The 57,671-nt window shown below is 46.0% G+C and carries 51 protein-coding genes and 2 tRNA genes (2 of these 53 only partly in view); 25 read left to right on the forward strand and 28 right to left on the reverse strand.

The annotated features are described in order from the left end of the window. Window positions 1–290 carry the 3' end of a hypothetical protein gene (locus K2Y22_04685; GenBank protein MBX9877734.1) on the forward strand. Its footprint begins 469 nt before the window's first position, so the window shows 290 of its 759 coding nt (coding positions 470–759); its start codon lies off the left edge, out of view; the stop codon is at window positions 288–290. Here K2Y22_04685 and K2Y22_04690 read toward each other — a convergent pair. Beyond that, window positions 287–844: a hydrolase gene (locus K2Y22_04690; GenBank protein MBX9877735.1), complete on the reverse strand. Its 558-nt coding sequence runs from the start codon at window positions 842–844 to the stop codon at window positions 287–289. The genes K2Y22_04685 and K2Y22_04690 overlap by 4 nt on opposite strands. Before the next feature lie 66 nt (window positions 845–910). Here K2Y22_04690 and K2Y22_04695 point away from each other — a divergent pair, with 66 nt between their 5' ends. From K2Y22_04695 to K2Y22_04710, 4 genes are all read left to right on the forward strand, one after another. Beyond that, on the forward strand, window positions 911–1,909 hold the full coding sequence (locus K2Y22_04695; protein ID MBX9877736.1) for a radical SAM protein: 999 nt from the start codon (window positions 911–913) through the stop codon (window positions 1,907–1,909). After that, window positions 1,906–2,724, forward strand: a complete 819-nt coding sequence (locus K2Y22_04700) for a hypothetical protein (protein ID MBX9877737.1) — start codon at window positions 1,906–1,908, stop codon at window positions 2,722–2,724. The genes K2Y22_04695 and K2Y22_04700 overlap by 4 nt, the downstream gene beginning before the upstream one ends. An 89-nt stretch (window positions 2,725–2,813) precedes the next feature. Next, window positions 2,814–2,886, forward strand: a tRNA-Ala gene (locus K2Y22_04705). Between the two features lie 132 nt (window positions 2,887–3,018). Then, on the forward strand, window positions 3,019–3,411 hold the full coding sequence (locus K2Y22_04710) for a hypothetical protein (GenBank protein MBX9877738.1): 393 nt from the start codon (window positions 3,019–3,021) through the stop codon (window positions 3,409–3,411). A 10-nt stretch (window positions 3,412–3,421) separates the two neighbouring features. Here K2Y22_04710 and cpdA read toward each other — a convergent pair whose 3' ends face one another. Next, window positions 3,422–4,228: a 3',5'-cyclic-AMP phosphodiesterase gene (gene cpdA / locus K2Y22_04715; GenBank protein ID MBX9877739.1), complete on the reverse strand. Its 807-nt coding sequence runs from the start codon at window positions 4,226–4,228 to the stop codon at window positions 3,422–3,424. Between the two features lie 68 nt (window positions 4,229–4,296). Between cpdA and K2Y22_04720 the strand changes: the two genes are divergently transcribed. Together K2Y22_04720 and K2Y22_04725 are read left to right on the forward strand one after the other, a co-directional pair. Continuing rightward, complete coding sequence (locus tag K2Y22_04720; GenBank protein ID MBX9877740.1) at window positions 4,297–5,115, forward strand: DUF547 domain-containing protein; 819 nt, start codon at window positions 4,297–4,299, stop codon at window positions 5,113–5,115. Then, entirely contained in the window at window positions 5,112–6,965 is a 1,854-nt protein-coding gene (locus K2Y22_04725) for an N-acetylmuramoyl-L-alanine amidase (GenBank protein MBX9877741.1), read from the forward strand. Before K2Y22_04720 ends, K2Y22_04725 begins: the two co-directional genes overlap by 4 nt. 19 nt (window positions 6,966–6,984) lie before the next feature. On the opposite strand, the gene K2Y22_04730 is transcribed toward K2Y22_04725, so the two are convergent. Beyond that, the gene (locus K2Y22_04730) at window positions 6,985–7,185 is read right to left on the reverse strand and encodes a hypothetical protein (GenBank protein ID MBX9877742.1); all 201 of its coding nucleotides are present in this window, start codon (window positions 7,183–7,185) and stop codon (window positions 6,985–6,987) included. A 232-nt stretch (window positions 7,186–7,417) separates the two neighbouring features. Here K2Y22_04730 and K2Y22_04735 point away from each other — a divergent pair, with 232 nt between their 5' ends. Beyond that, complete coding sequence (locus K2Y22_04735) at window positions 7,418–7,723, forward strand: hypothetical protein (GenBank protein ID MBX9877743.1); 306 nt, start codon at window positions 7,418–7,420, stop codon at window positions 7,721–7,723. A gap of 8 nt (window positions 7,724–7,731) precedes the next feature. Here the strand turns inward: K2Y22_04735 and glmU are convergent, their stop codons facing one another. Both glmU and K2Y22_04745 read right to left on the reverse strand, forming a co-directional pair. Further along, on the reverse strand, window positions 7,732–9,153 hold the full coding sequence (gene glmU, locus K2Y22_04740; protein ID MBX9877744.1) for a bifunctional UDP-N-acetylglucosamine diphosphorylase/glucosamine-1-phosphate N-acetyltransferase GlmU: 1,422 nt from the start codon (window positions 9,151–9,153) through the stop codon (window positions 7,732–7,734). Then, on the reverse strand, window positions 9,150–10,373 hold the full coding sequence (locus tag K2Y22_04745) for a hypothetical protein (protein ID MBX9877745.1): 1,224 nt from the start codon (window positions 10,371–10,373) through the stop codon (window positions 9,150–9,152). The genes glmU and K2Y22_04745 overlap by 4 nt, the downstream gene beginning before the upstream one ends. Before the next feature lie 306 nt (window positions 10,374–10,679). Between K2Y22_04745 and K2Y22_04750 the strand changes: the two genes are divergently transcribed. Beyond that, window positions 10,680–11,594: a matrixin family metalloprotease gene (locus K2Y22_04750; protein ID MBX9877746.1), complete on the forward strand. Its 915-nt coding sequence runs from the start codon at window positions 10,680–10,682 to the stop codon at window positions 11,592–11,594. Further along, entirely contained in the window at window positions 11,591–12,061 is a 471-nt protein-coding gene (locus K2Y22_04755; GenBank protein ID MBX9877747.1) for a hypothetical protein, read from the forward strand. Before K2Y22_04750 ends, K2Y22_04755 begins: the two co-directional genes overlap by 4 nt. On the opposite strand, the gene K2Y22_04760 is transcribed toward K2Y22_04755, so the two are convergent. From K2Y22_04760 to K2Y22_04780, 5 genes are read right to left on the reverse strand one after another with little or no spacing between them, the layout of a single operon-like run. Further along, on the reverse strand, window positions 12,058–12,975 hold the full coding sequence (locus K2Y22_04760; protein MBX9877748.1) for a metallophosphoesterase: 918 nt from the start codon (window positions 12,973–12,975) through the stop codon (window positions 12,058–12,060). The genes K2Y22_04755 and K2Y22_04760 overlap by 4 nt on opposite strands. Beyond that, complete coding sequence (locus tag K2Y22_04765; protein MBX9877749.1) at window positions 12,975–13,793, reverse strand: biotin transporter BioY; 819 nt, start codon at window positions 13,791–13,793, stop codon at window positions 12,975–12,977. Before K2Y22_04765 ends, K2Y22_04760 begins: the two co-directional genes overlap by 1 nt. Next, window positions 13,784–14,341: a ribosomal protein S18-alanine N-acetyltransferase gene (gene rimI / locus K2Y22_04770; GenBank protein ID MBX9877750.1), complete on the reverse strand. Its 558-nt coding sequence runs from the start codon at window positions 14,339–14,341 to the stop codon at window positions 13,784–13,786. Before rimI ends, K2Y22_04765 begins: the two co-directional genes overlap by 10 nt. Window positions 14,342–14,348: 7 nt before the next feature. Then, window positions 14,349–15,086 (reverse strand): tRNA (adenosine(37)-N6)-threonylcarbamoyltransferase complex dimerization subunit type 1 TsaB, encoded by a 738-nt coding sequence (tsaB, locus tag K2Y22_04775; GenBank protein MBX9877751.1) that lies wholly within the window; start codon window positions 15,084–15,086, stop codon window positions 14,349–14,351. Further along, entirely contained in the window at window positions 15,086–18,073 is a 2,988-nt protein-coding gene (locus tag K2Y22_04780; GenBank protein ID MBX9877752.1) for a preprotein translocase subunit SecA, read from the reverse strand. The genes tsaB and K2Y22_04780 overlap by 1 nt, the downstream gene beginning before the upstream one ends. 170 nt (window positions 18,074–18,243) lie before the next feature. On the opposite strand from K2Y22_04780, the gene rlmN reads away from it, so the two are divergent. Next, window positions 18,244–19,272 (forward strand): 23S rRNA (adenine(2503)-C(2))-methyltransferase RlmN, encoded by a 1,029-nt coding sequence (rlmN, locus tag K2Y22_04785; protein ID MBX9877753.1) that lies wholly within the window; start codon window positions 18,244–18,246, stop codon window positions 19,270–19,272. Between the two features lie 8 nt (window positions 19,273–19,280). Here the strand turns inward: rlmN and K2Y22_04790 are convergent, their stop codons facing one another. Continuing rightward, a complete protein-coding gene (locus tag K2Y22_04790; GenBank protein MBX9877754.1) occupies window positions 19,281–20,231 on the reverse strand; it encodes an antibiotic biosynthesis monooxygenase in 951 nt (316 codons plus the stop codon). Between the two features lie 134 nt (window positions 20,232–20,365). Between K2Y22_04790 and K2Y22_04795 the strand changes: the two genes are divergently transcribed. Further along, complete coding sequence (locus K2Y22_04795; protein MBX9877755.1) at window positions 20,366–21,892, forward strand: glycosyltransferase family 39 protein; 1,527 nt, start codon at window positions 20,366–20,368, stop codon at window positions 21,890–21,892. Between the two features lie 18 nt (window positions 21,893–21,910). Here K2Y22_04795 and K2Y22_04800 read toward each other — a convergent pair whose 3' ends face one another. Then, on the reverse strand, window positions 21,911–24,460 hold the full coding sequence (locus K2Y22_04800; GenBank protein MBX9877756.1) for a YfhO family protein: 2,550 nt from the start codon (window positions 24,458–24,460) through the stop codon (window positions 21,911–21,913). Beyond that, window positions 24,457–26,919, reverse strand: coding sequence for a YfhO family protein (locus K2Y22_04805; GenBank protein MBX9877757.1), 2,463 nt, complete (start codon window positions 26,917–26,919; stop codon window positions 24,457–24,459). Before K2Y22_04805 ends, K2Y22_04800 begins: the two co-directional genes overlap by 4 nt. Window positions 26,920–27,012: 93 nt before the next feature. On the opposite strand from K2Y22_04805, the gene K2Y22_04810 reads away from it, so the two are divergent. Beyond that, window positions 27,013–28,632: an NAD(P)/FAD-dependent oxidoreductase gene (locus K2Y22_04810; protein MBX9877758.1), complete on the forward strand. Its 1,620-nt coding sequence runs from the start codon at window positions 27,013–27,015 to the stop codon at window positions 28,630–28,632. Here K2Y22_04810 and K2Y22_04815 read toward each other — a convergent pair. The 10 genes from K2Y22_04815 to K2Y22_04860 all read right to left on the reverse strand — a co-directional run bounded on the left by K2Y22_04815 (window position 28,581) and on the right by K2Y22_04860 (window position 40,089). Further along, window positions 28,581–29,453: an MBL fold metallo-hydrolase gene (locus tag K2Y22_04815; GenBank protein MBX9877759.1), complete on the reverse strand. Its 873-nt coding sequence runs from the start codon at window positions 29,451–29,453 to the stop codon at window positions 28,581–28,583. The genes K2Y22_04810 and K2Y22_04815 overlap by 52 nt on opposite strands. Before the next feature lie 42 nt (window positions 29,454–29,495). After that, complete coding sequence (locus K2Y22_04820; GenBank protein ID MBX9877760.1) at window positions 29,496–30,236, reverse strand: hypothetical protein; 741 nt, start codon at window positions 30,234–30,236, stop codon at window positions 29,496–29,498. 89 nt (window positions 30,237–30,325) lie between these two features. Further along, window positions 30,326–30,766 carry a type II secretion system GspH family protein gene (locus K2Y22_04825; protein ID MBX9877761.1) on the reverse strand — a complete coding sequence of 147 codons (441 nt, stop codon included), beginning with the start codon at window positions 30,764–30,766 and terminating at the stop codon, window positions 30,326–30,328. 360 nt (window positions 30,767–31,126) lie between these two features. Further along, window positions 31,127–31,366: a hypothetical protein gene (locus K2Y22_04830; protein MBX9877762.1), complete on the reverse strand. Its 240-nt coding sequence runs from the start codon at window positions 31,364–31,366 to the stop codon at window positions 31,127–31,129. A 122-nt stretch (window positions 31,367–31,488) separates the two neighbouring features. Further along, window positions 31,489–32,742: an LCP family protein gene (locus K2Y22_04835; protein ID MBX9877763.1), complete on the reverse strand. Its 1,254-nt coding sequence runs from the start codon at window positions 32,740–32,742 to the stop codon at window positions 31,489–31,491. A gap of 1,072 nt (window positions 32,743–33,814) precedes the next feature. Continuing rightward, a complete protein-coding gene (locus K2Y22_04840) occupies window positions 33,815–34,975 on the reverse strand; it encodes an HD domain-containing protein (GenBank protein ID MBX9877764.1) in 1,161 nt (386 codons plus the stop codon). Next, window positions 34,965–36,485, reverse strand: coding sequence for a HAMP domain-containing histidine kinase (locus K2Y22_04845; protein MBX9877765.1), 1,521 nt, complete (start codon window positions 36,483–36,485; stop codon window positions 34,965–34,967). The genes K2Y22_04840 and K2Y22_04845 overlap by 11 nt, the downstream gene beginning before the upstream one ends. A 32-nt stretch (window positions 36,486–36,517) precedes the next feature. Beyond that, window positions 36,518–38,380: a tetratricopeptide repeat protein gene (locus tag K2Y22_04850; GenBank protein ID MBX9877766.1), complete on the reverse strand. Its 1,863-nt coding sequence runs from the start codon at window positions 38,378–38,380 to the stop codon at window positions 36,518–36,520. A 72-nt stretch (window positions 38,381–38,452) separates the two neighbouring features. Further along, entirely contained in the window at window positions 38,453–39,538 is a 1,086-nt protein-coding gene (mraY, locus tag K2Y22_04855) for a phospho-N-acetylmuramoyl-pentapeptide-transferase (protein ID MBX9877767.1), read from the reverse strand. 23 nt (window positions 39,539–39,561) lie between these two features. Beyond that, on the reverse strand, window positions 39,562–40,089 hold the full coding sequence (locus K2Y22_04860; GenBank protein MBX9877768.1) for a DNA-processing protein DprA: 528 nt from the start codon (window positions 40,087–40,089) through the stop codon (window positions 39,562–39,564). Window positions 40,090–40,252: 163 nt separating this feature from the next. Between K2Y22_04860 and K2Y22_04865 the strand changes: the two genes are divergently transcribed. Both K2Y22_04865 and ndk read left to right on the forward strand, forming a co-directional pair. Continuing rightward, complete coding sequence (locus K2Y22_04865; protein ID MBX9877769.1) at window positions 40,253–42,667, forward strand: UvrD-helicase domain-containing protein; 2,415 nt, start codon at window positions 40,253–40,255, stop codon at window positions 42,665–42,667. Between the two features lie 108 nt (window positions 42,668–42,775). Continuing rightward, entirely contained in the window at window positions 42,776–43,261 is a 486-nt protein-coding gene (gene ndk / locus K2Y22_04870; GenBank protein MBX9877770.1) for a nucleoside-diphosphate kinase, read from the forward strand. 50 nt (window positions 43,262–43,311) lie between these two features. Here ndk and K2Y22_04875 read toward each other — a convergent pair whose 3' ends face one another. Beyond that, window positions 43,312–44,388 carry a glycosyltransferase family 9 protein gene (locus K2Y22_04875; protein MBX9877771.1) on the reverse strand — a complete coding sequence of 359 codons (1,077 nt, stop codon included), beginning with the start codon at window positions 44,386–44,388 and terminating at the stop codon, window positions 43,312–43,314. Between the two features lie 351 nt (window positions 44,389–44,739). On the opposite strand from K2Y22_04875, the gene K2Y22_04880 reads away from it, so the two are divergent. From K2Y22_04880 to K2Y22_04910, 7 genes are all read left to right on the forward strand, one after another. Next, a complete protein-coding gene (locus K2Y22_04880) occupies window positions 44,740–44,994 on the forward strand; it encodes a toxin-antitoxin system HicB family antitoxin (protein ID MBX9877772.1) in 255 nt (84 codons plus the stop codon). A 216-nt stretch (window positions 44,995–45,210) separates the two neighbouring features. Continuing rightward, window positions 45,211–46,401 carry a DegT/DnrJ/EryC1/StrS family aminotransferase gene (locus K2Y22_04885; GenBank protein ID MBX9877773.1) on the forward strand — a complete coding sequence of 397 codons (1,191 nt, stop codon included), beginning with the start codon at window positions 45,211–45,213 and terminating at the stop codon, window positions 46,399–46,401. Window position 46,402: 1 nt separating this feature from the next. Then, the gene (locus K2Y22_04890) at window positions 46,403–47,158 is read left to right on the forward strand and encodes a hypothetical protein (GenBank protein ID MBX9877774.1); all 756 of its coding nucleotides are present in this window, start codon (window positions 46,403–46,405) and stop codon (window positions 47,156–47,158) included. A gap of 8 nt (window positions 47,159–47,166) precedes the next feature. Further along, window positions 47,167–49,560 carry a hypothetical protein gene (locus K2Y22_04895; protein MBX9877775.1) on the forward strand — a complete coding sequence of 798 codons (2,394 nt, stop codon included), beginning with the start codon at window positions 47,167–47,169 and terminating at the stop codon, window positions 49,558–49,560. Between the two features lie 43 nt (window positions 49,561–49,603). Beyond that, window positions 49,604–49,960 carry a hypothetical protein gene (locus K2Y22_04900; GenBank protein MBX9877776.1) on the forward strand — a complete coding sequence of 119 codons (357 nt, stop codon included), beginning with the start codon at window positions 49,604–49,606 and terminating at the stop codon, window positions 49,958–49,960. A 20-nt stretch (window positions 49,961–49,980) separates the two neighbouring features. Further along, window positions 49,981–51,804, forward strand: a complete 1,824-nt coding sequence (locus tag K2Y22_04905) for a rhomboid family intramembrane serine protease (protein ID MBX9877777.1) — start codon at window positions 49,981–49,983, stop codon at window positions 51,802–51,804. A gap of 83 nt (window positions 51,805–51,887) precedes the next feature. Next, entirely contained in the window at window positions 51,888–52,271 is a 384-nt protein-coding gene (locus K2Y22_04910) for a hypothetical protein (protein MBX9877778.1), read from the forward strand. A gap of 9 nt (window positions 52,272–52,280) precedes the next feature. Here the strand turns inward: K2Y22_04910 and selB are convergent, their stop codons facing one another. Beyond that, entirely contained in the window at window positions 52,281–54,101 is a 1,821-nt protein-coding gene (gene selB / locus K2Y22_04915) for a selenocysteine-specific translation elongation factor (protein ID MBX9877779.1), read from the reverse strand. Window positions 54,102–54,208: 107 nt separating this feature from the next. Here selB and K2Y22_04920 point away from each other — a divergent pair, with 107 nt between their 5' ends. Further along, a complete protein-coding gene (locus tag K2Y22_04920) occupies window positions 54,209–54,820 on the forward strand; it encodes a DedA family protein (GenBank protein MBX9877780.1) in 612 nt (203 codons plus the stop codon). Window positions 54,821–54,871: 51 nt separating this feature from the next. Here the strand turns inward: K2Y22_04920 and K2Y22_04925 are convergent, their stop codons facing one another. Continuing rightward, entirely contained in the window at window positions 54,872–55,267 is a 396-nt protein-coding gene (locus K2Y22_04925; GenBank protein ID MBX9877781.1) for a hypothetical protein, read from the reverse strand. Between the two features lie 238 nt (window positions 55,268–55,505). Between K2Y22_04925 and K2Y22_04930 the strand changes: the two genes are divergently transcribed. Both K2Y22_04930 and K2Y22_04935 read left to right on the forward strand, forming a co-directional pair. Beyond that, window positions 55,506–56,114, forward strand: coding sequence for a hypothetical protein (locus tag K2Y22_04930; protein ID MBX9877782.1), 609 nt, complete (start codon window positions 55,506–55,508; stop codon window positions 56,112–56,114). 109 nt (window positions 56,115–56,223) lie between these two features. Beyond that, a tRNA-Phe gene (locus K2Y22_04935) sits at window positions 56,224–56,296 on the forward strand. 6 nt (window positions 56,297–56,302) lie between these two features. Here K2Y22_04935 and K2Y22_04940 read toward each other — a convergent pair. Together K2Y22_04940 and K2Y22_04945 are read right to left on the reverse strand one after the other, a co-directional pair. Then, complete coding sequence (locus K2Y22_04940; protein MBX9877783.1) at window positions 56,303–56,659, reverse strand: zinc ribbon domain-containing protein; 357 nt, start codon at window positions 56,657–56,659, stop codon at window positions 56,303–56,305. Window positions 56,660–56,725: 66 nt separating this feature from the next. Further along, window positions 56,726–57,671: the 3' portion of an aminotransferase class I/II-fold pyridoxal phosphate-dependent enzyme gene (locus K2Y22_04945; protein ID MBX9877784.1), read on the reverse strand. Its footprint extends 230 nt past the window's final position; only the last 946 of its 1,176 coding nucleotides appear in the window; its start codon lies beyond the right edge, outside the window — the gene reads right to left on this strand; it ends in the stop codon at window positions 56,726–56,728.

Genomic DNA, 57,671 nt, shown 5'->3' on the forward strand with positions numbered 1-57,671 from the left:
TCGATCTAGTTACTGAGGTTGCACCGGCAGCAGCATCCGTGGGATTGGTTCCCACAGTCGAAGATTTCTACAAATACAGCAAGCCGCCACTTACACGCTACGGCAAAGATCAAGAAAGACGAGTTGTTGAATCATCACGGTTTGCCAAACGTATTCTCTGGCCCGGTGAAAAGACTCAAGGCATAATTTACTTTGACAGCAAGGCTGCTATCGAGAAAGCAACAATTGAAATTCCTGTTGCCACTTTGTTCGATAAAAAAGACTCGGGGATTCTCGTTTCGAATCCCTAATGAATAAGCCTCTGCACTGCCTTGAATTTTTCGGTTCCGGCCTCAACGAGCATTTCCAGCAAAGCCATCTCAACGCAAGAGCGAACAACTCCTGAGTCAATCATTTTTTCAACTGCAATATCACGATTTTTCGGAAAGCGGCTGGAAATTGCATCGACAATGAGATGCACATCGTATCCGTTAGCTAATAGATCATGTGCAGTTTGACTAATACAAGCATGAGCTTCAATGCCGCAAAGTATTACCTGCTTACGCTTAGTTTCTTTGAGCGCATCCATAAATTTGTCGGCACCGCAGCAGCTAAAGCAAAGCTTGTCGAACAATTCGTGATCAGGCAAGCAAGCTGCAATTTCAGGAACAGTCTTACCCAGTCCCTGCGGGTATTGCTCAGTTACAAAAATAGGCAATTCAAGAATTTTGCCGGCTTCAACAAGAATGGAAATATTACGCGTCAGGTTAGGCACATCCGGAAGCTTTTTGCGAAACGCTTCTTGAACATCGACAATTAACAATACCGCTTGTTGACCGTTCAGTAATCGTTCGTGGCGCTTCATATAATTTGTATATCCTACTTGCTAGCATGTACCAGAATATCGTAAAGGGCTAATATACTCAAAAGCATGCCCCCATTTCTAGCTAATTACTACCTGACTTACAAGTGCAATTCCCGTTGCACCTACTGTGACATTCCGGTAAAAGCGGAAAATGTCGGTATTAAGGAAACGCCTGTAGAAATCGTCATCGAAAATTTGGCTGCGCTTAAGCGCCTGGGCGTCAAAGTTGTAGACTTCACCGGCGGTGAGCCGCTTATCTACAAAGAACTACCGAAAGTCCTCAAAGCTGCCAAGAAAATGGGTTTCTTTACCAGCTTGGCCAACACCGGCATTCTCTATCCAGCTAAAGCCAAAGAATTAACCGGGCTAGTGGACGATCTTAAATTCTCCCTCTCCACAACCGTCCAAGAAAGCTACAAGAAGGAAAGAGGAGTAGACGGGTATGAAAAGGTCGTTGAAAGCATAAAGCTAGCCAAAAAATTGGGCGAAAAGCCTTCCATTATTGCCACTGCTACACCGGAATCAATTTGGGGTATAGAAAGTGTAGTGAAGCTCGCACAGGAATTAGGCGTGGTCGTACTGCTGGGTCCTGTTTTTGATTATTGCGGCAATGATCTGCTTGATGAAGCAGGCATGAAAGAGTTAAACCGGCTGGCAAAAATGGACAATGTGACCATGAATGAGGCATTTACAAAATTTGCCGCCGACGGTGGCAATCAAATAGATGCGCCACGTTGCCGAGCAATAAGCTCGACAATCGTCATCTCACCGGATGATCATTTGCTTTTACCGTGCTATCACATGCATGATGAACGTTTGAAAATCACTCACGAAAACGGTGTCTCTAACCTGGATGAATTATGGAGAAGCCAACATGTCCAACAAAAACGCAAAGAAGAAGGCAGTTGGAGTTTTTGCCAGGGTTGTACTATCTGGTGTTATTTTGAATCATCTTTCCTTTGGCCGCCCGACGAGTATTTCTGGTTGAATATAAAAAGCAAAGTTCGCTGGGCAAGTCAGAAACTAAAAATGTCTACAAAATCGGACAAGGAGGTCCTTATATGAAACTCTCGGCAAGTGCCATGGGCTTGGCTCTCACAATTGCGTTGAGCACATGTTTGCCTATGTCAGCGCAAATGCCGGCCTTTGATGCCGCTCAATTCGCAGCTCGTCAGAAGAGCCTCTCCTTGCGTATCGATGATGCCGTTTTAGCCGGCCGCTTATCCAACAGCGAAGGCGATGATTTTCGCGCAAGACTCAAGAAAATTGCCGACACCGAAGCAAAATTCAAAGACGACGGACTGATGAGCAACTGGGAAAGTGTCGTCCTCAGTTTTCAAATGGACGGCTTAAGTAAAAAGCTCGAGGCGCAATTGCGGCAAAGACAAACTCCATCACAAAATGTCGACGGGCTTTCAGTTGATCTCAACCAACGTATTGATGACGCACAAGATGCCGGACAATTGACGGACAAAGAAGCGATGGCCTTCAAGGAAGACTTAGACAAAGTGGCCAGCAAAGAAGAAAAATTCCGCCGCTCTGAAGGAACTTTGTCTGAGGCAGAAAAACTTGAGCTTTCAGTTGATCTCGATCTATTGAGCAAAACAATTGAAGACAAATTGGCTAACCGATTAGTTGATTTGCCAAATATAGACAAAAGCAAAATGGATCTGCACAACCAACTTGTACAAGCAAAAGACGGTGGCAAAATCAATCAAGCGCAGTATCAACAATTGACTAATCAGCTTGATCGCATATACAAATTAGAAGCAGATTTAAAAGCATCCGAGAACAAATTGACCACAGAAGAAGCAGCGATATTGGCCCTGGAGTTTGAACAGGTGGGTAACAGCCTCAACCAGCTAACCAAGGGGAAATAAGGTTTAAATACCTTTAAATCCTTAAGGCCTAAACTCGAGACGCACCCTCATGGTATCCTGCAAAGTGAACTAGGGAAGAATTTCCTTATGGGGCGTTAGCGCAGTTGGTAGCGCGCTTCAATGGCATTGAAGAGGTCACCGGTTCGACCCCGGTACGCTCCAAATCTTACACCTTAAATATCAAACAGAGATGGGCTTTCCGCGTTTAGCCCAGACTCTAATCTGGGCTATCGGGAACCCCGAATAGCCTACTGACGTCTTTAAAATTAAACACCCAGCTTGGTAGGACTGACTATGCAACCCATTGCCTTAGCTACTACTTGCTTCATGCTTGTTGGACTTATTGTTTCATCAGTTCTACCGGCAGATGCTCAATTTAGACAACGCTCTTTCGAACGCTTCAGCACTGGCGACTACATGGCTCGCAACAAAGAACTGCAACGGAGAATTTCCGATGCTCGCAGACAAAGACTAATAACCGTTGACGAAGCTAATAGCCTTGAAAATGCTGTAAGACAACAAGCTCACAACTTCAGAATAATGAGACAGTCTGATGGTTTTCTCAGCGGTGATGAGTTAACCGCTCTAGAAACACTTTTGAGCAGAACCGCTGCTTCGCTAGACAATATGATCTCCACCAGACCGAGTCCAAGACGATTCTCTTACAGAAATACTTACTGGAGCTAAGCTCAACCAGCTAGTAGCCGTGAGAATTCTTGTCTAAGCCGATATCTTGGCTACTGATACGCTCAACGCCTGTCTCAATGACGCCATCATCATTGAGACGAAGCCATCTGTACCCGGGCATTGCCGAATCCACTGTAAATGATGAGCACTGTGGCTTGAATTGCACGCATGTCGAAGGTGAGGACATAAGCTTTACGGAATTGCGCTGACCCACAAATTCCTGATGCACATGACCGTAAGTAATTCCTCTGACTTGACTGTGTTTATCCACGACAGCAAAAAAGTCGTCGGGATTATCAAGAGCGATGCCATCCATCCAGGTCGAACCAACAGGCATAGGCTGATGGTGCATAGCAATTAACGCATGATGATTTGGATATTTAATTAGGCAATTGTCAAGCCAGTCCAATTCTTCTTTGCGCAAGTGTCCGGCGACGCGTTTAGGTTCAGCAGTGTTCAAAAGCACGATTTGCCAATTACCAACAATGAACGATCGCTCCAAGGAAAAGCCGGCTGTCTTCTCGGAAGCCACCTTTAAACCATCACCTTGATCGTGATTGCCCGGCAGGCAATAAGCCTTCGCCTGCAACTTCTGCAAGCCTTGCGACAAGCGCAAGTAGGACTCTACGCTTTCGTCTTGCGATAAGTCACCGGTGACAAGAACGGCATCATGCCGTCTACCGCTGTCCAAAACGGTACTTAATACCGTCTCGAATGTCCAGCCGGTGTTAATGCCCATCAATCGGCCCGTATCATCGGCAAAGAGATGGGTATCGGAAATCTGCAGTATCTTTACAGGTCCCTGGTTTTGCGACATTCATTCATTGTCGCTTATGATTGCGGTGGATACAATAAGGCAATCACCAAGCGAAACTCAAAAACTGCGTGTTAAACACAAAGAGAAACTGGAAAAAGCAAATATTGCCTCTGACGGTCATTATCATTGGCTTCCTCTTTATCCTCACGCAGGTGGTCACCAACTTCAGTACTTACTTGAAGGCAGCATTTACTCGGGTGGATTATCCATCTGAGTATCAATTTGCTACTTACAATCAAATTCTCAACAAATACGTTCATGATGGATTGGTCAACTACAAAGGCTTATCTGAGTCTGCTGAAATAAACAAAGCGGTTGATGAATTGGCCGGCGTAAGTCCCGAGCATTTTGCTGATAACAATCAAAAGCTTGCCTTTTGGATCAATACCTACAATTTGCTGATTCTCAAAAATGTTACTAGTCATTACCCACTTAAAGAACGCAGCTCGCTTATACGAGACTTGAGCCTGCGCAAATTCGTCATTGGCGGTCAAAGTATTGCCACAGATGACATTCGCACGATTAAGATTTACCCGCTTATAGATTTGCGAGATCCAAGAAGCATTTTCCTTACTTGTGGTGGGGCCTTGGGCTATCCAAAACTTTTAAGCCATGCAATTGCCAAAGAGACGATGGAAGCAGACATGGCGGAATCAACTAATGAATTTATCAGCAGACCAGACAATGTAATCTACCGCGAACGAAGCGGGACATTTTTCCTCTCTCAATTCTTCAAATGGAACGAGGCTCTCTTTAACCCAACGCCGTTTGTCTATGTAAATAATCTGCTTCCCAAGCAAAAGCGCGTTGATTTCGACGACTTTCACACGAAGACCAGTTACCTGGGACTATTTAACTGGACGCTAAACGAAGAGGTGAGCAAATGAAACGTGCACTATGGTTGGCCATTACACTTTCGCTTGTCTCCACCGCCTGCGTACGAACAAGTGCCGTGCAAACTCTAGCGCAGGCACAAAAACCCGCTGCTGTAGAAAGCCCTGAAGATAGAGTATTGAACGAAAACGGTATTATCGTCGCCTACCCCAGAGGCACAGCAGAAATAGACGCACCGTCAACTTTTCTCATTGGCACCTGCAAGTCAAAAACAGGCTTAACCGTCAATGGCTCGCCCGTTCACTTAAACGCGGACGGTTATTTTGCTCACGTTGTACCACTTGCTTATGGAGTCAATAAATTTGTTTTTTCCCGTGCAGACAATTCGGGGAAAGTCAGTTTAACGGTATTACGTAAATCACCGGCAAAAGCATTGCCGGAAAGCCCCTTAAAAATAGACAGGCAAAGTATCAAACCAGCAGAAAGCCTGGGCGTCTCAGCAGGCGATATGGTTGAGTTATCCGTGCGGGCAACACCAAAGTCGCAGGTTACCGCCCATCTAGCCAATCGCGCAATTAAACTAAACGCGCCCAATCCCAATATAAATAATGGACAGAATACGTCCTATGGGGTTGCTTACCAGAACCACAGCGCCAATGTCAGGGATCTCTATACAAGTTTCTATCGCATACAAGCCGAGGACCACTTTCACGATCTCCGACCGCGTATTGTTTTGGCAAAAGGCAACGCACACATAGAAGACACAAGCGAAAACAAAATAACCGTTGTTGATCAACCACGATTGGCTCATACATTGCATGACGACACTATCGTTCGCTTTGGCCCAAGCCTTGCTCGCTCAACGCCTTTAGCTCAAGGGGTACGATTGCTCGTGGATGGCTGGCAAGGCAAAAACATGCGTTGCCTGCTCTCGCCCGGCAAACATGTTTTCATCGCTTCAGATGATCTGGAATTCGAAGAAAGCAGCATGCCGCCTTATTCTGTAGTACGTACAGTAAATATAAGCAATGAACCAATGAGTTCACCAGATGCGCGAGTAGTGGTACCGCTTACTCAACGTTTGCCATATCAAATTGAGCAGTCACTTACACCAAACAAACTGACACTGAAAATATTTGGCGCCACAGCAGACACTGATTGGATTATTCCAACTCCCGGCTCGACAGTCGATGACCTAATTGACCGAGTCACTTGGAGCCAAAGAACAGACAAGCTCTACGAACTCACAGTGAATCTAAGACAAAAACGCCAATGGGGATTCTGGGTCTCTTACGAAGATAATAACCTTGTTCTCCACATAAAATCCGCTCCCAAAATCGGTCCCAACTTAAACGGACTAACAATTTGCATTGATCCCGGGCATGGTGGCAACGAATCAGGTTCGATCGGTCCCAATGGCGTCAAAGAAGGCGAAATAAACTTCGCCATTGCATCCAAGCTAATACCGTTGCTGCAAGAAGCCGGCGCCAAAGTAATTACAACAAGACCAACTGAAACAGACGGTCCGTCATTGCAAGAGCGCGTAGCAATTGCCATCAACAACAAATGCGATCTACTTCTGTCTATTCACAACAATGCTCTGCCGGATGGACGTGATCCCATTGCAGAACATGGCACATCGTCCTATTACTATCACCCACAATCGCAAGAGCTTGCTCGCGTATTGAAAGACAATGCCCTTAAGAAACTATCGTTTCCAGACCGCGGTGTCTTTTACCAAAACCTGGCACTTTGTCGTCCCAGTCAAATGCCTGCCGTACTCGTCGAAGTCGGCTTCATGATAAACCCCGATGAGTTCTCGCAGCTCAGCCGTCCTGAAATTCAAGACAAAGCAGCCCATGGCCTTCTAAACGGCATCAAGCAATATTTGCAGTCTGATTAGAACAGTTAGAACAAGATTCTTAGATCTGTCTTGCCGGCAATGGTCCTAATGGATCCTGACGGAACATCTTCTCGAGTTCAGACCGGTATTTTAAATTCGTTAGAGCTTCTTGAGAGTAAAGCTCATCTTCGATGTAACTTGTTTCGCGACCCTGTAGCTCTTCAATGCGCTTCATTAAGCTAACCGGCAGTTGCCCGGTAGCGCCGTTATCCCCTTGCATCCTATCCCCGATTCTAGCCAAATAACCACACCTAACACTCAAAGTGTAGTAAATACAGGCAAAAGAACAAGTATTGACTTTCGCTTGAAAGCCGCTCCATGCCGTAATTATCGGCCTCTCGATCATAAAAAGATCACACAAGTCAAGCAGACTATTGCCGTCCCATATAAACCCGTATGCGAAAACGCTCGAATTGCATATATAATGAAGCCAAGAGATAAGGAGTTGAGCCATGCACCTGAAGATGCGACTCGAAGGACTTTGCGATACGCGGGCTTGGACCAAGTTGCACTTTGCCGACGGCACATCCCTTACAGGTCGCGTGCTACGGGTCGGACAAGACTATATTGAACTCGAGTGTTATGGCGACGCCGACAGGCCAGGCAACAGAGATTACGCAAAGCATTTAGTTCCTCTACAACTGGTTAAATTCATTACCGTTGAATCAACGAATTTTGCCGAAGCGGAACGTCGCAGGCTCAATTACCTTTCGGAAGCTGAAAGCGCACCGGAAAGCTTGCCCGATCTGGAAAAGTAATTACTTAGTTAGACTTGCGCAGCTTTGCGCTTCTTAAAGGCAACCCAGTCGGCTCTATTTTCTTGTCGAGCGCGGCCAACAGCAAGGCATTCATCAGGTACGTCTTTGGTAACCACAGTACCGGCTGCCACTACGGCATCTTTGCCGATAGTCGCTGGAGCAACAATCACCGAATTGCTGCCGGTTGAAGCACCGTCTTTAATAACAGTACGGTTTTTCGTTTTGGAAATATGGTCATAGTTAGCGGTAATTGTGCCGGCACCGATATTGGCATTGTGACCAATTTCAGCATCCCCCACATAACTCAAGTGCGAGACATTTGTTTTCTTGCCCACATTTGTCTTTTTCAATTCGACAAAATTACCAATGCGGGACATATCACCAACGGAGCTGTTAAATCGGATATGGGCAAATGGACCAACTCGGCAATCAGATCCAATTTCCGAATCCGTAATTAGAGATTGAATGACGGCTGTGTTGTCGCCAACTTTTACGATACCATTCATTGTTGTGTGTGGTCCGACACTGCAATTGTTTCCAATTTGAATGTCACCTTCGAGGAAACACCCAGGCAATATTGTTGTATCCGATCCAATTTTTACTTCAGGTGATATCCATGTAGAGTCAGGATCAACAATTGTCACACCGTGTTCTAGAGAAAGCTCGTTGAGTACTCTGTCGCGCAAAAGCGAGCCCGCTTCCTGCAACTCAATGCGTGAGTTGATTCCGCCTACTTCCTTCCAATCGGAAGCAATGGCTGACGCCATCTTTAATTTTTCCGAAACGGCCCAGCCGATTAGATCAGTCAGGTAATACTCGCCTTGTTTGTTGTCGTTTTTCAGCCCTGTTAGCCCTGGTTTTATTTCCGGCCACTGGAAGCAATAAATTGCCGGATTTATTTCCTTAATCTGTTTTTGCTCTTCGCTTGCATCTTTGTCTTCGACAATTTTTTGAATGCGCCCTTGTCCATCCCTGACAATGCGTCCATAACTTTTAGCATCGGGCACAACTGTTGTAAGCAAACTAACGACAGCTTTATCGTCTTTGTGCGCAGCTAATAAGTTGCCTAATGTCTTGCTTGTAAGAAGTGGTGTGTCGCCACAAGCAACAAGCACGGTGCCGTTGAATGTAGCCAACGCCGGTGCCACCATTGATAGTGCATGACCTGTGCCCAACTGCGGCTTTTGCAAATGAGTTGACCAAGGGGTTTTTGGTGGATTGCTTTCCAAATAGGCTTGTACGTCATCCGCTTTATGCCCGACGACGATATGAATGTGTTCCAGATTTAGTCCATCAAGAGCAGACAACACTCTTGCCAAAATGGTCTTGCCCAATACCTGGTGCAGCACCTTGGGAAGCTCCGACTTCATGCGCTTACCAAGTCCGGCCGCTAAGACCACTGCTCGAGTATTTTGACCGCCCTTTGTCATAAGGCTTTTTCCTTTGCTTTTCTCTGTCCAATTGACTTTACACTATTTGCATCGAGAACTTCAGCAATCTTTGATGACTTGGAAAGTTCAAGCACTAGTTCATCTAAAACCTTTTTGCCGCCGACAGGATTGACGTGCACTGTGTCTAGAAAGTCATCGGCAACAAAGAGGCTCTTGTTGGAAAGATCAACATAGGTGGCGCCGTATTTCTCAGCATAAAACGCCAGGTCTGACTGATAGCGCTTGAATAATGTCGTGGGAATTAGTTCTCTATTTGTCTCAGTGATAGGCATATTTACAACAACTACTGCAATATCCTTTTGCCTGGCTGCTTCCAGCAAATGCCCTAGTCTTTCCAATTCCTGCTCATAGCGCAAGTGATTGGGCGGATTATAGCGACGCTTGTAGTCTTCGATGTGCCAGGCTTCGTATCTGGCTTTCGTCGGACATATGTGTTCATTGGCATCTTTTACCACTGCAACCGGAATGCCTCCACTTGTATTAGTCTCGGCTTTTGAATTGGCAGCAACTGTCGGTCTAATCAAGTCCTTTGTCAGTTCAGAGAAATACAACGACCAATCTGCACGCTTGCGATAGCAATTGGACGATGATTCAAGCATAAGTTCGCGTATGGTATCAGTGGAAAAACTGTTTGGTAGATTTCCTGATAATGACGGCCAGTCAGCCAGCGCGTTGAAGGCAGGCGTGCGCCCAATCTCCGGCACCAGATTATCCATGAAGTCGCGCGGACCAAAACCAATCACCATTAGCTTTGGTTTCTTCTTCAGTTCAAGTACTTTGGAAAAAATCAAAGAGGCATCCGATGGCATGCAAGCGGCACTGGTGAAATTGAAAACGGATACTTTGTGATTAATGAGATCGCTCAGCTGTTTTTCTAGATAGACTCCGCGGCAATAAGCTTGAAAGGTACTGAGATGATGTTTGAGAGCATCATTATCGGCCTCTGTTTGCGGCTGCCACTGGTTATCACAATAGCGAATGGCGGCCATCGGCAAAGATGAGCCAAGCACTAAGACATCAGGAGCATTCGGCAGGCGGCGCAAACAGTCGGCTTTGTAGGCAAGCGCTTCTTGCGTTAGCTGATTGGGGCGCTGCTTTTCGTGGGCTATGTCGGCTAGAGGAACTAAGCCCTGAGCAAATATTTCCACTGCAGCAAGCAGCAGAAGCATCCAGAGAAGGGTGCTTTTGGCTAATCTCACACTCAGCTTGGCAACCACCCGACAACCGCTCCAGACGACGATATTCAGCCACTTAGTGACCTGATCTTATAACTCTCCCAATTCTCCACAACTACATAAAATAAGTCCTTAGAATTCGCATCCTAAGGGCTTAATTTCTACTTCAATTTAAGTGTCCGCAGTGTTGGTGCTGCCCCAACGAGCTCGATCCCTCGTGCTCCTCTACTGGAGTTTCTGCGATAACGGGCGTCCGACCTTCTTTGTACACTGGTTAAGTACTGGTAAGTCGAACATTTAATATTTCCTTTATATCTGCGCAGTGATGCTATGTTGGATGAAGGTGCTTCAAGGCAACTCAACCAACAAGTAATTGACAAGATGGGAAGAGGCTCAAATTTGTTCCGGCAGACTACTCTACTAACGCTAACACTGTCGACGGTGGCAGGTCTATTTTCTTTGAACAATGCAGCGCAAGCACAGTTTCGTTCTTACGCCACACAGCCGGCACCCTCGCGAGGACAAGCCGTTCAATATGGCGGTGGAGTTGTCTATCCGGAATTCAAAAATCGCATGGGCAGCATTCGCTGGATCAAAGATCAAATGCCATTGAAAGTCTATGTTTCCAACGGCAAAGCAATAGACGGTTTTATTGATCCGGAACTTGCCGCACCCTATGTAAATGTGAACAATCTCGATAACTGGCCAGATGTAGTTGCCTGGATATTGGAAGATCCGCAAAGAGTAGCTCAATTGCCTACAGCCGAGGGATTTGTTCCAGAGCACTATCAGGCAGCTTTACAAGGCATCAACATGTGGAAACCCTTTGAAAAAGAAGGACTTTTTTCCTATCAAATAACAAACGACCCAACTGATGCTGATATACACGTATTTTTCATCAATCATTTTGTCGACAAGCTAGGCCTTGGTCTTTTTGCCGGCGACATCCGCGGCTATACGGCAAAACGCTGTTTTCCCTTGAAGCAAATAATGGCCGGCGGGCATGCCAATTTCAAACCGGTGGTTGTTATTCTGAGAACTCTTGATACCACAGGTGTGCCTATGCCGTTTAACAAAATGAAAGCATCTGCCGGTCACGAGTTCGGTCATGCACTTGGAATTGACGGTCACTCAACTAATTCAAATGACTTGATGAGCGGGTATTATGGTCGAGGTGTTCTATCAACCAATGATGCCGCCACAATACGTTACCTCTATCATTTGACACCGGATCTAATACCATGAGCCAATCATTACGACGAGCAAATCTCGAGCCGGATAAGAAAGAATCAAATCCACTGGCGGCACTTAGTCAGTTATTACTTTTGGTCGTCACACTTGCCTGCGGCGGTCTAGCTTATTACTGGCTATCCAGCGATGCCAGCGGTGAATACATTGGACAAAGCTCCGAGCTTGGACAAGTGACAATTGCCATGACAAGAAAACCGGCCAATATCGTAGGCGATCTGACATATGGTCGCGAACAGCCGGTGCCGATAGTTGAAGGGCAAATAAAACCCGACGGGCAAATAGCTCTGAAATTTCAACAACCAGGTCAAGGATTTCAGGCAGCAAACTGTGTTTTTCAGGGCAAACTAAAAGACGAAGCCCTTAAAGGACAACTATATTTGGACGGCGCCGAATATCGCATCTCGCTAGAGCGCAATCCCTTAGCTACCCTGCACCGCCGTATTCAGGCGATACTTCCCTAACCGTTGCAAATAACTTCCAGAACTGTGGCATGTGGCGGGCAAAAGAGTCTGAAATTGGTGCGCGGATCAGCACCTACGCCACGCGATATATGAAAGGCTGTGTCGCCTCGATAGAAAAGTCCGGAGGCTTCTCTTCCCGGCAATTCTGAATCGGTGATTATTGCACCATAACCGGGGATGCGGATTTGTCCACCATGAGTATGCCCGCCAAAAGCCAGATGGACACCTGCTTTTGCATATGAATCCAAATTTTGCGGGACATGGAAAAGAGCCATCAAAAGATGCTCGGGATGAGCTTTAGCCGACATGTCCAGCAAATGTTGTTGAGACACACCAGGGTAGTCGACACCGATAAGATGCAGCCCTTCATCCGGAAAACTAACGGTGGCATTTTGCAATACTTTAAAGCCGCCTGATTCCAGCGCTTTCACAAGTGGTTTAACATCACGCTTTTCGGCAGGATGTCTAAACTTGCGCACGATGCGTCCGAATGTTTTGTGCCAGAGATTGTAGTCATAATAATCGTGATTGCCCAATACGGCATACGCGCCCAAACGTGGTTCTCGCGATAACAAGTCTCTCACGTAAGGAACACCCGTTTCGTTTTCAAAAATGTCACCAGTCAAAATGACGAGATCGTACTCGTCGTCAGTAACTCTTTTTAGAAACTCTATTTTGTGAGATTCAGGATGACACAGGTGCAGATCAGAGATGTGCAAAATTTTCAAAGGTCTCAAAAAGCGACGTTGCGCTCCACCGTTGATTGCCACCCTTACCTTTTCTAATTGATAGCGCCTGGCTTCGACATAGCTTGCATAAAGATAAGTGCCGACACCGGCACCAACGGCAGCTCCTGTCAGAAGTCCTAAAAGCTTCCAGGGGAAATTCTTCTTTTCATTTTCCGATTTCGACACTAGAGTAAATCCTTGAATTTTTCGCCCGCTTTCTGCTTAGAAGCAATATCGGGAGCAATAAGTGTTGCAACCAGCCATCGGAATGGAAAACCCAATCCAATTGCCACAACGGATAAAAGTATGTCATAGGGCAAAACATACCAGGTCAAATTACGCACTTCTTCGAAGATCCATGGCTGCCAGAAAAATTGCGCGCCGGCATCCCCCGGTTGAGCACCAAAAGAGGAAATCAAGGCAGCTATAAGCATGTAGCCGATGCCGAATAAATGCACCGACAAAAGTCCGCAAACTACAGCCAGACATTGTCTTTTACTGGTTCTATTCTGCACCGTCAGGCGTCCTGTCACCCAGCAAGCAACAACCATTCCCAGAAGATAACCGAAGCCTGGCTGTTTAAAATACTCGATACCACCACCTGACGAGAAGGCGAAAATGCCCAAGTGCGGTCCTAGAAAACCAATTACCAAAAAGACAATTGCCGATATAGGGGCAAGCAGAGGTCCTAATACATAGCCGACAAAAATTGCAACAGGGGCTTCCGGAACATAAATGCTCATGCGAATTGGCTCTGAGCCGTAAGCTAATTCCGGCACATTGTGCTTAAGTTCGCTGCCGATTTGTCCCGGCAGTCTCGCCACCAGATTTTCGGAAGCCTGGCGGACATAGCGAATTAAATTGCCTTCTGTCGCAGTCGGCAAATTCAAGCCAAGAAATGTCGCTAGGAACAAAAGCTGCGTACCGATTAAGACAACGACCAATTGTCCGATTCTCGATTTGCGGCGCATGTTCTGCGATTTACCAACTAGTGTCAGCGGCATGGCAAGCCCCCTTCACCGGACGACATATTGAATTTTCTCTCTTTATCGAGAAGTTCTTTTTCCTTTTCATCAACCAGTTTTTGATAAGAAGGGTTTTCTATATTTTCAGTCCAGAGCACAAGCGCATCTTCGCCATTATCTTGATAGTAACTGCGTCTTTGTCCCAGGTTTTTAAATCCATATTTGAAGTAGAGATTTTGCGCCCATTGATTGGACACTCTGACTTCTAAGGTTATCCAGCGCGCACCGAGCTTTTGAGCTGCGCGAATATCGTGTATAAGCAGTCTTTCACCAACCGATTGGCGTCTAAAATCCGGATGAACGGCAAGCGTAGTGATGTGTGCTTCCTCACCAATGAGCCAAAACCCTGAATAACCAATAAGTTGATTTGTGTCCGTATTCCATGCCGCAAAGTACTGTCCCGACATATTGTTCAATTCATTGACAAAAGATTGGTACGACCAGTGGTGATTGCCGAAGGCAACCGGCTCAATAGCCATTACTTGGTCAAGGTCCAGTAGTGTCAATTGCCTTATCTGTATTTCCACGACTTACCTACTTAGCTGTTTTAAGCGTAATGGAGGGACCGCGTAGATAAAGAGGCGCAACCTTAGCGAACGGAAACTCTTTAGCCATCTCAGCTCTTTTTTCAGCTGAAAGACCGCCGGACAAGTCGCCAAGTCCACCTAAAGATAACTTATCTTGTGCTATTTGCGCCTGGATTATGGCAATATTTTCAATCTGGGGCAATTGCACAAATTGACCGTCCATTTCTTCAATCAATGAACGGCAATCACTTTCGCCGAACCAGTCATTGAACTCACCAAGAACTGCGCTTAGTCTTTCTGCCGGCAAATAACAAGGCTCAACTTCGGTAATGACGCCTTTGTCCGATGTACCATAGCCTGCCACAAAGTAATGCATGATACCTCTATTGGTGCCGGCCTTAAGCACAACAGCCGCCGGCAACTCCGGCTCAAGAACTCTGCTCAGGCAATCTAATTTGCTCACACCGACAACAGGCAGATTCAATGCTTGTCCAATTGTGCGAGCTGTCACTATGCCTGAGCGAATGCCTGTAAAACTGCCGGGACCAATGCCCACCACCAAGACATCAATGCTATTTTTCTGCCAGCCGGCATTTTTCAAAGCACTATCAATGGCCGGCAGAAGACTGCTGGCAATAGCCTGACGACTTTCAGCACTTGCTTCTGCCTTAGTCTCAACTACCTGGGAATTCTCCATCAGGCATAAGCGAAGATCAGCGCTCGTGTCAAAAGATAAAAGACGCATTAGGTGGCTACCGGTGGTTTTGGATCCGTTGCACTTAAATCGACTTCCTGCCCCGTATCAGCCAACAGGTCCTCGTCAATGATTTCATTCAATTCGTCCAGGTCAACCATTACCGGTTGCGCTCTGAAGACCAACTGAATGGATTCTTGTTGAATGGAGCGGAGAAGCTGGTTGAACATATCAAAGGCTTCGCGCTTGTATTCCTGCAACGGATCACGCTGACCATAGCCACGCAAGCCGATGCCATCACGCAAGATGTCGATGTTGTGCAAGTAGTCAACCCACTTGCTGTCAATCGTGCGCAAGAGCACTTGTCTTTCCAATTCGCGCATGGTTTCTACGCCAATATGTTGTTCACGCACGTCATAGGCAAGACGCGCCGACTCGATAAGTTTGCTACGCAACTCATCGTATGAAAGTCCGGACAATTCTTCCAGACGAAGATCACTCAGCATGGGAATATCGGTTGCCAGAACATTCATCACTTCGGGAAGACCTGCTTCTTCCCACATTTCAGGTGGTGACTCAGGATCAATAAATGTTCCCAGAGCAATATCGATGTGCTCATCGAGCATATCCAAAATTGCCTCTTTCAATTGAGCACGCTCAAGGATACGTCTACGTTCGCGATAGATGACTTCACGTTGCGTGTTTAAAACATCGTCGTACTGCAAAACGTGTTTACGTGCATCAAAGTGATGCGCTTCCACTTTCTTTTGCGCGCCTTCGATAGAACGTGTGACCATGCCGGATTCAATCGGCATTTCCTCATCGACTTGAATGAGATCCATCAATCCGGCAATCTTGTCGCCGCCGAAGATGCGCATCAAATTATCTTCAAGGGAGAGGAAGAAGCGCGTTGTACCGGGGTCGCCTTGACGGCCGGCACGACCTCTTAACTGGTTATCGATACGACGAGATTCGTGGCGCTCGGTACCAATGATGTGCAAGCCGCCCAATTTGACGACCTCATCATGCTCGGCATCGGTTTCACCCTTAATGCGCTCGTGGAGTTCCTTAAAGCGTGCTTCCCATTGCGGGTCATCTTGGGCAAGTCCTTCTTTAGCAAGTTTTTCCTTAGCTAGGAATTCGGAATTTCCACCAAGCAATATGTCGGTACCACGACCAGCCATGTTGGTAGCAACCGTGACAGCACCTTTTCTGCCTGCTTGCGCCACAATCATCGCTTCTTTTTCGTGATGCTTAGCATTCAGCACATGGTGTGAGATGCCGCGGCGAATAACGGCAATTACGCGAGCTGTCTTAGCTACTGAATAAAAGCGTTCAATCAGCTCTTCTTGCTTGGGGTATTCCTTCTCAATTTGCTTGCAGACTTCTTCAAACTTCTCCGGATCAATAAGTCCCGGGCGCTCAAAATGCTTCTTAGCCGCTTCAATAGAAGCCCCTTCCAATTTGTGCTTCTTGATGAACTCCATCAGCTTGGTTATTTTGCGAATCAGGTATTCGCCCATTTTCTGCGGCTTGGACAATAGCTCATCAACAATTTCTGATTTTTCAATTGAGGTTGTACCAACAAGAGTAGGTCTTCCTTGCTCGTGCATTTCAACAATTTCTTCAACCACAGAATAAAATTTCTGCGCTTCAGTTTTGTAGATAACGTCAGCCGAATCCTTGCGGATGTTTTCTCTATTGGTTGGAATTGAAACAACATCCAGGTTATAGATCTTGTTAAATTCGGCAGCTTCCGTCATAGCGGTACCTGTCATACCGGAAAGTTTTGGATATAGGCGGAACAAATTCTGATAGGTAATAGAAGCATAGGTCAACGTCTCTTCCTGAATAGGAACGTTTTCCTTAGCTTCAATGGCTTGGTGCAAACCATCTCCCCAGCGCCTGCCGACCATCATACGACCGGTGAACTCATCAACGATGACGATTTCCAATTGCCCTTTCTCATTCGGGCGAATTACATAATCGGTATCAAGCTTGTAGAGCTCTTTAGCGCGCAACGATTGTGACAAGTGGTGGGCAAAATTGTATTTTACGTCATAGAGGTCGCTTACACCGAGCATCTTCTCTGCATTCATAATGCCGCGTTCGGTTAGAAGCACGCTCTTTGTCTTTTCATCAGCCCAGTAATCGCATTCCTCGTCATCCTTGTCCTTACCGCGCTCAAGATGCGGAGCCAATTGCGCCATACGCTTATAGAGTTCAACGAAGGACTCGGTTGGAAATCCGGAAATTATTAGAGGGGTTCTTGCTTCGTCGATGAGAATATTGTCCACTTCGTCGACAATGGCATAGTAGTAAGGACGCTGCACCAATTGATCCAAAGACGTGCGCATGTTGTCGCGCAAATAGTCAAAGCCGAATTCATGGTTAGTACCGTAAGCAATATCGGTTCTATAAGCTTGGTACTTCTCATGATCCGGTTGATGCGAATAGATAAGTCCCACAGAAAGTCCCAAGAACTTGTAAATCTGTCCCATCCACTCAGCGTCACGGCGAGCCAGGTAGTCATTTACCGTTACAACATGGACACCACGACCAGCCAAAGCATTGAGGTAAGCAGGCAAGGTTGCCACCAATGTCTTACCTTCACCTGTACGCATTTCAGAAATCTTGTTGAAGTGCAAAGCAGCGCCACCCAAAAGCTGCACATCGAAATGGCGCATTTTGAGAGTTCTCTTACCTGCTTCACGAACGGTTGCAAAAGCTTCCGGCAAGAGGTCTTCCAGAACCTCAGCCAGAACCTTGTCTTTTTGGTTACGAAATTGCCCCGGCATTTTAGGCGCGTCAGCCGGCATCAAGGCATAGTCCTCAACACCTGATAACGCATTGTCTATTTTTTGGCGGAATTCAGCTGTTTTGCCTCTTAATGCCTCGTCACTCAAAGCTTCCATCTGGGGCTCAAACTGGTTAGCTCTGACGACGTAGTCTTTGAGAACCTTAACTCTTTTTTCATTTGTGTCACCAAATAGTTGCTTCAACCATTGGCGCATGCGTTCATCAAAGCCGTCGGACATTTTACTTCCCCCAAGGAGGCAAGACTATGACAGCTGCCCCCGCAAGATTTAGATATACATATATTTGACCTATAATTTTAACATGGTAGGTAGCCAGATTTCCGCCCGCTGGGTGTGGTTTTCAGGTGTTTGCCGACAATTCTTGATATCATGGGCGCATGAAAACCCCGTTGTCTGGCAAGTCGCTTCCGGAGCTGACCGAGTTCGTCCTCGAACTTGGCTTGCCCGCCTATCGCGCCAAACAGCTCCATAGCTGGATTTATGCCAAGTGGGCAAAATCTTTTGAAGAAATGACCGACCTGCCTGCCGACTTGCGTGTCAAACTTGAAGAAGTTGCGCAAATTTCCCTGCTCAAACTTGCGCACATGCAGGTAAGCAAAGACGGCACGCGCAAATATTTGTTTGAATTGCCCGACGGCAAGTTCGTCGAATCAGTACTTATGTCATTCAACGATAGAGAAAGTTTGTCCGCTTGCGTGTCCACACAAGTCGGCTGCGCCGTTGGTTGCACATTTTGCGCCACCGGATTCCTAGGCTTTACGCGTAATTTGACTTCGCAAGAAATCGTCGATCAAATAATGTGCATTCAGAGAGAATCAGGCAAACGCGTAAGCAATGTTGTTTACATGGGGCAGGGCGAACCTCTTTTAAATGTCGAGGAAGTAATCACTTCCATTCATACAATTTCTCAATCAGTGGGTATAGGCTGCCGCCATCTGACAGTTTCCACATCAGGAATTATCCCGGGCATCAATCGCCTGGCTGAAGAAGGATTGCCCATTGTGCTTGCTCTTTCACTGCACACACCGGATAGAAAAACTCGTGAAGAAATTGTGCCAATAAGCAAAAAATACCCACTGCCTAAGTTAATGCAAGCACTTGCTGATTATGCAGAGGCAACTAAAAGACGCGTAACTATCGAGTATGTGCTTCTTGCCGGAGTTAACGACACTGATGAGCAAGGACGAGAATTAGCGCAACTAGTACGCAATGTGCCTTGCATGATCAATCTCATCCCGTACAATCCAACAGAAACACCTGATGGCGTAACCCCTTATCAGCGCCCATCAATAAGAGCGCAACAACGTTTCAAGCATTTAGCTGAATCGACAGGTAAGACTGTGACCATCCGCTTAGAGCGCGGCACAGACATTGACGCAGCCTGTGGGCAATTGCACAATACGTACAATCAGCGATAAGTCCGTTCTCAATGAACCAAGACCAACAAAAGCGCTATTTCTATTGTATACAAGGCTAAAATTATCGCAAATCCTTTTGCGTTGGCTGATACACCAGTCTCAGATGGATACAACCACTTGTCGAATTGTTTTACCGCAAACGGCATGAGGAACCAGGACATAATCATTACGCTTGCGAGATTACTTAAAAAAGTGACAATCTCGGAAGGCAATGCCTCCAGCAATGGCCTGACATATTTAAATTGCAAAACAGCCATCGGATATAAACATAAAAGAACAAGCATTGCTGTTTTCCAGCGAGCCGGCGGTCTGCCCTTCTTGTCGACAGGAAACCAACCGGGAAATGACGACACAGGCAGCGCATGATAGTCCGTTGACTTAACGTACTGCTGCCCTTCTAAAACCAATTCATTGCGCTCTTTTGAATTGAACCAATTATCGAGATTGGCGGGTGTATCGAAACGCAGAAGTGTCGTCCAATTGTCTATACGATTGTCCATCGGAGGCTGAAAATAAGTGCCGCGATAGCCGGGGAATTTAGACTGAGCAATTTTTATTCGCGAGGCCCATTCTTGATATTCTTTTTCCTTGCCCGGCTTTATAGCAGTGATAATCGCTGTTGCTACACTGCCTCTGGTACCTGCTTGCTCGGTAATTTCTTCTTTTAGGGTGAGACTTCCTTCGGCAAACAAAGTGGACAACTCTTCTTTCAGTTGAACTCTATCGGAAGATGCTTGCCAGTTGAACAAGTCCTCATTGGTGCGAAACCATTCCACCAAAAACCACTGCGGATCATTTTCGGAAATAGACGGAATAATTTCAGCACTTAGAAAACCGGGATATTTCGCTGCCCCCATCATCATTTTGACGAGCCACGCAGTTAACTTATCTGTGTCTCCTGAATGAATCTGCACCGTTAGTACTAAAGCAGACACCTTAGATATTTGTGCCGAGTCCATAAGCATCCACCTGAATTGACCATCACTACTTTACAAAGGCTGAGCCTATTATGCAATTGATTTATTATGCTATTGAATCGTTATAATTGTGACGGTATCAATTTATCAACATCTACCGGCAGCATTAACAACAATTGGCAAGATTCGATAAATGGCTATTTTTGCTGGCGATATTAGTCACCCTGGCTGGTGGCTTTTTTCGAACCTATAACTTGGACAGCAAAATTTGCTGGCTGGACGAATCCTATACGCTTTTGAGGATTTCCGGTTTCACCGTTGAAGAAATTCTGACTGAAGCAAAAAACGGACACATCTCAAGAGTTGGCGATCTGCTTAAGTTTCAGCAGTTAAACAAAGACCGACATGCCGGTAACACAATATACACAGCGGCAGTCGGAGATCCACATATTCCTCCGCTCTATTACTTACTTGAGAGATCTTGGTGCAGTTTCTTTGGTGACAGCTTAGCGGTTATCAGAGGATTATCTGCCGTTTTTAGCTTACTCTGCCTGCCTCTTGCTTGGCTTGCGGCAATCGAGATTTTTAGCAATAAACGAGTAGCGGCTGTTGCCACGATCCTTATGGCTTTGTCACCAATTCAAGTTTTGTATGCGCAGGAAGCACGTCCATATAGCCTCTGGTGCTTGGCTATTCTTGCCATGAGTATTTGTTGCCTGAAAGCAATGAAACTGGGCACAAAATGGTGGCTTATGTATGCGCTTGTTAGCGGCATCGCCCTCTGGATTCATCCCCTATCCATTTTTGTTTTGTCGGCACATGCGCTTTACGTAATCATTCTGGCTTTGAAAGACAACAGTTATGAAAACTTGCCGCCGCTGGCAATGTCCGGCGCGACCGCTCTAACAATTTTCAGTCCCTGGATTTACGTCATGATCACGCATATGGAAACCATCAAAGCTCGTACAAACTGGACCACCGCCTCGACAGACAATCAGGCTGACTGGCTATTTGATCTTAGTTATCCTTTCATTGATCTACCGACAACTGAATACTTTGCCATGTTAGCCATCGCTATTCCACTGCTGCAATTATTTGCGATTGCAGCGTTCTTGTATTCAAAGCAAGGCAAACCATTTTTATTCATTGCCTGCCTGGGATTAATTCCAACCTTATCCCTTTTAGCACCTGATCTTTTCTTAGGCGGAATGCGATCTTTTATTCCGCGTTACCTCTTCCCACTTTATCTAAGCTTGTTGCTTTCTCTAGCCTACTTAATTGCCACTTTGCTTTCGTCAAAACGCCTATTGAATGCCATCGGCATTGTGCTCTTATCTATATTCCTTTTTGTTGCCGGCCGATCCGACTGGTTGATGCTCCACGAAAAGACCTGGTGGAACAAAGAACACAGCAACTACCTAATTCCTATTGCAGAGACAATCAACAACACCGAAAACGCCTATTTATATTCAGCTGCTGGTGTCGGCACAATGCTCGTTATGAGCCATCTTTTGAAACCGGAAATACCAATTACCCTTTTATCTGTTCAGCCACTGAAACAGTTTTCCGCTGCAGCCAAAACCGCCGGCGACATTTTCTTGCTAAACCCGACACCTAAACTTCTGCTTGATCTAAAGTTAATTGGAAATTTGACACCTCAAGATCCGGCTGGGCATTTATGGAAGATTGAGCCTACAAAGTGAACCGCTTTGTGCGTGACTCTATTCTTTAAAGCATTTATCAAACAGAACCGCGGCAAAAGCAATAACTATCAAGACAAGCAAACCGACAAATGCAATGGCAAGCGCTGTTTTTAAACTTGTCGGCTCATAGAGAAACTCGACTGCGTGCTTGCCTTCCGGCACAAAGACACCTCTAAGCAAGCCGTTGGCACGAAAGATGGGGATTTGCTTCGAATCCACCTTTGCTATCCAGCCGGGATAAAAATGATCGGTTAAGACAAGCAGTCCGGGACTTGACGAGCTGACTTCCAATTGAACTCGATTAGCTGAGTTGTCCAGCCACTTAATGTCTTGCTTTGGAAGCTTTTTACTGGAAGGCAAGGGCATCGACTCGCTGTTATGCTTTTCCAGCAACGTTTCTTTTGCGGGATCAAAGAGTGTTGTCTCAGCATTTGTAATAGTCTTCAGAGCTTGGTCCTGAGAATTTAACCACTGCCACCTATAACTTAAGTAGGCGCGGGGCATAGGATCTTTGACTCTATAAACTCTTTCATTCCATGACGGATCTTCCACCAGCAACTCAAAATAGTTCGGATCGAGCAAACCTGTTTTGGAAAACTTGCCGAAGGTAAATTTATCTATAAGACCAAGAGCATATGCAGTTGATGTTATTTGGCAGAATCGATAAAAAGGCAAATCAGTTTTCATAGAGATGCCATCTTTGCTAATGAGTTTCTTGCCGCTTACGTGTGACTTGTTAATCGTATCGACATAGAGATTACGATAATCGTTGGTTTCAGCCAGAAGGTAACCCCATGAAGATGCATAGTGCTGGTGAAAATATGAACTCATATACAAAACTTGGCGGTTTGCTTGATAGTGAGCGATTGTTTTTTGCACGGCATCACCCGTCTCCAGTCCATTAGGTTGCAAAAGACCAGCGATGTACATTGTTATGAATCTCTCGCCATTTAAATTCTCCAATTTGGAAAGATCTCTTCCCTGTGCTTTCAATTGTCTTTCCAAATAGCACTTTTGCTCAAAATAATCGGGATTTGCAGGATGATAAGCAAAAGCAAACGCGTGATACAAAAACAAAGCACACGTGGATACCAGGACGGCTGCAGAAAATATGCCGGCACCTATTTTGTTAACTTGCTTCAACCAACAAATGAAGCAAGTAGTTAATCCTACGGCAGCCATGGTCAAAAAAGCCTTACCAATCAGTTGCTGTGCATCCAGAATAAGTTGTAGGGCAAATTTCAGGCGAAGAAAAGTAACGGCATTGGGCAACATATCTGCAATGAGCGGCACTTGTACAAACACAAGAAGTAGTCCGGTTATTAATAGAATTGCCCACATAAGAACGCTTGTTATCTGAACTGATTTGGGTACGGCCCCTTGAAAAACAACGAACAGCCCACGCACAGCAAAGAGAATCAAGCAGAAAACCGGAAAGAACAAAAGTTTTACCGGATATCTAAGCACGCCAACTCCCGGAACGGCATACAGCAGAAATTCACCCAAAGGAGTAAATCGACCGGCAGCAAATATCAGGAAACTTACTAAGAGGCAAAGCAAATACCAACGTGGTCTAAATTGTCTGTCGCACATGCCTACAAGAGCAAGGGTGATAACGATAGGTCCTATAAAGGCGGAAGCAAAATAAGGTTCTAATCCAGGATTAGCCAGAGCCAGGTTGGCAAATGGATTTGTACGCAAGTACAAATCCCCTAAAGGTTGTGGCAAAACCAAGCATAAAAAATCGTACCAATTGGCTGACCAGAACAATGTATCGGCAGGCACAAGCCCTTCAGCACGTGGCGACAAGGGCAACCACTCAACGGCCGGCAAGATGCCTGGTGCCGCCATTAAAACACCTATTGCCATAGAAGCTACTTGCAAGAACGCATCTACAAAAATACGTGTCTTGCTTTGCTGTGGAGACAATTTAATAGCAAAGGAGAAAACTACATACATACCAATAAGTATTAATGCTGGGCCAAAGATTTCCGGACGGCCTGTAAGAATCATGAGCGAAGTAGAAAAAGAAACCGCCGCCAGAGCAATCACTCTTAAAATGCCGACTTGAGTTTCTACGCAGCGCAGAGAAAAAAGAAGCAGAGGAATCCAGGCCGCAGCAGCCATTAATGTGTAATTAGTCTGCAAGGAAAACATATATCCGCACAGACCGGCAGTTAACCCGGCAAAACAAGCAGGCAATATGCCCCAGCCAAAACCAGCAACAAGGAGAAAACTCCCGACGCCGGCCAACAATTGATGAAAAATGAGACTAAATGCAAGCCCCTGATTAAATGAAAGGAAAGCGAACATCCAATTAGGGGGATAAAACAATCCCGGTTCAGTAACAGCAATCTGCGGCATTCCACAGTATGAATACGGATTCCAGAGCATAAACTGCCCCTGTCGCCAATTCTCAGCAAGAATTTTCAAAGTCGGCTCGTAGATATTGGTTATATCGAACAAGTAAAAAGAAGCTTGTCCTGTCAGCCATGGTAGATAGTAAATCACTAACACTAAAGCCAGGATGGCACCAAAAAAAACTGTTGCGGTAAATCGATTCTTCATGCTCGCCTTGTAAAAAACAGATAGACAATACTGCCAAGCAAAGCCAATGCAGCAATTGCCGACAGGAAACAACCGTACAAAAGAGTTTGCGGGCTATAGCGAAAGTCGATTATATGTTCGCCGGCATTAAGAAAGATTCCGCGCAGCACGCCATTCACTAGCACAATGCTTGCCCCTTTGCCATCGACAAGTGCATTCCAGCCAGGGTAATTGTGATCTGTTAAGACAAGCAGTCCCGGCTTGCTGGTTGTGATTTTTATGCGGACAACACAAGCCGAGTTTTCTATGAATTCGCACTGCCAGGCGCCCAAACCTCCTGTATGAGGCATTGGACTATCACTATTTACCAGAGTGATGGATTCGGGATCAATGTCTTCAACATCAGAATTGACAAATGCATATACCTGGTTATTTGCATCAAGCTTCTTCCAGTTGTAGGACATATAGACCCGCGGCAACGGGTCTGTTACTTTATAGGTGCGAATATTCCATGTCCTATCTTCATCCAATAACTGGAAATACCGCGGGTCCAATTTTGCGCTTTCCACAAATTGTCCATGAACTAGACGATCAATCATGCCAAAAACATACTTGGTGGATGTTATCTGGCAAAAGCGATAAAAGGGTTTATCAACATCACCTTGGGCATTAACGCCGGCAGCCAAGTGAGACTTATTGAATGATTCGACGAAGAGTTTTCTGTAGTCGGCAGTTTCTGCACCTTCATAACCGAAGGAGGAACAAAACTTCCTATCAAAGTGAGTGCTCGGCGTCAGAATTTGCCGCCCGTATTGATAATAGCTTGCCGGCCAAAAAGGATCACCGCCGGCAAGCAATTTATTAGGCATCAACAATCCGGAAAAATAAAGTGTGACAAAACGCAATTGACCATCGGTCAGCTTGCTTACGTCTTCATGGAGAGATGCCAATTTCCTCTCTAGATAAGTTGGTTTGTCATCAAAGAAATCCTTTTGAGCAAAATGATAGGTATAAGAATAGGCGTGAATAAGAAGCAGGCAGTAAATACTGCCAAGCACAATTACAGAAAAAAGCTTCTGGGAAATCTTTTCTTTCTGCTTAAGGTGCACCATCATCAATACAACCATGGCAAATGCAGCCATCAAAGCCAAAGAATGTCCTATCAACTGACCGGCTTTGAAATAGGCAGCTGACCCGGATTGCGCCAGCGCAATTCCCACGCTGTTTTGATATAGAGGAAGTCCAAGACCAATCAAAGCAAGAACCAGCCACAATCCCGAATTTAAGGCTAGACAACGCTTGCCTACCCTGTTTTGCATAACCAAATAGAATCCGCGGGCAGCAAATATGGATATGAACCAAACAGGAAAAAAGAGCAATTTAACCGGATACCTAAGTATCGCCAGTTTGGGGAATTGCGAAAGAAAATATGGGGCAACAGGCAAATTATCTCCTGCGGCAAAAACAACGAAAGCAATCATCAAGAGAGACATCACTATGCCGGCAGAAAAACTCATATCGAATATGCCAATAAGAGCTAGAGCAAATACTGCCGGTCCGACAAAAGCAAGTAAGTACGGTGGATACCCGGGTCTGGCAGCGGCAATATTGAGAAATTTATCCGGATGAACTAAAAGGTCGCCTAGAGGCTGAGGCAAAAGAATGCTCAAGAAGTCATACCAGTTAGCCGACCAGACAAGCACTTCCTTTGCCACAAGTCCGTGCGCACGGGGAGACAGCGCCTGCCATTCGAGGGTAGGCAGAATGAAGGGCAAGGCTAGTAGCACCGCCAAGGCAATTGCCACCACTTGCCATACGGAATTACAAAGATTGGCAGTATAGCTTTTTAAATCTCTTAGATAAGAGAGTCCAATATAGCCGGCAATGAGAACAAAGGCCGGTGCAAAAATTTCCGGACGACCAGTCAAGATCATCATAGCCATCGATAGGGTGGCAATCACCATATAGATGTAATTCTTAACCTGTGTTTTCATCGAACGAATAGACCAGATAGTTAACGGCAACCAAGCCGCACTAGCCATCAGTGTGTAATTAGTCGAAAGAGAAAACATGTACGCTGATAACGCCGCTATGACACCGGCTGTTGCGGCAGGCAGGAAGCCCCAACCAAGACTTGCCACAAGTAGGAAATTGCCCATACCAGCAAGAAACTGGTGAGTTATTAGGTTCGCCGCCAGAGCCGGACTGAAAGGCAGCCAGGCAAAAATCCAGTTAGGCGCGTAAAACAGATTCGGCTGCGGAATAGCTATCTGAGGCTCTCCGCAATGTGCATAAGGATTCCAAAGCTGAAACTGACCATTCCTCCAATATTCAGACAAAATTCGCATGGTCGGCTCAAAGTGATTTGTAATATCTGTCACATAGAAGGACTGCGCGCCGCATAACCATGGAAAATAGAAGATGATCAGCGTCGCTAATAGCCCCGCTGCAAATACGCTTGTAAAGTGGTATCTGGACACGTTGTTACCGGTCAAAAATAAGCTGACTGTAAGAATCCACCCTAGTTTACACTTTCAACCCAAGAAAAAATTCAAAATCACCGAGTGACCAAAATGGCAAACAAAGAAGATCAAAAGGCAGTAATCATAGGCGCAGGACCAGCTGGACTGACAGCAGCATATGAGCTCCTTCAGCGCAGCAAAATCAAACCGGTAGTTTTGGAAGCAAGTGATCAGGTCGGCGGACTAGCTCGCACGGTCAACTATAAGGGCAACCGCATTGACCTTGGCGGCCATCGATTCTTTTCCAAGTCAGACTGGGTAATGGACTGGTGGACAAATATTCTGCCAATTGAAGCAAGACATGACGGACAACAAATAGTTACGTATCAAGGAAAATCACGCGCGGTGGAAGGCTACACAACCGGTCCGACACCTGATGCGCAAGACAACATTATGCTTGTGAGAAACAGGCGCTCTCGTATTTATTTCCGACGACAATTCTTTGATTATCCAATTAGTTTGAGCGTAGACACGCTTATGAAAATGGGATTGATCAATACAATACTTACCGGATTCAGCTTTATCAAAAGCCAAGTAAGTCCTGTGCGCCCGGAAAAATCGCTGGAAGATTTTTTTACAAACCGTTTTGGCAAACATCTCTACAAAACATTTTTCCAGTCTTATACGGAAAAGGTCTGGGGCGTGCCTTGTTCTGTCATTGACGCTTCCTGGGGAGCGCAGCGTGTAAAAGGACTTGATGTCACAAAACTCATTAAGCATGCGCTCGGCAAAATATTTGTTCAAACAAAAGACGTCAAACAAAAAGGCACCGAAGTTTCCCTAATTGAAAGATTCCTCTATCCAAAGCATGGCCCGGGACAACTCTGGGAATATGTGACGGACAAGGTAAATGAGGAGGGCGGATCTGTCACCCTCCACAAAGAAGTTCAAGAAGTAATTACGGCCAACAATAAAGTAGAAGCCGTTGTCGTGAAGGACATGCAAACAGGACAAACCGAAACGATTAAGAGTGACTACTTCATCTCCTCTATGCCGGTTAGAGATCTCATGCAAGCCATGACACCAAAACCACCGGCTGCCGTTATGGAAATTGCCAACGGTCTTATCTACCGAGACTTCATCACGGTTGGACTTTTAATAGACAAGCTCAAAGTATCAGAAGGACATCCGCAATCCGGACAGCTAATTAAGGACAACTGGATTTATATTCAAGAGCCGGATGTGGCGCTCGGACGTCTGCAATTGTTCAACAATTGGTCTCCTTACCTTGTCTCTGATCCAAGCAAAGTCTGGCTTGGACTAGAGTACTTCTGCACGGAAGGCGATGAGCTGTGGAACAAATCCGACAAAGAGATGGAATTGTTTGCCATAGATGAGTTGGACAAGATTGGCATCATCGACAAAGCAGGCGTTTTAGATTACACGGTAATCCATGCAAAAAAAGCTTATCCGGCATACTTTGGCACTTACGATCGCTTTGATGAATTGCGCAATTACCTAGATAGTTTCAAGAACCTTTTCCTGATTGGGCGCAACGGCATGCACCGCTACAACAATCAGGATCACTCAATGTTGACAGCTTTAGCAGCCGTGGAAAATATTGTCTCCGGTGTCACTACCAAGGACAATATTTGGGAAGTGAATACGGAAGCCGAATATCACGAAGAAAAAACAGCGTCTGAACCCAAAGTTGCTGCCGGCAAAGCCTGAAAATCAAACTTGCCTTTTTCATCCAGACTAACGTGTCCCCACGGCACGCCCGTTTCGTGATCAAAGACAACCAGCCAATTTTCTTTCGCGGCTTTAGTCAGCCAGTTGGATTTAACATCGCAACTTTCCAGAGGGAAATGATCATAGCCCATTACCCAGGGTGGGCTTATGTGACTCTTGGTTGGAATTATATCGGCAAAGTAGACGCCTTTTTTCCCTGCCGATTCAAAATAAATAACCTGGTGATGGCTTGTATGTCCGCCTGTCACCTTGGCAAAAACTCCAGGCACAATTTCGGTGTCACCATCAATAATGGTCATCACACCATGCTCAACCAAAGGCATGAAGTCGTCTTTTCTATAACTGCCGATACCGCGCGCATTAACATTATGCGCCAAGTCAAATTCGCCTTTTTGCACATAGTATATTGCGTTTGGAAATGTCGGCACTAATTTGCCGTCAACAAGTCTGCACGCTCCACCGGCATGGTCAAAATGCAAATGCGAAATAATGACCGCATCCACATCGGCATTTGTCAGCCCCAGGGGCGCAAGAACATTTTCCGGTGATACAAGTGTCTCTACTTCATAGCGGTCTGCTTCTTTTTTATCCCAACGAGTGCCCATACCGGTTTCCACTAGAACCTTTTTACTTCCTGTATCAATAAGCAATAGATTGCAAGAAAGGGGGATACGGTTTAGCTCATCGGAAGGAGATACTTTGGACCACAAAGTCTTCGGTACAACGCCAAACATCGCACCGCCGTCCAATTTGAAATTGCATTCTCTAATTATTGATAGACGAAAGTTACCGAACTGCACTGCTATTCTTCTCCATAGCCACTGGACACTACACTCATTGAATCACGGTTTGGCGCCTAATTTCTTCAGTTGTTTTGCAACTTCCTGTTCGGAATGGGCATCGGGTGTGTGCCTATAAACAAATCTCCAGAGCCCAATTAGTTTGTTGCGCGCCGTACTTTTGACTAATCCGCTGGGATTGGATTCATAGATCGTCTCCCAAGTACGAATTTCCTTAAATATACGCGGCAAGCTTGTGTCTAATATTTGGGCTTGCTTGGCTAACCAAGGCGGTGCTTCAGGAAATTTCGCGGCCATTCTATAGTATTTGGCCGCCTTCTTATCGTCCTTGCAGTTAATGAAGGCATTTACTCCGGCGATATAAGGCAGGTTCCAGTCATTTTGATTTTCTGAAATTCCACGCGAAATAATTTTGTCGGCCAAATCCGGTCTTGCTTGTTCGGCGCCTACAGCAAAGGCAGCAAACCAATAGGCTTGTATAAAATGCGGGTCTAAGGCGGTAACCAGACTCAAATAGTCATAGCATCTAGCATAATGATCAGCCAAGCGACTGTTGGTATCACCGAAATACTGAATGAAATTGAGCCAGTAGATATCAGCTAATATCTGGTCATAGCCAAACGATACCAGATGCAAAACTTGCGGTCTAGGCAAAATCTCGCCGGAGCTTTTGGAAGGTATTTTGCTTACGCCGGCATCTACTTTGACTTGACAATAATGAACGGTCGTCGCCGCAGCAATGAGAATGCCAACCATACATAAAATGTCCAACTTCTTCGACATATTACAAGCCTAATATCGCCCCCAACAAAAAACAAGGATCAGCATTTGCTGATCCTCATTTGCCCATATTGTTGAAATATAGATTTGAATTACGGAGTCAAGGTGATGATTATACCGGTGTCTCCATATCCCGTTACGGTGTAAGCACCAGCAACTGGAACACCTGCTTCGTAACCAATTTCACCCTGCGAACCGGCTGCTCCACCTGTTGGGAAGCCTGCTACGCCTGTGAATGGGTTTTTCGGTGCTGTACCTGCGCCACCAGCTGGTCCTGTACCACCTGGGTAGTAGGCTTGCAATTGATCAACTGCTGTCGGATAGGCACCATTGTTGTCTGTTGCATACTGTTCAGCTGCGATTTGTGCTGTACGGGCATTACCCTTCACACCAGCTTCTTTAGCCTTAACTGTGGCATTGAAGAAGTTCGGCAAAGCAGTAGCTGCCAAAATACCAATAATAATAACCACGACCAATAGTTCCACCAATGTGAAACCTTCATTCTTGCGATAACGCTTTAGTGTTGCCTTCATTGTTTTAATTCCTTTCTCGCCAATAACCCAATCGTAAACAAAAAATTTAGTAGCCCTTTAAATATAATGCAGAATTCGAAAATTCTTTCTACTTACAACCCTTTGTGAAACAAAGCAATTACACATGGCAGAACAAGTAAGCCTCAGTCTCCGATAATTTTTCGGATTCATAAGCATCTTTGTAAAACCACGGTCCCAACTTGACCTCAAAGGGATATTGCCCGGGTCAACTTTCAAAATAACGGATTAAACGGCAAAGTTCCTAAATTCACCTTTTAGAGGGACAAATCCAACTTCGAAACTCCCACCTAATGGTGAGAATCCCCCTGAAAACGGCGAAAATGTGCCTGAATCGATTTATTAAACGGCGGCGAGTTCGCGCTCGGCGGCACCTTTACGGTGGCGGTCATGCACTACTTTGCGCGGTTTGCGCAGGTGCTCCATGAAACGACGATGAGCCAATGTATCTATTTGCGCTTGCGGCGTCTTATCAGGGACTGACAAAACGAACTCATCGGCGCTTTCCAATTTGGGTTTATTAGCGTGTTTACCCAACAAATATAAGTAGCCGCCGCGAGTCGCATATACATAATGGATCATCTATGTCGTCCCCTTCATTGCCAGCTGACGTGCCTGCGCACAAGCCTAATACTTTACCTCATGCCATCTTATGTGCAACGTCTCTGTCTTATATAAAACATAACATTGTCTAAACAATTAGATTATCTGTCAGCAGCAGTTTCGGAATCGGCTATAGGTTCCAGATCATCGCCGGCAACAATCGTCACTGAACTCAAGATGTCGCCAATCGATGCAGTTACTACTTCACCATTACCTTTAAGATCTGTTTTTACCAATTCAGCTTCTTGGGGATTGGCCCTTTGAGCGATGATTCTTGTTCTATCCGATAGACCAGCACCAGTGCTTTGACCGCGCAACATCATTTCCCGATCCGGCGAATCTTTAATAACAACGACGTTATATCCCTTAGCTCGCATCATGCGCGCGACTCGCCTTCCCAGTCCTTGATAGTGGCTATTGTTTTCAACTGCCAAGCGCACATCTGCAGATATCGGCTTTTGCCAATCTTGACCCAATAGACGTGCCACCACTTGTCGTATGTCCGATTCATCGGAAACCCAATCACCTGTTCCGGAAAAATTACCCGGCAACATAACTAACTGTTGATTCTTTCTGGGCACCACACGCACAAAATTGGCCAGACGAAGCAAGTCACCCTCGTTCATATCCGTGTAGACATATTGCCTGGACATCTCCAGGAGCTTCGGCAAATGAGACCACGACTCCGGCTTCAAAGCTTTATCCATAGCGGCGCGCATGAAGAGTTCTTGTCGCTGAACACGCCCGATATCACCCAAAGCATCATGCCTATAGCGTACAAAGCCCATGCTTTGATTGCCTGTAAGCGTATGCCAACCTGGCTCAAGATCAATTTTCAGCTTAGCTGTCCAGTCCATATATTGCATGCGCTTAGGAACTTGCACGGTGACACCGCCAACTTCATCGACCGCCTTAACCAAGCCTTGGACGTTCAAAACAACAAAGTGATCAATAGGAATACCAAGCAATTCAGACACGACATGACGAGCAGTAATTGGACCGCCAATGGCATTAGCTGCGTTTACCTTTTGAGTGCCGTAGCCGGAGATATGCACTTGCGTATCGCGAGGTATCTGGAGCACAGTGATGGAATTACGAATAGGATCCAGGCGCGCAACCAAGATAGTATCTGAGCGCCCACTGAAGGCAGCCGCATCAGCTTTCATATGACCTGGTTCATTGTTATAGACGACATCCGTGCCTAAAAGAAGCACGGTTGTCGGCTCAACCAGACCACCCAAGCGCAGAATAGGCGGCAAAAGCCCCGGTCTAAATAAAAGCGTCAAAACATAGCCGGCGACGACTCCAAGAATCGCCGCGACCACAAAATAAAATGACCAATTGATAGATCTCAATCAGTATCTCCTCAATCTACGATATTATACGAGCTTTGGGCGAAATTCTCTTGATGACCGGATGAAACAGCTCTTCACTTGAGAATGAGACGGCAAAAAGAAAACAGCCAGAGGGAAATGGAAATTCTTACGCAGAATGCGCCAAATACTGAGCGGAAGCGGCTTTTAGCCGTCAACTTCGGCGGGATAGGAGATGAGATTCTTTTCTTGCCGACCCTGGCAACCATTAAGAAATATTTTCCTTCATGGCACATAACCCTACTCGTGGAGCCACGTTCAGCCTCCATCAGGCAGGTAACCAACCTTGTTGATGACGTAATTACCTTCGATATAAAAAAGCGTCCGCTCATGGTTCAAGACCTTTTGGAATTGCTTGGACTTATGCGCAACGGTAATTTTGATCTGGTACTTTCATCAGGATCCTCGCCGTTAGTTTCCGTACTGCTTTTCCTGTCCGGCATAGGCAAACGCATTGGCTACAATTCCAATTTGCTCTCGCGTTTTCTTTTAACCAACCCTGTCCCATTGAACAAAGCCCAGTACGCAGCCGGCATGTATCACGATCTTGTAAAAGGACTGGGGATTCACGAAGATTTCCGCAATCCACAAATATGCTTAGACGCCGAAAGTCGCAAACAGATTAAAGGTCTAATTAGTCAAAAGGCAATTACACGAATTGTCATTCATCCGGGCACAAGCAAATTAGCCATCATCAAGGGCATCTTCAAAACCTGGCCGGCTAAGGACTGGGCGCATCTCATCGAACTCTTGCTCAACAAGAAAAATATTGAAGTGATACTGGCAGGCGGACCCGATGACAAAGAACCGGTTGAACAGATTGTCACAGCATTGAACGAGCGTGGTATCACCGACAGTGACAATTTAGTGATGGCTTATGGCAAGACCAAATCACTTGCAGAACTCGGTGCGCTCATTGAAGCGGCGGATTTATTGGTGTGCGTGGATTCTGCACCAATGCATATGGCAGTGGGACTAAATAAAAAAACAGTGGCACTGTTTGCCGTAACTGATCCGAAAAAATTATTGCCCGACGATAAATGCTTTGTAGCGCTTATGAATTCTTCTCACGCGCCCCTTGAGGCACCTTCTCGTGCCAGCCGGCAAGATCGCCTTCCACCTGGTGTTGTGCTTCCGGCCGAGCATGTTTTGCAGAGCGTTCTGGATCAATTGTCTCTATCTTCCAGTCAAGGACGCTCTCCGGAACGCTGTGGTTGATTTTCTCGCCTTTCTCGCCGACAACGGAAAGTAAAGCTTCTACGACCTTTTGATCGAACTGCTTGCCTGCATGTTTGCGCAACTCAACGCCAGCCTTTTCATGACCGATTGCTTTTCTATATGGTCTATCCGATGTCATCGCATCATAAGCATCGGCAACCAAAACTATGCGCGCACCTAAGGGAATATTGTCACCGGCTAAATGATCGGGGTAGCCTGAACCATCGAGATATTCATGATGATGCAAAACAAGTTCTTTAATGTTTTGCAAAGCAGGCAAATTACCAATTATTTGCGCACTGCGCACTGGATGCTGAGACATTATCTTTTGTTCTTCCGGTGTCAGCTTATCCGGCTTCCAGAGAATAGCTTCAGGAACACCGATTTTTCCAATGTCGTGAAGGATGCCGGCTACTTCCAGCTCCTTTTGTTTTTCCGTGCTCAGTCCCAAAGCTTTACCGATGAGAGCAGCATAGCGTCCCACTCTTAAACTATGTCCTGATGTGTAATCGCATTTAGCGTCTAAGGCATTGGCAAGAGCACGAATAACACCCATGGAAATTTCTTCCAATTGCGTTATCGCCTTTTTTAAATCCTTGACCAAAACATCATTCTGTCTGGATAAGTCATAAGCCTCCAAAGCGCGCTTTACGGTGAGGCGCAAATCATCGGCATCCCAGGGCTTAGGAATGTACTTGTAGATGTGTCCTTGATTGATTGCATCAATCAAAGCCTCCACATCGGTATAACCTGTCAAAAGAATCTTAATAGCGTGCGGACGAATACCAAGAGACTTTTCCAGTAACTCAACGCCTGTCATATGAGGCATTCTCTGGTCTGTAATTATCAGGCTCACCTCTTCAGCTTGCAGGATTTTCAGAGCCTCGGCTCCTGAGGCTGCCGAAAATGTCTGATAGTCATCGCCCAATACTCGCTGCAGAAGCCTCAGATTGGCCGGCTCATCGTCAACCACTAATATCTTGTGCTCAGAGGCCACTTAAACTCTCCTTTGCCTGACTTTCGCGCAAAGCCAATGTACGCTTAATCGCTCTTGCCTGAATAGGAATCTTGACTATAAACGTTGTTCCCTGATTGGGCTTGCATTCAAACCAGATTTTCCCGCCGTGTCGCTCAATTATGGAGTGGCAAATCGACAAACCCAGACCGGTGCCCTGTCCTACTGGTTTTGTCGTAAAGAACGGCTCAAAAATTTTACTTTGGTCACTCACGTTGATACCCGGCCCATTATCGGAAATGGTAACAACTACCGAACTGCCCTCTAATTTCGTGCCAATTTTCACCTTAGGTGAATCCGCAGACTGCACTGCTTCGCCGGCATTGGACAAGAGATTCATCCACACTTGATTAAGCTGTCCCGGATAGCATAGAACAAGCGGCAGGTTGCCGAATTCGCATTCAACCGGAATGCGGTCTCGTCCAAAGTATTGACCAAGAATTTTAAGCGTCGATTCGATGCCATCCTCGATATTTGCCTCCTTCAACTCTGCTTCATCAAGGCGACTGAAACTCTTCAAATTGCGCGTGATGTGTCTTATCCGCTCAGCGCCCTCCGATACGTCGGCCAAAATATTATCCAGATCGGTAACCATGAAATCGTATTTGAATTTTTGCTTTAACTCCCGCAATTTTTCCGAATACTTTTCCGGCACGTCGTCACACGCTTGAATCAATTGCTTAAGTTCACTGAAGTAAGTGCGCAGGTAAGGCAAATTACCGTGTACGAAATTAACAGGATTATTCAATTCATGAGCGATACCGGCAACAATGCGACCAAGCGAAGCCATTTTTTCCTGGTGCACCAATTGCGACTGCATTGTCTTTAGTTCACTGACAAGACGCGTGTTTTCGTCCAACTGCACGGACAACCTGCGCGCGCCTTCGCCTGCCAACTTGGACATTTGCTCACAGAAAACGGCCCAGATAAATGCCACCGAAATGAGAATAGCCGTGCGTGTGACAAGCCTGACTGAAAGCCTGTGTCCGTAAGCTGCCACCAGTCCCATGTCTTTGTCTGCATGAAAGAAGTAAGGCAAAAAACCGGCGTTATTCCAAGCTAAAAGTCCGGCATAAGTCAACGAAACAAAAGTAGTGGTGGCAAAAATACCTTTGGCACCAAATGTATGGCTGGCAAACAAAATAGGCAGCAAGTAGAGAAAGTACAGGTCAGAGTCAATTCCCTTTGTAAAATGCACCAGTCCGCTGATTGCGCCAATGTCGAAAGCAATTAAGACACCGTTCAAAAAATTCAAGTACTGCTCGTCAACAAATGTGCCTTGTCTTAAAAGAACCAGTCCAAGCAGACTGTAGATGACCACGACCATTAAGACGACCATGGCCATTATTTGACTCGTCTCAACACTTGTCGCTCTAGATAGCCAGGAGCCTGTTAAGGCAATGAAAAAACTAGCCAGGGCAAAGGTCAGGCGAAAGGTCAACAATTGCCTTGTCTTTAAAAATAAGTCTGTCTTGCGCCCGCTATCCATCATTATTGCTTTCTTGCATTATTGCTAGTCTTGCATCAGAGATACTCTTGAGCTTGTTTGTAAACGGCAGCCATCTCGGCAAAGCGACCAAGCGTCTTTAACGCCTCTGCCCAAGCTTCATAAGTATCGCCCTCGTAAGGATCAATTTCGGCTGCTTTTTCAAATTTTTCCAATGCCAATTCATTCATACCAAGCAAGCAAAGGCAACGTCCCCAATTGAAATAAAGCGGCACATCACCCTCATAAAGTTGCGAAGCCTGCTGGAAATGCTCATCAGCATCAGCCAGCTGTCCTGAATTCATGGACAATTGCGCCAATAAACTATGTGCCGGTCCAAGCTGAGGATGCATCGCCAACAAACGCCTTACTATTTGCTCGCACTCATCAAGTCTGTTGGCTGCTTTCAATGCTTGCGCATAATAGAGACTAAGCTCCACATCGCCTGGAGCATATCGCAGAAGTCGCATACCTCTGTCTAAGACAAGCCCGATTTGTTTTTTGCGCAGAGCTTTCTCCAGACCCTCTTTGTACGGATTCAAACATGCTGGATCGATGTTGACCGCACGCTGGTAATGCGGATCGGCTTCTTCACTGCGACCAACTTGCTCAAGCAATGCAGCCAAATGCCAGTGCCCCAGAGCGTAGTCATTGTTAACAGTGAGCACTCTTGTAAATACTTCACCGGCCTTGTCAACTTGCCCGGCAAGCAAAAGGCATTGCCCCAATCCATCAAGCACCAAATAATTATTGGGATTTTCATTCAAGGCTTGTTCAAAATAAACTGCTGCTTGCCGGTAATTAGTTAAGGCAATTTCCGTGTAAGCCATCCAGATATTCAGCTCAGGATGTGTCCAGCCGTGACCTTTGCCGCCTTCCAACGCTGCCAAAAATTTGCTTTGAGCATCTTCGTAGTTGCCCAGAAAAAAATATGCAATGCCGCAGAACATATTAATTTGCGGCAAATCGGGACTTAACTCGAGAGCTTTTTCAAAAGCTTGAGCGGCCATTTCGTATTCGGACAATACACTATGCACCATGCCCAAATTCAAACGTGCACTGACAAGGGCCGGATCAATGTCTATCGATTGAATTAGTTTTTCTGCAGCCTCGTCATAGCGCCCCTGACAAAAGAGATTGACGCCCCAGTCATTGTAGACAAGACCGCGATCTTGGGCGGCCAATACTTTGGCTCCCGTGCCCAGAGCAATTTGATAGTGCTCACGTGCTTCGTCGTATTGACCAAGTTGTGAAAGCGCAACAGCCCAGTTGCGTTGCACCATCAAGAGACGATCATCCAAGCGCCAGGCTTCACGAAAGCAATTGAGCGAATCTTCAACTTGTCCAAGAGCCAAATAACACAAACCCAAGCCATTAAAGGCTTCGGCCATTTTCGGATCTATGAGAGCAGCGCTTTTAAAATATTGCGCCGCTTCGGGATATTCACCCAAGTCATAACAGGCAACACCGGCTTGATAGTTGGCCGCCATTAGCTTGCTGTTAAGTTTCACCGCTTGGTTGTATTGTCCGATTGCGCCTTTCAGACTGCCCATCTGGTGCAAAGCTAGACCCCAATGCAAATGAGCAAGCGCGTAGTCTTCTTTTATTTCACAAGCAGTACGGAATTGATGAACAGCTTCAGCTTGCTTGTTCATTCTCAGTTCAATCAATCCCAAATAATAATGGCACTCTGCATAACTCTTATTCATCGCAAGAGCATTGCGGAAATGCTCTTGGCTCAAGGCAAAATTCCCCTGGTTGAAAAACACAATGCCGAGACTAAATTCCAACTCGGGATTGTTCGGCTCCTCACCAATTAAGCGGAGCAAAATTGATTGAGCTTCTTCCCACTGGCCTTTTTCGACCAGTTCTCTCACTAGCTGTTTTACATCAGTAGTCATCTTCGGCGTAACCAGGTTGAGCCTTAAATTTAAGGCTATAACCTTACTTACCCCATATTTAAGTAATTAAGACTATGGCAGGATTTTTCTGACGTTGATAAAGGTGATAATCGTTAAAAGACACAGGACAAACTGGACCACGTGAAAATAAGCGACAATCTGCCATTCCTTAACGCCTTTATTCTTGCCGAGCGCCTCAAAGTGGTGATGAAGCGGAGCCATCAAGAAAAGCCGTTTGCCTTCTCCAGGCAGCTTCTTGGTCAATTTAATCCAAACAACCGACAACGGCGACTCCGACTTATCCGACGCATAGGGCTTGGTCAGTTTGAAATAAACGACCTGACAAATAACAGACAAAGTTTCTGTAATGTAAATAAGCGACAGTGGAATAAACCAGAGAACCAAATTGCCGGAAAGGGCAAGAGCGGCCATTACACCACCAAGCAGAAGAGATCCGGTGTCCCCCATAAAAATATGGGCTGGATTGCGGTTGAACACAAGAAAACCGGCAGTAGCACCAGCAGCAGCAGCAGCAATTGCCGCTAGCTCGTAAGAGCCCTGGTAATAAAGCATAAAACTCAAAGTTGCCAGGATTTGGCAGGCAGTTCCAGCAGCAAGTCCATCCATGCCGTCATGCAAATTAACGGCATTTGTCGTTGCCGCCAGTAAAAACGCCGCAAACAAGATAAAGAACCAAGGGGGTACGCTGAAAATACCGATGGCACTTGGTACGGCCGCAGTCGATAAAAGAATAAGTCCAAGGCAAGCACCAATAACTGCTTCCAATACAAGTCTTACTTGTCCGGATATGCCTTTGTTGTCCTTGTTGGCAATTTTGGCCATGTCATCGCTTAAGCCGATGATGCCGCAGAAGTTTGTCACGAGCAGAACAGACAATGCCTGCACTCCGAACTTTCCTGTATAGAAGAACCAGGCGATGCTGCCGACGCATGCGGCAAACAAAAAGACTATGCCACCGGCTGTCGGTGTGTTGGCTTTGCCGGCATGATCTTTGGGTCCGTCTGCACGGACAAATTGACCAATTGCCTTGGAACGCAAGTACTTAATAAATGCCGGTAAAAGGGCGACAGCCACCATAAAGCCGATAAGCATCGGCATTGGCAAGCACAATAGGCTGTCTTCAAATGGAAAGTTCAATTTTCAGCTAGCTTTCTAGGTTCTTAATCCAAATAGAAACTAGTAACTATCTTACGATGTTCCTTTGCATAATTGACAGCTTCTAATAAAGTATGGCTTGAATGATAGAGGAAACAGATGACCTGTTGGCAGCGGTCGATAATCTCGTGGTTGCAAATTTTCGAGGCATCAGCCAAGGTCATAGTGCGTCTTTCCGGATATTCAATGATGTTCTTAATGCCAATCAGAAGATCTTGAACTTCAGATGGCTGCTGTCCGATTGTTTGCGGCAAGATGACTTCCAATCTGTCAGGATTGGCTCTTTGAGCACCGCGAATGGCCGCCATGTTGGTTCCGTTGGCACCACCGGATGTAACTACCTGGTTGCCGGACAAGACAAGCGCATAAGAAAGCATTTCCACCAATTGCTGGTTTGTCAAAGGCATATTACGCGTGCCGATTATGGCCACTCGACGTGGTCCTGATTGCTGAATGAGCAATAACTCTTGAGCCAGCTCGTCTACGGTCGGTATAGTTGCCGCCCCTGTTGCACCACGTTCTGACTGACTCATTTGATTACCTAGGTTGGAAGTTGTTAACTGGCTGTGCGCCGAACGGCTCGAAACGGATACACTTATAAAGTTAGCCGAGCCGAAACTCTAGAGTACCTGTACTCAGGGTCCTAGGTCATGGCATGTAGTTCACCTGTTTACAAGTTTTAATCTAATTTATTTTATGTTAGCTACTGGCAACCTATTACAAGGACTAAATGACCACCAAAAGACGGCGGTTAGCCTCGGCTGGGGTCCATCATTAATTGTGGCCGGCGCCGGCTCGGGTAAGACAACAGTGCTTACAAGGCGCGTTGCATATCTAATGACCGAACTTCACCAGTCGCCTGATTCCATTTTGGCCGTTACCTTTACAAACAAAGCTGCTGAAGAAATGAAGCACCGCTTGCAAAAACTTGTTGGCGGGCACGCCAGGCATATTTTAATCGGCACCTTCCACAGCTTTTGCGCCAGAGCCCTGCGCGAAGAAATTGAAAATTACAAAAGCCCGGAAGGCTTTACCTGGAAGCACAACTTTGTCATTTACGACGAAACGGATAAACAAAGCGTTGTGAAAAATGTCGTTCAACGCCTCAATCTGGATGAAAAAGTATTCAATCCGCGTGAAATGTGCCACCGCATTTCATCACTTAAAAATGACGGCTATATGCCGGCACGTTATGCTAATGAAGCGCGCAACTACAAAGAAACTCGCGTGGCGGAGATTTTTTCTGCTTATCAATCGGATTTGGCCAAAAACAACGCGCTTGATTTTGATGATTTAATTTTGACACTTGTCGAATTGCTCAGACAAAACATTCCGGTGCGCCGAAGATTTAGAGAACGCTTCCAACATGTTCTTGTCGATGAATTTCAAGACACCAACCAATCACAATACGAATTAATCAGGTTGATTGTCGAAGCATCCGATGAAGAGAAGCAAGCCAACCCGGCAAGCATTTGGCATGAGCGCAGTCTACTTGTAGTGGGCGATGTCGACCAGTCGATTTATTCGTGGCGCAAAGCCGATTTCCGCATCATCTTAGGCTTCCAATCTGATTTTAAAGAATCAAAAATTGTCAAACTGGAAGACAACTACCGCTCAACGTCGACAATTCTTGAAGTAGCCAATTCAATTATTCAAAACAATACCGAGCGCATTGAAAAGGTCTTGCGTTCCAGTCGCGGAGCCGGCACCAAAGTAAAATGCTTTGAAGCGCAAGATGAAATTGACGAAGCGTATTTCGTACAAGAAGAATTAAAACGGCTTTCCGCACGCGGCAGACAATTATCAAATTGCGTCATTCTATATAGGACGAACGCACAAAGCCGCGCCATGGAAGAAGTTTTGGTGCGTAGCCATCAACCTTACACGGTTGTGGGCGGCACGCGATTCTACGAGCGCCAAGAAATCAAAGACGTGCTAGGCTATTTAAAGCTCATCTTCAACGGTGCCGATGGACAAGCATTCATGCGCGTGATTAACACGCCGCGCCGGGGACTAGGCAAGACTACTCTGGAAAGACTTGTCTCCTTTGCCTTTGAGCGCGATTTGACACTTTTAGATGCAGCCAAAGAAATAGGCGCTGCCCAAGGCGTTTCTGAAAAATCACAAAGAGCTTTGCGTGATTTTGCCAATATGGTCAAACGCTGGCAGGCAGAAAGCACACAAACACCTATTTCCGAGATACTCTCCGGCATTTTAAAAGAAACAGGCTATCTGGACAAATTGAAAGAAGATGCAGCACAAGGTCTTGACGAATTAGCTTCCGGCAGAATTGAGAACGTTATGGAATTGCATAACGTCGCCAAAGAATTTGAATCCATGTCGGACAAACCCGATCTGGAAGCGTTTCTTACACGTATTGCACTGGTATCAGATATTGACCAAGCAAAAATGGACGAAGACTGCGTCAAGCTGATGACCATTCACTCAGCAAAAGGTCTGGAATTTCCAGTTGTTTTCATTCTTGGCCTAGAAGAAGGCTTATTCCCACACATGCGTTCATTGGACTCACCAAATGCAATGGAAGAGGAACGTCGCTTGATGTATGTAGCGGTAACGCGAGCAGCAGATTTGCTTTACTTGACCTATGCTCGCAAAAGAGCTGCTTTTGGCTGGGCGACAGGCTTTTCCAATTTCACAATACCATCGCGCTTCTTGAAGGAAATTTCGCCGCAACACATGACCGGCTTTTACCCCAGTCCGGAAACACCTTCCAATGATCAAAAGGAAGATTACGATCCATGGGATGAGAGCTCCTGGGCTCCGAAGAAGAAACAACCAAGCCCTGCCCCGTCTGCTCAAAGACCGGCAGATTATGCACGTTCGTCCAAGCCTCAGGTAAAACCACGAGCTTTCCGCCAGCAAACTCCGCCGCAGCAGTCTTCTTCATGGATTGAATCCAAGCCCAAAGAAGAAAGTATTCCTTTTGAAAAACTTTCAGTGGGTGACAAAGTGCAGCATGCCAAATTTGGTATAGGAGAAGTCACCCAGATAATTGGCGACAAAGACAAAGAACTTTATAACGTGGACTTCAAGACCGAGGGCAAACGCCTCATGGACCCACGGTTTGCCAAACTAGTTAAGCTAACTTGAAAAGTAAGCCAATAGTCTTTTCTTCGTGATAATCATTTATATGTGAGTCTATATGTGAGTCAGGCATAGACGCACATGACAAGTCCCGCCCCAAAAGGAGTAATCTCAGTGGCAGACACAGAAAAGACATTTGTCGCAATAAAACCAGACGGCGTACAGCGCGGTCTTGTCGGTGAAATCATCGGTCGTTTTGAAAAGCGTGGACTGAAGCTAGTCGGCTTGAAGCTCCTCAAAGTTCCACAAGAAATGGCAGAAAAGCATTACGGTGAGCACAAAGGCAAACCATTTTTTGAAGGTTTGGTCAGTTTCATAACCTCAGGACCAATAGTTGCAATGGTCTGGGAAGGCAAAGGCGCAATTGCCTTAACACGCACAATCATCGGTTCAACAAACCCGGCACAAGCTGCTCCCGGCACCATCCGCGGCGACCTCGCTCTGGATATCGGCCGCAACGTAGTCCATGCATCCGATGGTCCGGAAAGTGCTCCTCGCGAAATCGGCATCTTCTTCAACAACAATGAAGTAATCGGTTGCTGGTCGCGCAATATCGATCCATGGGTTGTTGAACAACCACTTACTTGCGCTTCTAAATAAGTAAGTAAACTCAACTCTAAAAACGCGCGGCTCAACACGCTGCGCGTTTTTTATTGGAGCAAAAGATCGTTAACAGAACGCATGACTTCATTAGCCGAAAGCTCTTCCAGACAGGCATTTGTAGACAGCGGACAAATGGCTTCAAAACACGGCTGACAGGACAGATGCAAACTGACCGCCCGGGACTGCGGACCTAATGGTTCCAAACGCTTATACGGAGTAGCTCCAAAAATACCTACTACTTTGGGCATGCCCACAGCAGCAGCTAGATGCATCGGTCCGCTGTCTAATCCAATTACAAGGCGGCTTTTTTGGTAGAGCGCAATTAAGTCAAGCAAACTGGTTTCACCGGTGACATCCAACACCTGTATGCCACCACTTTTAAGAGAATCGGCAATCGCAGAATTCGTTTTCTTCTCGGATGGCCCACCGGCAAGAATTAACGGCATACGAATTTCGCATAACTTTCCAGCTAAATCAATCCATTTTTGGCTGGTCCAAATCTTGGAAGTCCATGTTGTGCCGGGTAAAAGTACAGCAACGTTAGATTGCCCAGTTAGCAACTTGTCTATTTTTTGTCGCGAAGTTTCCGGAATCTCCGGAAGCGGGAATTCAATTTCCTCATCTTTAATTGTGGGGGCAAGGCCAAGTGTCCGAAATAAATAGGAAGCAATCTCCAAATTGACACGCACAATGTGTTTATCAAGAGCAAAGTAATTTCCGACTTCAACCTTATCGGTCAAAAACAGCCCGGCGCCTTCTCTGGTATGGGAAAAACCAATTCGCTTGGGAGCACCGGATGCCACCGTGCATAGTGCGCTCTTCAATAAACCCTGCATGTCTAAAACAACATCGTAGTTTTTGTTTCTGATATCACTCCAAAAAGCATGTGCTTCCTGGGCGACGGATGCCCAATTTAGAGGCGAGGCAAGCTTTTTGATCCACCCTTTGCGCGGCAAGACAAACACTTCATCAACAGCTGGATTGTTGGTAACAAGTGGTGCGCTCATCGGCTCAACCACCCAGCCGATCTGGGCTTCAGGGATGCGACGCTTGATGGCAGCCGCCACAGGCAAGCTGTGAATGGTATCGCCAATGGCACTAAGTCTGATAATTAGGACTTTCACAATGTTCCTCTAACCACAAATTGTAGCTGGTAGCGCCTTTTTGGCGATCTTACCACCGTCGATGGTGCCATACGCCTGTAAGGCACCACTCGATTATGGGCAGAAATATTACCGATGATTACGAGTGATACCAGCCATTAAATGTGGTGCGGCACCACCGGTGAAGGCACGGCAAAAGCCTCATCCAGCAAGCGTTTCGGGACTCGCGCCACCATATATACACCATGATCATATGTGGATATTTAACTGATGGAATGTTCGCGCCACCTTAGGTAGTGGTATTAATATAGCAACCACATTCAATTGGGGCACCACAAAATATCCAAGGTGCCCTATCAAGAGGAAAATACGATGGCCGTAAAAAGAAAAGCAAAAAGACCGGCTGCAAGAAAGCCAGCAAAAAAGGCACCAGCCCGTAAGGCTTCCAAGTCCACAATGAGAGCAAGCAGAGCCCATGAATCAGGCGGCAGCTACCTCAAGTACAGTGGCAAGTTCACCGTCCGTCTGCCGAGATCCCTGCACCAAGCATTGGTCAGCAGAGCAGAAAGAGAAGGTGTGAGCCTCAACTTGTTTGTCACAAACGCTCTTTCGCGCACCGTCAAATAAGCATTAGCTATGACCCGAAAAAATGCCAGGTTCCGAAAGGACCTGGCATTTTTCTTTCTATCCATTACGTAAATCTAACTGCGCGAGAGATGAACCTTATCAGGAGCAACTTTGAGTCCAATGTCTAATAAGTTAGACTTTCAAAGTCCTACTTATTGTCGTCAAGAGATAAGTAAGTAGGCCTTGTTGACAACCTCCCGCAACGAGAGAAGCGTAATGACTCAAGCAACACAAAAGGTTCCAGTTCTCGGACTCAAGGAACAGTACCAGCCCATCGCCGACGAATTAGAGGCAAATGTCTTAGCAGTACTTAGAAGCGGCAACTACATTCTGGGCGAGCACGTGAAGGGTCTAGAGGGCGAGGTTGCCAAGCTGTCCAGCGCACAAGAAGCAGTCGGGGTTGCCAATGGAACCGACGCTTTAATACTTGCTCTCTGGGCACTCGATATAGGCCCCGGCGATGAAGTTATCACATCTCCTTTCACCTTTGCGGCCACTGTTGAGGCTATCGCCATACGCGGAGCAAAGCCGGTTTTTGTCGACATCGACCCGGACACATTCAACATCAACACCAAACAAATTGAAGCCGTCATCACCAAAAAGACCAAAGCCATTTTGCCGGTGCACTTGTACGGTCATCCGGCAGACATGGATCCAATCATGGAGCTGGCGAAAAAGTACAAACTCTTCGTTATCGAAGACAACGCTCAAGCAATTGCCGCCACCTACAAAGGCAAAACGACAGGCAGCTTCGGTGATGTCGGCTGCATAAGTTTCTACCCGACCAAAAACCTTGGCGCGGCAGGAGATGCCGGCATGGTCACCGCCAACAACAAAGATGTTGCCGACAGATTGAGAAAATTGCGCGCGCACGGCATGTGGGTTCGCTACTATCACGATGAGCTAGGCGTAAATAGCAGACTGGATGAAATTCAAGCCGTAATTCTGCGCACTAAGCTCAAGCATTTGTCCAAGTGGAATGACAGAAGAAGACAAATTGCCAATCTGTACGAAACACTATTGAAAAATTGCCCGGGTATTACTTTGCCCAAGACAAGCACAGATGTCACACATGTGTTTCACCAATATACAATCCGTGTGCACAACAACAACAAGACCGAGACAAAAGGTAGAGATGTTCTGCAAGCAAAACTAGCAGAATCCGGTATCGGCTCCATGATTTATTACCCGGTACCGCTGCATCTGCAAAAGGCCTTCAGCCAATACGGTTATGCTGAAGGCGACTTCCCTGTAACTGAATTAGTTTCCGATGAAGTACTTTCGCTGCCTATGTATCCGGAATTAACCGATGCGCAAGTGAAATTGGTTGCCGAGTCAATCAAGACCATACTCAACGCGCCGGCAACCGCTCCGGCTGTATCGCAACCAGTTGCAGGAACAGTTTAAGATGAGTATTGACGCAAGTGTCAAATTAGGCAAAGGAACAAATATTGCTTCCGATGCGTTTATTGGCAAAGGCTCAGTAATTGGTGACAATGTCGTAATTGAACCCGGGGTCGTCATTTACGAAAATGTAAAAATTGGCGCCAACACTTACATCGGCGCTCAATGCATTTTGGGTGAAAGAGTTTTTGGATTCAACACGGATCCTAATTATGCAAACCCGGAACTCTCAATTGGACCAAACAGCACCATACGCTCGGGAACAATTATCTACGCCGGTTGCACAATGGGTGAAAAATTCCAGACAGGACACCGTGCCTGCATTCGTGAATACAGCCATTTCGGCACTAATTGCGCCTTCGGCACAATGTCGCAATCCGATGGTCAAATAAAAGTTGGAAACGATTGTCGCTTCCACAACAATGTCTTCATTGCCACATTCACGACAATTGAAGACGATGTGCACTTCTATCCGATGTCTTGCACAACGGACAGCTTGCACCCACCATGCCAAAAAGGCCGTCAAGGACCATATGTGGAAAAAGGCGCCATAATTTGCGCCCGCGTTCTTTTGCTACCGCGCGTTCGTATCGGCGCAGGCGCAGTTGTTGCAGGCGGCTCAGTTGTTAGCCATGACGTTCCGGCAAACATGATTGCCGCAGGCAATCCGGCAAAAGTCGTCAAAGCAAAAGATGCCGTCCGTTGCCACTTAGAAGATCGTCCCGCCTGGGAAGTCGCCCTGGAATCCGTAAAGTCCTAAATAACCTAATGATTCAAATCAAAGAAAGAACAACTGATATCAGTAAGCAAACTGAGGGGCAGTCCAGCCTCATCAGCATTGGCTTAGTTCTTGTCATTGCCGCAACCATCGTTGCTTACAGCAATGTGTTATTCAATTTTTTCAATGGCGACGATTTTGTGCACTTAACCTGGCTCAAGGATGCTGTCAAGAATCCCGAACTTATCTGGCGCAACTTCCATAGTTCGTGGCTCGACGGCACAACAACACGCTTTTATAGACCGCTTATTTCTGTCTTCATGGTCACTGATTACCTTGCCTGGGGTATTAACGGACTAGGTTTCCACATAACCAATTTGCTCTTTCATTTAGCAAGCACCCTACTTATATTTTTTATCGTCAAGAATCTTGCGCGCAATTCGCAGACTTGGGCATTAACAGCAGCCGGGCTGTTCGGACTATATCCGTTACATCCCGAAGCTGTTTCTTGGATTACCGGTAGAGTTGACAGTGTAGTCACGCCATTTTGTCTTTTCAGCTTGCTGGCATTTATGTATTACCGCCAATCAGGAAAACTTTTCTGGGCGGCATTGGCAACCGTATCAATGTGGCTTGGTCTCTTTTCCAAAGAAATGGCCATTACATTGCCGGCCATCTTCGTACTTTATGAAGTCCTATACGGGCAGTCATCATCTTCTTTAGGGTCCTCTTTTGGAAAACTAAATTGGTTCATCGAGAAATCAAAATCAATTGTTGTCCACACTGGATGGTTCTGGCTGATGCTCGGGCTTTATTTCTTTGTGAGAGTGAAAGCACTCGGCACATTTGTCGGCGGCTATGATGATTCACTTCTGTACATTGCCAATTTCAACAACTTCATAAGCAGTTGGCTGCATGGCTTGAAAAAGCTCGTCGTGCCACTAAACATGAATCTCATGAGCACGCGTCATATTTTAAGTATCACCTGGCAGGGATCAGCAATTGTTTCGGCGGTGCTCGGAATTTACAGCATCTTTAAAAACAAAGACCTCTTGCGACCTGTTGCCTTTCTTACTTGTTGGCTAATTCTTTGTCTGGCACCCGTATACAAGATTTTCAACATAACTGATGATCTGCAAGGAAGCAGGCTTGCTTATCTGGCAACGGTGCCGCTAACAATATTGATGACCGTGGCCTTTGCGCGCTTTTCGCAAGGCCGTGCTTCTGGTCTAAAAAACATTCTCAAAGCTGTGGTTGCCGTTTGTCTTCTTACTTCGGCAGCAATGCTGTTATGGACAAACAATCAAGCCTGGGCAGAGGCCGGTAGACAATCGAACGCCATAAGAATGTCCTTGAATGAATTGTACAAAAAGGTCGAAGGTGATCCGCAAGCACTCTTTATTGGACTTCCCGATGAAGTAAACGGCTCATACATTTGCCGCAATGCTCTCTGGGGCATGACCAAATCACCGCAAATGCACCGTGACATAGTCAATTGTTTGATGGTCAACAGCTTCGAGCCAATCTTGCCTTTTGGATATTTAAAAGAATCGCTCTATCAAGCAAAAGAACAAGTAAGGCTATTTAGGTGGGATAACACTTCTGAAAGCTTTTTAGATATCAGCTTACCGGAATCAGACTCACTTTCCAAAGTGACGACCGTATTTCAAGGCAATGCCCTGAAACAAATTGCTAAGCCACAAAAGATCTCCGGCACTACTTACACCTGGCTTCCTGATGGCACACTGTCTGTTTCCTCAAGCGCAGACGCTCGCAAGCATTCAGAAATAATTCTTGATCTGGGCAAACTACCTTGCTGGTTCACAGATTTCATTGCAGTAAATTTTGAAGTGCTTCACTTGCCTGAACAAAGCGCCCAATGGGGAGCAGATCTACTCTACAAAAACGATATCAATAAGGATTTTGAACTGAGAAGAAGAACGCACGCTCAAATATATCCGAAAACGGTTTTTGCTTTACATAGTTTGCCGGAGTGGTCTCTGGGCGGCACGGCTAAACAATTCAAACTCATGCTGCCGCCGGGTAGCGAATTAAAAATCAAATCCATTGAAGTAGTTAGACCGGAAACAGTCATGCCCAGTTTGACATTCAAAAATTCCGGCTATTTCGGCACCAAAGGCTATCTGCATATTTCAGACAAAGACAACACTCAAGTTATTAATATTGATACCAGAGAAATTGCAAATGCCGCCGGCGCGCGAATTGAAATAACCAGACCAAATCTCTTGTTTGAATTCCAAAATACAACTGAGCCAAGCCGTGTGATTGCCCAGACAATCGATACGGGCAAGAAGGCTTCGGTTACTCTTACGGAAGATAAGTTTCCTTCCGCCGGCATCTATGAACTGCGCGTCAGAGCCATCGACAGCGCCGGTAATCCCGTCGGATTAGCCAGCGACCATATCGTTATATCCGTCGATTAATTTGGTAAATAGATAGAAGAATAACCAGTCAAAGGCTAAGTCTGTGACCAAACCCAAGCGGCAGTTTTCATCAAGCCTTATCGGACAACGGCTAATTGAAGCCGGCTATTTAACCCAAGAGCAGCTGGATAAAGCTCTTGCGCAGCAGATGGAAACCGGGCTTCTATTTGGCGAAGTCTGCCTTTTGCACGGCTGGATAACCTTTGACCAATTAAAAGAATGCCTACCTCCCATGAGAAGCAAAATCGGACAGAGGCTTCTAGAATCAGGCGTCATTACCATGGAGCAGCTTTATCTGGCACTAGTCGAACAACGCAGCTCAGGATGCCGCCTGGGGCACATTCTTATCGCACGCGGCTGGGTCGAAGAGTCCAAAATGATGGCTACCAGTCACAATTAAGTCTGGGATGACATTAAATCATGTTTCCTCTGCGGGACATAAACACATCCAATAGACCCCACCCAGTCACGATTATTTTGATCGCGATCAATTTAATCGTCTTACTTTACGAGCTTCACTTAGGCAGTAAGGGGTCAAGTGAGTTCATTGTCAAATATGGCATGGTTGCATCGCGCTTCCTGAACAATCCTGACGGACAACAGCTTTTTACACTTCTTAGCTCTACATTTCTGCATGCCGGAATATTTCACTGTGTCTTCAATATGTGGTTCCTTTGGGTTTTTGGCGACAATGTAGAAGACTATCTTGGTAGTTTGACTTATTTGTTGTTTTATCTATACTGCGGTTTTAGCGCCGACATAATTGCGTTAGCTGCTCAACCGACTATTAATCTTCCGACTATTGGCGCCAGCGGAGCAGTCGCCGGAGTACTAGGTGCCTACATCGTCTTGCACCCTGACGCTAAAGTAGTCTCTACCCATCCTATCTTAGGCTGGTTCAAACCTATAACTATTCCTGCCTACTGGTATTTGGGTATTTGGTTTGCAATGCAGCTAATAAGCGGCTGGCAAGGATTTTTAAACCCTATAGAACAAGGTGGAGTTGCTTGGTGGGCTCATATTGGCGGATTTCTCGGCGGTGCCGTGTTTGCTGCCTTTATGCCGCGTGATTATCCTGAGGTCCAAACCAAGACTGAACCTGAGAAATATTCTTTCGGTCATCAAGCTTTCGTGCTCATATTTTTGTCGCTTATCGTCTCAACAATACTTACCTGGCAGATTCAGTTAAATAAAAGTCGACACAAAAGATCGCTGCCTACTTTCACCGTAGCATCTGTCACAACAGATAGCACACTAAACAAATCATTTGCACGCAAACATGGTTGGACAGGCACCAACAAGGCCATTAGCATTCCACTCAATGCCAAACAATCGCTATGGATTTTCGGACACACTTGGATAAATCTGCCAAGCAAGAAATCTTTTAACCAAGTGATAATTGCCAATTCAGCAGGTTGGTTAGACTTCGTTTCAAAAGCAAAACCGGTGCAATTCTTCTGGGGCAGTATTAAGAACAAACCAACCTCAATCATCAATGCACTTAAGGCGGATCTGCAATATGAACCAATGAGCGGAGCCCTAATACACGAGAAGCTTTATCTGTTTGCGAAAAGACTCGAAGATATCGATTTGCTGGTTGTCGACAATCCCAAAGACAAGCCGACATCCTGGAAAATTCGTCAAATCCCATTACCGAAAGCTGCTCAGAAATTGAAACTGGGTACAGCTTGTCTTACGACTTCCGATTACCTCTATGTTTACGGTGATGTGCCTTTCGATGCCAACAACAATAATCTTGTGGTAGCTCGTTTTCCTCTTGCCGATTTAACTCAAATCCAATGGCAATATTTCAGTGGATTTAAATCAAAAGAAAGCATTTGGTCGAATGACTTCATGCAAGCAGTTGTAGTGGCACGCAATGTCCCAAAGGAAATAGCCATTACAAAAGTGAATCCCAAAATAGGATTTGTAGCGACTTACATGGAGCCTCAAGGATCACAAATTATGCTTTTGCAGGCGCCTAGTCCTGAAGGACCTTGGTCGTCACCACTGGTTGCTTTCCAGTGCAACAAGGGCCAAAAATGCATCGCATACGAAGCGATTAACCACCCCGAATTGTCACAGAAGAACCTGGAGCTGGTTGTTTCTTTCTTTGGTGATAAGTGCCCGCAACCAACGCGGCAAATACCGCAGTTTGTCCACATCACCCTGGCAGAGAAGGCTCAGGAGCCCAAGCAGAGCCCTAGAAAAAGCATGGATTATCAATTCAGCACAAATTTTTAAGTATTTAAAAGGAACTTCGACTCTCCGGCGACATCATTGGCACAGTCCAAACTGTTCATTTACAGAAGGACGGAGGAGACATCATGCGAAATCTAGCTATAGGTTTGGGCATTTGTGCAATTGTCATTGCTTTGGCGTTTGCACTGCCACATTTGATGCCTGGCATTGACCGCAATACCTACTATCCGACAACAGCCGATACTTCTATCTATGCCGAACAGCAACCGGCAGTGATGGTTGAGCCGATGCCTGAGACAGTCTCGGTAGTTCGCAGACCGGCTATTGTGGAAACAAAAGTCATCAGACGACCGGTAACCAGAACAAGAATAGCCGCCAGAAGACCTGTTTTGGTAGAAAAAGAAGTGGACTATGATCATATTGGCCGCATTGAAGAAATTGAATACGACTACGATCACCATACAGGAAGAAACTTCCTGAGCAAAATAGGACACAAGATCTTCCACTAAAGGGCTACTTCAACTAGGCGCTTTCATCAGGACACGTCCTGACGGCAAGCGTCTGGTTATTTGCTGGTCATCGAAATAAGTAAGAAGCGCCATTGCATACTTGCGCGATGTGCCGAGAGCCTGTCTGAATTCACCAGGAGCGATGTCTTTCTTCTTCTGCCAGAGATCTGCAATTACGCGGTGGCACTTATCAATTGTCTCTTGAAGCGCGGCAAATTCATAAGCAACAATGGCAGCTTCTCTGTGCTTCATCATCTCTGTAAGTGTTTTCTCGACTACTTTGCTGTCGACATTTAGCCTGGTAGCCAACTCCTCAATTTCCAGGCACATAGTTTCCGAAAGTATTTTCAGCACACCCGCACGCAAAGCCTCATGCATTGCAGAGTCTATGTCATTATCCTTTTGCCCAACTATGGCTAGTTTGTCGCCAAGCTGTTCGATTTGGCCAAGAGCTACAAGCTTACTTACCAGAGCCTGAAAGACTTCTCGTCTTGCTGTCGGCAAAACCTTGCTGCGAACTGCTTCTTGCGTGCCGGGTAAACTCTCAAGAATTGATTTAAACAAATTGTCTTGCTTGTCTTCAGAAAGTATCGAATCAGCAGCTTGCACTAATTCACCTTGCAAGAGAGTGGCTAACGCAGATGAATCTGGCGGCAAGAATCTAGCAAGTTCAGATATAGGCAAAATTCCTTGTGGAGACAATTGCAAATAAGCAAGCAATGCTTTCTCAAAGTCAGCATCCGACAAGAATCCATCTAATTGCGAGAGTTTTTCTTTGGTCAACCAGCGCGGCGGGTTAAGAAGGAGAACGCTGCCACCTAATATTGTGTCGTCGGACAAGCGAATAATTAGTTTGTCTTGAATGCGAGCAATTAGTGGAACTTCAAAAGCAATCTTTGCCACATTACCAGTGACGAAGCGCACATGTCCTATTGCTTCTTTGGTGCCGTGATACACACGAATATCTTGACCAGCAATTGTTTTAACGGTTTCACTTGTATCGCGATGAGTTGCAATTGCCACAATAAGCACATCTGCAGGCGTGTGATCTTCTTTCAACAAGACATCACCACGTTCTAAGTTTTCTTTGCTGGCCAAATTGACAGCTACTCTTTGACCGGCGAATGCTTTATCAATGGTTTTGCCAAATGATTCCAAACGGCGAATCTTTGCTCTTAGATTTCTGTTGCCGACGAGCACTTGATCGCCTGTACTTAATTCACCATCAACAAGAGTGCCTGTGACGACCGTACCAAACCCGGATTTTGTAAAGACTCGATCAATTGGAAGAAAGAAAGTCTTGCCGTTTTGTTTTGCTCGATATGCGGCGCATGATTTGAAAATGGATTCTTTGAGTTCGGCAAGTCCAGTTTCTTTGATTGCTGAAACCGGCACGACACCAATTGAATGCAATCCGTATTCTTCCAAAAGTGATTCAATTCTTTGTCGAGACGACTCAATGCGATGACTGTCACAAGTATCTATTTTGTTCAACGCTACAAGGACATTGGGCACGCCTAGAAATGATAAAATCCGCACGTGCTGGATCGTCTGCGGCATGGGACCTTCATCGGCAGCGACAACGAGCAAAGCCATATCGATGCCGCCGACGCCGGCAAGCATGTTCTTAAGAAATTTCCCATGTCCAGGCACATCAACAAAACCAACGACCATGTCATCAAGTGACAAGTGCGCGAAACCCAGATCGGTTGTCATCTGGCGTTCTTTTTCTTCCTTCAATCGGTCAGGATCAATGCCTGTGAGGGCTTTCAGCAGGCTAGTTTTGCCATGATCGACATGTCCGGCAGTAGCGACTGTGAAGTAACGCATGATGCTTTCTTAAGAATGCTTCCTTAGCTATGACCAATACCCTCAATCCTACTAGGAAGTAGAATTTTCTATGCAAAATTCCACATAGCTTCATAGAGGGCGCCTTCGTGATTCACCAGTTAATCGACCCAATTCTTACATCCATCAAGGACACCGTAGCCGCATGGGGCTATGTCGGTGTAGCCGTGATGATGGCTATTGAATCCGCCAATATTCCTCTGCCATCGGAAGCAATCATGCCGACAGCAGGAATTTTGGTTCAACAAGGCAAAATGAATTTCCATTTGGCTGCTTTAGCTGGTGCCATCGGCTGCTTAATCGGTTCCATTCCGTCTTACTTCTTGGGACTTTATGGTGGCAGACCATTCTTGGAAAAATTCGGCAAGTTACTTTTACTCAAATCCCATGATCTGGATCTAGCGGATAAGTGGGTAGATAAGTATGGCGACATGACATTCTTCATCTGCAGAATGCTGCCTGTTGTTCGTACATTCATCTCATTTCCGGCTGGAGTTCTCAAAGCTCACTTTGGCATGTTCTGCGTCTTCACTTTCATCGGCTCTTTAATCTGGTGCTATTTCCTCACCTGGGTTGGTATCAAATTCGGTGAGAACATGGAAGTCTTCGTTGACCTCTGGCACAAATTCGATATAGCCATCGTGCTTATCGGCGGCAGCGGATTTGCTTATTACCTCTATAGACACTTAAAATCCGAATAGACATTCGGGAAACAGCTCAAAAAAAATGCAGGTTCGCTGAACCTGCATTTTTTATTTTCTATACTGTCTTCTGCGAGTTTCTTGCCTGATTTCGAGAAGCTCACGCAAGAGAGCTTTTCTGTTGGGACCATCCCACTCTTTAAGCCACTCAGTTACCGCTTGTTGAATCATGCCGCTCTTATCAGGTGAGTTGGTGCCATAGGCGCGCTTCAACTCTAACCAAATGGACTGCAAGGCAGCCAGTTGTTCAGAAGGCATCTTGATGGTGTAGGCAATGTACTTGCCACTGGCATGACTCCCGGCACTTAACTCAGGCAGCTCCAGGTCAAATTCGTTTTCAGCTTCAGCGGCATCATTTTGAGCCCACTTTTCGTGGACCTCATTGGCTTCATCGTTGTCACCAAAAGGCATTTGATTGTTTAAACCTGTAAGAGGATCAACTGCCACCTAATACCACCTCGGAAGAGATGCCCCAATTGTACATTCAAAATTCGTTTTGATACGGGCTTTCTGGCGCGTACCTAAGCTGAAATGAGAGTGAATATCGTAAGGCTACGAAGCCAAATATGCCCGAAAGCCCAAGCCCCATGGGAATCTCACCATCTCAACCCTTGATTTTTCGCAGAATAAAACGAAAATATCCAATACACCCTCTAGTCGACATAGTGTCGGCATCGGTACTTAAATGCTCTACGAAGTTATTCGAGAAATTGTTAGCCGAATTGCACAGGACAAAGTCCTTATGGGCTTAATTGTCATCCTCGTGCTTGGTTCTTTCTGGGGCGGCATGCAGGTCAAACACGGCTCTGAAGGTGGCTATGACAGAGAAGTTGCGGTGCCCGTGCAGGCCGAAAAACCTGTCGAGCACCCGGCTGCCGAAGGACCAAAACTCGATGGCTCTCTGGCATGTGATTTTGTGAAATGGTGGTTGACAAGCGCCATGGACTATTCTTCGTCCGGTGCCCAACAAGCTAAAAGCAAAGCTTTCGGTTGGATGACTCCTGAAGCGCAAGAAGCTTTTAAGACTGCCTTCTGGTCCCCTGACATCGCTGCCGGTATCGCCGACGGACGGATCAAGGCTCAATATCACCTGGCTGATGTGCAGACAGTGGCTGTCAATCCGGATGGATCAATTGTTGTTTGCGCCAATGGAACTTTCGTCTACCAAGCCGGCGGTCAGCCTACAAGCCAGCAGATGCAGACGGACTATTTGGTCCGTAAAGACCCGTCAGGTCTACGTATTGCCGGACTCTACAACAGGGTGGCACCTGTAGTCAGCTCATCAACTTATTAGTTCTTTTGTATCCCTAAGACTGTTACCTGGCACCACTTTGCAGTCAGTCTTATGCTATATTCTTCTGTCCTTGCGTCTCACCAGACAATATTGTCAAGAGACACAATGTGCCGAGGTAGCTCAGTCGGTAGAGCAGAGGACTGAAAATCCTTGTGTCGCCAGTTCAATCCTGGCTCTCGGCAAATTTTTTACGCTTCGAGATTTGGATAGACAGCAGTGCGTGGTGGCACTACTGTAGCGTCAGCCACTTTGGTTCCGCATGTTGTGCAGAAGTTAGCTGCCGCCGGCAATGGCTTATTGCACGGTGTGCAATGTTTTTCTTTTGGTGGACGCTGTCCTTGTTTGGCGCCGCAAGAGAGACAGAATAAATCAGAAGCTCTCACTTCAGTGGCACAAGAATGACAAACAACGGCTTCAGTTGGATTTGGGCCGGCAAAATCCATTTTGCGTGCGTGCCCACACTTGCGGCAGAATTTTGCGTTGTCTCTGTTTTCAGTTGAACAACTCGGGCAGGTATAAGCTTTGGTTGAATCTGTGTTGCTCATTGGTTTTTCCTTTTTAGAATGCCATGGCCTTATTCAATAAATTGGATGCCGTTATTTCTGTGCCAGTTATTTTGATGCTAGTTTAACTAAGCGCTTTTGAGCAGCAACAAGGGTTTCATCCTTGCGGCTGAAGCAGAAGCGGACATATTTATGTCCTTTGTCGTCTGCAAAAAAGCTGGAACCTGGAACAACCGCAACGCCTATGTCCTGAACCAAGTGCTGAGTAAATTCAACATCCGTCTTATAGCCGTATTTGCTGATATCAGTCATTACGTAATAGGCACCTTGCGGCTTGAAGTATTTGATACCAGATTCATCCAGTATCTTGAGCATGGTATCACGTTTTTTCGTGTATTCATGAGTTAAATCCTGGTAGTAGCGCTCAGGCAATTTAAGAGCCGTGACAGCAGCTCGCTGCAGCGGAGCGGGCGATCCAACTGTTAGAAAATCGTGCACCTTACGAATGGATGATGTTAAATCAGAAGAAGCAATTGCCCAACCGACGCGCCATCCGGTGACACTATAAGTCTTAGATAAACCACTGATGGTTACGGTCAAATCTTGCATGCCGTCAATGGTGGCAATTGAGATGTGCTTTAAATCGTCGTACAAAATATGTTCGTAAATCTCGTCAGTTATTGCCAGCACACCCCACTTTTGGCAAAGCTTAGCGATGAGTTCTAGTTCTTGGCGGTTGAATACTTTACCAGTGGGGTTATGGGGCGTATTGATAATAATTGCTCGTGTTTTGGAATTGAAAGCGGCTTCCAATTCCTTCTCGTCAAACGTCCAATCAGGTGTGCGCAGAGTTACATACCTTGGTGTAGCACCGGACAAAATTGCGTCCGGTCCATAATTTTCATAGAAGGGCTCAAAGACAATTACTTCTTCTTGGGGATCAATTAGAGCCAAAGCACTAGCGATCATCGCTTCGGTGGTACCACAGCAAACTGTGATCTGTGTTTCCGGGTCTACATTCAATCCCAGATAGCTAGCTGACTTTTCGGCAATT

This window comes from Candidatus Obscuribacterales bacterium (assembly GCA_019744775.1).
In the GTDB taxonomy this organism is placed as follows: Bacteria; Cyanobacteriota; Vampirovibrionia; order Obscuribacterales; family Obscuribacteraceae; genus SBAT01.

Coding starts and splice junctions, on each gene's coding strand:
- K2Y22_04690 (MBX9877735.1), bottom strand. CDS start 844: ATGAAGCGCCACGAACGATTACTGAACGGTCAACAAGCGGTATTGTTA.
- K2Y22_04695 (MBX9877736.1), top strand. CDS start 911: ATGCCCCCATTTCTAGCTAATTACTACCTGACTTACAAGTGCAATTCC.
- K2Y22_04700 (MBX9877737.1), top strand. CDS start 1,906: ATGAAACTCTCGGCAAGTGCCATGGGCTTGGCTCTCACAATTGCGTTG.
- K2Y22_04710 (MBX9877738.1), top strand. CDS start 3,019: ATGCAACCCATTGCCTTAGCTACTACTTGCTTCATGCTTGTTGGACTT.
- cpdA (MBX9877739.1), bottom strand. CDS start 4,228: ATGTCGCAAAACCAGGGACCTGTAAAGATACTGCAGATTTCCGATACC.
- K2Y22_04725 (MBX9877741.1), top strand. CDS start 5,112: ATGAAACGTGCACTATGGTTGGCCATTACACTTTCGCTTGTCTCCACC.
- K2Y22_04730 (MBX9877742.1), bottom strand. CDS start 7,185: ATGCAAGGGGATAACGGCGCTACCGGGCAACTGCCGGTTAGCTTAATG.
- K2Y22_04735 (MBX9877743.1), top strand. CDS start 7,418: ATGCACCTGAAGATGCGACTCGAAGGACTTTGCGATACGCGGGCTTGG.
- glmU (MBX9877744.1), bottom strand. CDS start 9,153: ATGACAAAGGGCGGTCAAAATACTCGAGCAGTGGTCTTAGCGGCCGGA.
- K2Y22_04750 (MBX9877746.1), top strand. CDS start 10,680: ATGTTGGATGAAGGTGCTTCAAGGCAACTCAACCAACAAGTAATTGAC.
- K2Y22_04755 (MBX9877747.1), top strand. CDS start 11,591: ATGAGCCAATCATTACGACGAGCAAATCTCGAGCCGGATAAGAAAGAA.
- K2Y22_04765 (MBX9877749.1), bottom strand. CDS start 13,793: ATGCCGCTGACACTAGTTGGTAAATCGCAGAACATGCGCCGCAAATCG.
- tsaB (MBX9877751.1), bottom strand. CDS start 15,086: ATGCGTCTTTTATCTTTTGACACGAGCGCTGATCTTCGCTTATGCCTG.
- K2Y22_04780 (MBX9877752.1), bottom strand. CDS start 18,073: ATGTCCGACGGCTTTGATGAACGCATGCGCCAATGGTTGAAGCAACTA.
- K2Y22_04790 (MBX9877754.1), bottom strand. CDS start 20,231: ATGGACTCGGCACAAATATCTAAGGTGTCTGCTTTAGTACTAACGGTG.
- K2Y22_04800 (MBX9877756.1), bottom strand. CDS start 24,460: ATGAAGAATCGATTTACCGCAACAGTTTTTTTTGGTGCCATCCTGGCT.
- K2Y22_04810 (MBX9877758.1), top strand. CDS start 27,013: ATGGCAAACAAAGAAGATCAAAAGGCAGTAATCATAGGCGCAGGACCA.
- K2Y22_04820 (MBX9877760.1), bottom strand. CDS start 30,236: ATGTCGAAGAAGTTGGACATTTTATGTATGGTTGGCATTCTCATTGCT.
- K2Y22_04825 (MBX9877761.1), bottom strand. CDS start 30,766: ATGAAGGCAACACTAAAGCGTTATCGCAAGAATGAAGGTTTCACATTG.
- K2Y22_04830 (MBX9877762.1), bottom strand. CDS start 31,366: ATGATCCATTATGTATATGCGACTCGCGGCGGCTACTTATATTTGTTG.
- K2Y22_04845 (MBX9877765.1), bottom strand. CDS start 36,485: ATGATGGATAGCGGGCGCAAGACAGACTTATTTTTAAAGACAAGGCAA.
- K2Y22_04850 (MBX9877766.1), bottom strand. CDS start 38,380: ATGACTACTGATGTAAAACAGCTAGTGAGAGAACTGGTCGAAAAAGGC.
- K2Y22_04860 (MBX9877768.1), bottom strand. CDS start 40,089: ATGAGTCAGTCAGAACGTGGTGCAACAGGGGCGGCAACTATACCGACC.
- K2Y22_04865 (MBX9877769.1), top strand. CDS start 40,253: ATGTTAGCTACTGGCAACCTATTACAAGGACTAAATGACCACCAAAAG.
- K2Y22_04880 (MBX9877772.1), top strand. CDS start 44,740: ATGGCCGTAAAAAGAAAAGCAAAAAGACCGGCTGCAAGAAAGCCAGCA.
- K2Y22_04885 (MBX9877773.1), top strand. CDS start 45,211: ATGACTCAAGCAACACAAAAGGTTCCAGTTCTCGGACTCAAGGAACAG.
- K2Y22_04890 (MBX9877774.1), top strand. CDS start 46,403: ATGAGTATTGACGCAAGTGTCAAATTAGGCAAAGGAACAAATATTGCT.
- K2Y22_04895 (MBX9877775.1), top strand. CDS start 47,167: ATGATTCAAATCAAAGAAAGAACAACTGATATCAGTAAGCAAACTGAG.
- K2Y22_04905 (MBX9877777.1), top strand. CDS start 49,981: ATGTTTCCTCTGCGGGACATAAACACATCCAATAGACCCCACCCAGTC.
- K2Y22_04910 (MBX9877778.1), top strand. CDS start 51,888: ATGCGAAATCTAGCTATAGGTTTGGGCATTTGTGCAATTGTCATTGCT.
- selB (MBX9877779.1), bottom strand. CDS start 54,101: ATGCGTTACTTCACAGTCGCTACTGCCGGACATGTCGATCATGGCAAA.
- K2Y22_04930 (MBX9877782.1), top strand. CDS start 55,506: ATGCTCTACGAAGTTATTCGAGAAATTGTTAGCCGAATTGCACAGGAC.
- K2Y22_04940 (MBX9877783.1), bottom strand. CDS start 56,659: ATGAGCAACACAGATTCAACCAAAGCTTATACCTGCCCGAGTTGTTCA.